Annotated in this window: 59 protein-coding genes and 1 pseudogene (1 of these 60 running past the window's edge); 35 read left to right on the forward strand and 25 right to left on the reverse strand. The window is 65.6% G+C overall.

The genetic code is table 11. The features are described 5' to 3' along the window. Positions 1-540: 540 nt before the first annotated feature. Complete coding sequence (locus tag GPL20_RS26975) at positions 541-1,128, forward strand: TetR/AcrR family transcriptional regulator (protein WP_157333360.1); 588 nt, start codon at positions 541-543, stop codon at positions 1,126-1,128. Positions 1,129-1,582: 454 nt separating this feature from the next. Here the strand turns inward: GPL20_RS26975 and GPL20_RS26980 are convergent, their stop codons facing one another. Beyond that, a complete protein-coding gene (locus GPL20_RS26980; RefSeq protein WP_157333362.1) occupies positions 1,583-2,233 on the reverse strand; it encodes a response regulator in 651 nt (216 codons plus the stop codon). Between the two features lie 7 nt (positions 2,234-2,240). Next, positions 2,241-3,611, reverse strand: a complete 1,371-nt coding sequence (locus GPL20_RS26985; protein WP_157333363.1) for a sensor histidine kinase — start codon at positions 3,609-3,611, stop codon at positions 2,241-2,243. Positions 3,612-3,794: 183 nt separating this feature from the next. Between GPL20_RS26985 and GPL20_RS26990 the strand changes: the two genes are divergently transcribed. From GPL20_RS26990 to GPL20_RS27010, 5 genes are all read left to right on the forward strand, one after another. Beyond that, complete coding sequence (locus tag GPL20_RS26990) at positions 3,795-4,580, forward strand: MotA/TolQ/ExbB proton channel family protein (RefSeq protein ID WP_157333365.1); 786 nt, start codon at positions 3,795-3,797, stop codon at positions 4,578-4,580. After that, entirely contained in the window at positions 4,577-5,263 is a 687-nt protein-coding gene (locus GPL20_RS26995; RefSeq protein WP_157333367.1) for a DUF2135 domain-containing protein, read from the forward strand. Before GPL20_RS26990 ends, GPL20_RS26995 begins: the two co-directional genes overlap by 4 nt. Then, positions 5,256-5,861, forward strand: coding sequence for a hypothetical protein (locus GPL20_RS27000; RefSeq protein ID WP_254125052.1), 606 nt, complete (start codon positions 5,256-5,258; stop codon positions 5,859-5,861). Before GPL20_RS26995 ends, GPL20_RS27000 begins: the two co-directional genes overlap by 8 nt. 115 nt (positions 5,862-5,976) lie before the next feature. Continuing rightward, positions 5,977-6,717 (forward strand): metallophosphoesterase family protein, encoded by a 741-nt coding sequence (locus tag GPL20_RS27005; protein ID WP_254125054.1) that lies wholly within the window; start codon positions 5,977-5,979, stop codon positions 6,715-6,717. A gap of 5 nt (positions 6,718-6,722) precedes the next feature. Next, a complete protein-coding gene (locus tag GPL20_RS27010; RefSeq protein ID WP_157333371.1) occupies positions 6,723-8,144 on the forward strand; it encodes a serine/threonine protein kinase in 1,422 nt (473 codons plus the stop codon). Between the two features lie 6 nt (positions 8,145-8,150). Here GPL20_RS27010 and GPL20_RS27015 read toward each other — a convergent pair whose 3' ends face one another. From GPL20_RS27015 to rpe, 4 genes are all read right to left on the reverse strand, one after another. Beyond that, positions 8,151-8,342 carry a hypothetical protein gene (locus tag GPL20_RS27015; protein ID WP_157333373.1) on the reverse strand — a complete coding sequence of 64 codons (192 nt, stop codon included), beginning with the start codon at positions 8,340-8,342 and terminating at the stop codon, positions 8,151-8,153. A 24-nt stretch (positions 8,343-8,366) separates the two neighbouring features. Then, complete coding sequence (locus GPL20_RS27020; protein ID WP_157333375.1) at positions 8,367-8,546, reverse strand: hypothetical protein; 180 nt, start codon at positions 8,544-8,546, stop codon at positions 8,367-8,369. 263 nt (positions 8,547-8,809) lie between these two features. Further along, positions 8,810-9,367 carry a hypothetical protein gene (locus GPL20_RS27025; protein WP_157333377.1) on the reverse strand — a complete coding sequence of 186 codons (558 nt, stop codon included), beginning with the start codon at positions 9,365-9,367 and terminating at the stop codon, positions 8,810-8,812. Positions 9,368-9,416: 49 nt separating this feature from the next. Further along, positions 9,417-10,118, reverse strand: coding sequence for a ribulose-phosphate 3-epimerase (gene rpe / locus GPL20_RS27030; protein WP_157333379.1), 702 nt, complete (start codon positions 10,116-10,118; stop codon positions 9,417-9,419). 252 nt (positions 10,119-10,370) lie between these two features. Here rpe and GPL20_RS27035 point away from each other — a divergent pair, with 252 nt between their 5' ends. Continuing rightward, positions 10,371-11,159: an EF-hand domain-containing protein gene (locus GPL20_RS27035; RefSeq protein WP_157333381.1), complete on the forward strand. Its 789-nt coding sequence runs from the start codon at positions 10,371-10,373 to the stop codon at positions 11,157-11,159. Positions 11,160-11,301: 142 nt separating this feature from the next. Here the strand turns inward: GPL20_RS27035 and GPL20_RS27040 are convergent, their stop codons facing one another. Beyond that, positions 11,302-12,306 carry a P1 family peptidase gene (locus GPL20_RS27040; protein ID WP_157333383.1) on the reverse strand — a complete coding sequence of 335 codons (1,005 nt, stop codon included), beginning with the start codon at positions 12,304-12,306 and terminating at the stop codon, positions 11,302-11,304. 54 nt (positions 12,307-12,360) lie between these two features. Further along, the gene (locus GPL20_RS27045) at positions 12,361-15,171 is read right to left on the reverse strand and encodes a PAS domain S-box protein (RefSeq protein WP_167533239.1); all 2,811 of its coding nucleotides are present in this window, start codon (positions 15,169-15,171) and stop codon (positions 12,361-12,363) included. 241 nt (positions 15,172-15,412) lie between these two features. Between GPL20_RS27045 and GPL20_RS27050 the strand changes: the two genes are divergently transcribed. After that, positions 15,413-15,799 (forward strand): response regulator, encoded by a 387-nt coding sequence (locus GPL20_RS27050; RefSeq protein ID WP_157333387.1) that lies wholly within the window; start codon positions 15,413-15,415, stop codon positions 15,797-15,799. 74 nt (positions 15,800-15,873) lie between these two features. On the opposite strand, the gene GPL20_RS27055 is transcribed toward GPL20_RS27050, so the two are convergent. The 5 genes from GPL20_RS27055 to GPL20_RS27075 all read right to left on the reverse strand — a co-directional run bounded on the left by GPL20_RS27055 (position 15,874) and on the right by GPL20_RS27075 (position 20,969). Beyond that, positions 15,874-16,992 (reverse strand): branched-chain amino acid ABC transporter substrate-binding protein, encoded by a 1,119-nt coding sequence (locus tag GPL20_RS27055; RefSeq protein ID WP_157333389.1) that lies wholly within the window; start codon positions 16,990-16,992, stop codon positions 15,874-15,876. Positions 16,993-17,152: 160 nt separating this feature from the next. Beyond that, positions 17,153-17,893, reverse strand: coding sequence for an ABC transporter ATP-binding protein (locus tag GPL20_RS27060; RefSeq protein ID WP_254125056.1), 741 nt, complete (start codon positions 17,891-17,893; stop codon positions 17,153-17,155). After that, positions 17,890-18,723 carry an ABC transporter ATP-binding protein gene (locus GPL20_RS27065; protein WP_157333391.1) on the reverse strand — a complete coding sequence of 278 codons (834 nt, stop codon included), beginning with the start codon at positions 18,721-18,723 and terminating at the stop codon, positions 17,890-17,892. The genes GPL20_RS27060 and GPL20_RS27065 overlap by 4 nt, the downstream gene beginning before the upstream one ends. Continuing rightward, the gene (gene livM / locus GPL20_RS27070; RefSeq protein WP_157333567.1) at positions 18,720-20,021 is read right to left on the reverse strand and encodes a high-affinity branched-chain amino acid ABC transporter permease LivM; all 1,302 of its coding nucleotides are present in this window, start codon (positions 20,019-20,021) and stop codon (positions 18,720-18,722) included. The genes GPL20_RS27065 and livM overlap by 4 nt, the downstream gene beginning before the upstream one ends. A gap of 30 nt (positions 20,022-20,051) precedes the next feature. Further along, positions 20,052-20,969: an ABC transporter permease subunit gene (locus GPL20_RS27075; RefSeq protein ID WP_157333393.1), complete on the reverse strand. Its 918-nt coding sequence runs from the start codon at positions 20,967-20,969 to the stop codon at positions 20,052-20,054. A gap of 266 nt (positions 20,970-21,235) precedes the next feature. Here GPL20_RS27075 and GPL20_RS39000 point away from each other — a divergent pair, with 266 nt between their 5' ends. Together GPL20_RS39000 and GPL20_RS27085 are read left to right on the forward strand one after the other, a co-directional pair. Next, the gene (locus GPL20_RS39000) at positions 21,236-21,421 is read left to right on the forward strand and encodes a hypothetical protein (protein WP_167533232.1); all 186 of its coding nucleotides are present in this window, start codon (positions 21,236-21,238) and stop codon (positions 21,419-21,421) included. 309 nt (positions 21,422-21,730) lie between these two features. Beyond that, positions 21,731-22,255, forward strand: a complete 525-nt coding sequence (locus tag GPL20_RS27085; RefSeq protein ID WP_157333395.1) for a hypothetical protein — start codon at positions 21,731-21,733, stop codon at positions 22,253-22,255. On the opposite strand, the gene GPL20_RS27090 is transcribed toward GPL20_RS27085, so the two are convergent. The 3 genes from GPL20_RS27090 to GPL20_RS27100 form a co-directional block, all read right to left on the reverse strand. Next, positions 22,217-22,609 (reverse strand): carboxymuconolactone decarboxylase family protein, encoded by a 393-nt coding sequence (locus GPL20_RS27090; RefSeq protein WP_157333397.1) that lies wholly within the window; start codon positions 22,607-22,609, stop codon positions 22,217-22,219. The genes GPL20_RS27085 and GPL20_RS27090 overlap by 39 nt on opposite strands. Before the next feature lie 106 nt (positions 22,610-22,715). Next, positions 22,716-23,498, reverse strand: coding sequence for a 3-oxoadipate enol-lactonase (gene pcaD, locus GPL20_RS27095; RefSeq protein ID WP_157333399.1), 783 nt, complete (start codon positions 23,496-23,498; stop codon positions 22,716-22,718). Between the two features lie 98 nt (positions 23,499-23,596). Further along, positions 23,597-24,952 carry a 3-carboxy-cis,cis-muconate cycloisomerase gene (locus GPL20_RS27100; RefSeq protein ID WP_157333401.1) on the reverse strand — a complete coding sequence of 452 codons (1,356 nt, stop codon included), beginning with the start codon at positions 24,950-24,952 and terminating at the stop codon, positions 23,597-23,599. Positions 24,953-25,123: 171 nt separating this feature from the next. On the opposite strand from GPL20_RS27100, the gene GPL20_RS27105 reads away from it, so the two are divergent. From GPL20_RS27105 to adhP, 11 genes are all read left to right on the forward strand, one after another. Further along, positions 25,124-25,570, forward strand: a complete 447-nt coding sequence (locus GPL20_RS27105; RefSeq protein ID WP_157333403.1) for an SRPBCC family protein — start codon at positions 25,124-25,126, stop codon at positions 25,568-25,570. Positions 25,571-25,704: 134 nt separating this feature from the next. Next, positions 25,705-26,190: a (2Fe-2S)-binding protein gene (locus GPL20_RS27110; RefSeq protein ID WP_063703155.1), complete on the forward strand. Its 486-nt coding sequence runs from the start codon at positions 25,705-25,707 to the stop codon at positions 26,188-26,190. A gap of 33 nt (positions 26,191-26,223) precedes the next feature. Continuing rightward, positions 26,224-27,030, forward strand: a complete 807-nt coding sequence (locus GPL20_RS27115) for an FAD binding domain-containing protein (protein ID WP_157333405.1) — start codon at positions 26,224-26,226, stop codon at positions 27,028-27,030. Between the two features lie 60 nt (positions 27,031-27,090). Then, positions 27,091-28,014 (forward strand): AAA family ATPase, encoded by a 924-nt coding sequence (locus GPL20_RS27120; RefSeq protein ID WP_157333407.1) that lies wholly within the window; start codon positions 27,091-27,093, stop codon positions 28,012-28,014. 128 nt (positions 28,015-28,142) lie between these two features. After that, complete coding sequence (locus GPL20_RS27125) at positions 28,143-29,345, forward strand: vWA domain-containing protein (protein ID WP_157333409.1); 1,203 nt, start codon at positions 28,143-28,145, stop codon at positions 29,343-29,345. Between the two features lie 10 nt (positions 29,346-29,355). Further along, a complete protein-coding gene (locus GPL20_RS27130) occupies positions 29,356-29,679 on the forward strand; it encodes an XdhC family protein (protein WP_148751517.1) in 324 nt (107 codons plus the stop codon). Positions 29,680-29,681: 2 nt separating this feature from the next. Continuing rightward, positions 29,682-30,383, forward strand: coding sequence for an XdhC family protein (locus tag GPL20_RS27135; RefSeq protein ID WP_254125060.1), 702 nt, complete (start codon positions 29,682-29,684; stop codon positions 30,381-30,383). Then, positions 30,380-31,984 carry an NTP transferase domain-containing protein gene (locus GPL20_RS27140; protein ID WP_157333411.1) on the forward strand — a complete coding sequence of 535 codons (1,605 nt, stop codon included), beginning with the start codon at positions 30,380-30,382 and terminating at the stop codon, positions 31,982-31,984. The genes GPL20_RS27135 and GPL20_RS27140 overlap by 4 nt, the downstream gene beginning before the upstream one ends. 197 nt (positions 31,985-32,181) lie before the next feature. Continuing rightward, positions 32,182-32,571: a DUF4189 domain-containing protein gene (locus tag GPL20_RS27145; RefSeq protein WP_157333413.1), complete on the forward strand. Its 390-nt coding sequence runs from the start codon at positions 32,182-32,184 to the stop codon at positions 32,569-32,571. 146 nt (positions 32,572-32,717) lie between these two features. Further along, positions 32,718-33,128, forward strand: coding sequence for a DUF2000 family protein (locus GPL20_RS27150; protein ID WP_157333569.1), 411 nt, complete (start codon positions 32,718-32,720; stop codon positions 33,126-33,128). Positions 33,129-33,267: 139 nt separating this feature from the next. After that, positions 33,268-34,293, forward strand: a complete 1,026-nt coding sequence (gene adhP, locus GPL20_RS27155) for an alcohol dehydrogenase AdhP (protein WP_157333415.1) — start codon at positions 33,268-33,270, stop codon at positions 34,291-34,293. Between the two features lie 4 nt (positions 34,294-34,297). On the opposite strand, the gene GPL20_RS27160 is transcribed toward adhP, so the two are convergent. Genes GPL20_RS27160 through GPL20_RS27170 form a run of 3 tightly spaced genes read right to left on the reverse strand, consistent with a single transcriptional unit; the run spans position 34,298 to position 35,517 of the window. Beyond that, positions 34,298-34,711, reverse strand: a complete 414-nt coding sequence (locus GPL20_RS27160) for a GFA family protein (protein WP_157333417.1) — start codon at positions 34,709-34,711, stop codon at positions 34,298-34,300. A gap of 12 nt (positions 34,712-34,723) precedes the next feature. Beyond that, entirely contained in the window at positions 34,724-35,185 is a 462-nt protein-coding gene (locus tag GPL20_RS27165; protein ID WP_254125062.1) for an SRPBCC family protein, read from the reverse strand. After that, positions 35,182-35,517 (reverse strand): ArsR/SmtB family transcription factor, encoded by a 336-nt coding sequence (locus tag GPL20_RS27170; RefSeq protein WP_157333419.1) that lies wholly within the window; start codon positions 35,515-35,517, stop codon positions 35,182-35,184. The genes GPL20_RS27165 and GPL20_RS27170 overlap by 4 nt, the downstream gene beginning before the upstream one ends. Before the next feature lie 108 nt (positions 35,518-35,625). On the opposite strand from GPL20_RS27170, the gene GPL20_RS27175 reads away from it, so the two are divergent. The 7 genes and pseudogenes from GPL20_RS27175 to GPL20_RS27205 all read left to right on the forward strand — a co-directional run bounded on the left by GPL20_RS27175 (position 35,626) and on the right by GPL20_RS27205 (position 41,961). Beyond that, positions 35,626-36,321, forward strand: a complete 696-nt coding sequence (locus GPL20_RS27175; protein ID WP_157333421.1) for a TetR/AcrR family transcriptional regulator — start codon at positions 35,626-35,628, stop codon at positions 36,319-36,321. Further along, positions 36,318-37,241, forward strand: coding sequence for an HlyD family secretion protein (locus GPL20_RS27180; protein WP_246251025.1), 924 nt, complete (start codon positions 36,318-36,320; stop codon positions 37,239-37,241). Before GPL20_RS27175 ends, GPL20_RS27180 begins: the two co-directional genes overlap by 4 nt. Next, complete coding sequence (locus tag GPL20_RS27185; RefSeq protein ID WP_157333425.1) at positions 37,238-38,170, forward strand: ABC transporter ATP-binding protein; 933 nt, start codon at positions 37,238-37,240, stop codon at positions 38,168-38,170. Before GPL20_RS27180 ends, GPL20_RS27185 begins: the two co-directional genes overlap by 4 nt. Further along, entirely contained in the window at positions 38,167-39,330 is a 1,164-nt protein-coding gene (locus GPL20_RS27190; RefSeq protein ID WP_157333427.1) for an ABC transporter permease, read from the forward strand. The genes GPL20_RS27185 and GPL20_RS27190 overlap by 4 nt, the downstream gene beginning before the upstream one ends. A 30-nt stretch (positions 39,331-39,360) precedes the next feature. Beyond that, the gene (locus GPL20_RS27195) at positions 39,361-40,668 is read left to right on the forward strand and encodes an adenylate/guanylate cyclase domain-containing protein (protein WP_157333429.1); all 1,308 of its coding nucleotides are present in this window, start codon (positions 39,361-39,363) and stop codon (positions 40,666-40,668) included. Positions 40,669-40,767: 99 nt separating this feature from the next. Continuing rightward, positions 40,768-40,923: pseudogene (locus GPL20_RS27200) on the forward strand (amidohydrolase family protein); the annotation flags it as partial. Positions 40,924-41,046: 123 nt separating this feature from the next. Then, on the forward strand, positions 41,047-41,961 hold the full coding sequence (locus GPL20_RS27205; RefSeq protein ID WP_157333431.1) for a PhzF family phenazine biosynthesis protein: 915 nt from the start codon (positions 41,047-41,049) through the stop codon (positions 41,959-41,961). A 146-nt stretch (positions 41,962-42,107) separates the two neighbouring features. Here the strand turns inward: GPL20_RS27205 and GPL20_RS27210 are convergent, their stop codons facing one another. Both GPL20_RS27210 and GPL20_RS27215 read right to left on the reverse strand, forming a co-directional pair. Further along, positions 42,108-42,569 carry a DUF488 domain-containing protein gene (locus tag GPL20_RS27210; RefSeq protein ID WP_157333433.1) on the reverse strand — a complete coding sequence of 154 codons (462 nt, stop codon included), beginning with the start codon at positions 42,567-42,569 and terminating at the stop codon, positions 42,108-42,110. Between the two features lie 166 nt (positions 42,570-42,735). Further along, complete coding sequence (locus GPL20_RS27215) at positions 42,736-43,572, reverse strand: DUF72 domain-containing protein (RefSeq protein WP_157333435.1); 837 nt, start codon at positions 43,570-43,572, stop codon at positions 42,736-42,738. Positions 43,573-43,673: 101 nt separating this feature from the next. Between GPL20_RS27215 and GPL20_RS27220 the strand changes: the two genes are divergently transcribed. From GPL20_RS27220 to GPL20_RS27235, 4 genes are all read left to right on the forward strand, one after another. Next, positions 43,674-44,054 (forward strand): hypothetical protein, encoded by a 381-nt coding sequence (locus GPL20_RS27220; RefSeq protein ID WP_157333437.1) that lies wholly within the window; start codon positions 43,674-43,676, stop codon positions 44,052-44,054. Between the two features lie 144 nt (positions 44,055-44,198). Further along, the gene (locus GPL20_RS27225) at positions 44,199-44,399 is read left to right on the forward strand and encodes a hypothetical protein (RefSeq protein ID WP_157333439.1); all 201 of its coding nucleotides are present in this window, start codon (positions 44,199-44,201) and stop codon (positions 44,397-44,399) included. 246 nt (positions 44,400-44,645) lie between these two features. Continuing rightward, complete coding sequence (locus GPL20_RS27230; RefSeq protein WP_157333441.1) at positions 44,646-45,791, forward strand: glycosyltransferase family 2 protein; 1,146 nt, start codon at positions 44,646-44,648, stop codon at positions 45,789-45,791. 6 nt (positions 45,792-45,797) lie between these two features. Next, on the forward strand, positions 45,798-47,300 hold the full coding sequence (locus GPL20_RS27235) for a glycosyltransferase family 39 protein (protein WP_157333443.1): 1,503 nt from the start codon (positions 45,798-45,800) through the stop codon (positions 47,298-47,300). A 179-nt stretch (positions 47,301-47,479) separates the two neighbouring features. On the opposite strand, the gene GPL20_RS27240 is transcribed toward GPL20_RS27235, so the two are convergent. Next, on the reverse strand, positions 47,480-49,366 hold the full coding sequence (locus tag GPL20_RS27240) for a CHASE2 domain-containing protein (RefSeq protein WP_157333445.1): 1,887 nt from the start codon (positions 49,364-49,366) through the stop codon (positions 47,480-47,482). Positions 49,367-49,443: 77 nt separating this feature from the next. After that, positions 49,444-49,965, reverse strand: coding sequence for a FecR domain-containing protein (locus tag GPL20_RS27245; protein ID WP_157333447.1), 522 nt, complete (start codon positions 49,963-49,965; stop codon positions 49,444-49,446). A gap of 685 nt (positions 49,966-50,650) precedes the next feature. Between GPL20_RS27245 and GPL20_RS27250 the strand changes: the two genes are divergently transcribed. Then, positions 50,651-51,730 (forward strand): DUF2778 domain-containing protein, encoded by a 1,080-nt coding sequence (locus GPL20_RS27250; RefSeq protein WP_167533233.1) that lies wholly within the window; start codon positions 50,651-50,653, stop codon positions 51,728-51,730. 7 nt (positions 51,731-51,737) lie between these two features. Here GPL20_RS27250 and GPL20_RS27255 read toward each other — a convergent pair whose 3' ends face one another. Next, positions 51,738-52,367 carry a glutathione S-transferase N-terminal domain-containing protein gene (locus tag GPL20_RS27255; protein WP_157333451.1) on the reverse strand — a complete coding sequence of 210 codons (630 nt, stop codon included), beginning with the start codon at positions 52,365-52,367 and terminating at the stop codon, positions 51,738-51,740. 13 nt (positions 52,368-52,380) lie between these two features. After that, positions 52,381-52,974 (reverse strand): cysteine hydrolase family protein, encoded by a 594-nt coding sequence (locus GPL20_RS27260; protein WP_157333453.1) that lies wholly within the window; start codon positions 52,972-52,974, stop codon positions 52,381-52,383. Between the two features lie 131 nt (positions 52,975-53,105). Between GPL20_RS27260 and GPL20_RS27265 the strand changes: the two genes are divergently transcribed. After that, positions 53,106-53,945: a LysR family transcriptional regulator gene (locus GPL20_RS27265; RefSeq protein ID WP_157333571.1), complete on the forward strand. Its 840-nt coding sequence runs from the start codon at positions 53,106-53,108 to the stop codon at positions 53,943-53,945. 136 nt (positions 53,946-54,081) lie between these two features. Then, on the forward strand, positions 54,082-54,341 hold the 5' end (the start) of the coding sequence (gene lepB, locus GPL20_RS27270; protein WP_157333455.1) for a signal peptidase I. The gene runs 484 nt beyond the window's last position; only the first 260 of its 744 coding nucleotides appear in the window; it begins with the start codon at positions 54,082-54,084; the stop codon falls past the right edge of the window.

Raw genomic sequence — 54,341 nt, forward strand, 5'->3', positions numbered from 1 at the left:
GGGTACCCCCAGGGGACGCAGGGGGCGTGGACTCCGGCCAAAATGCTTTTTACGCCGCGATTTAGCAGAGCGGAGAGGACGAAACAAATGATCCGGCCCACGGAGCGAGGTACGGGGGCGGCTATCCACCGGCCGGGCTGAGACGGCCTGCGCCCGGGTCAGAAATTAGCTGTCAATCACGGATCATTGACTGACAGATATTGAAATCTGTCAGCAAGACGTGTATATCCGTTCTCGGACGCTCCGATTGGGCGTCCCGCGACAAGCCCCGGGGAGCCCGACATCCGATGCAAGCTCGGATCGGAGGACGAATTGAAGAACGGGGACCGCGGACGAATGGAGACTTGAGACAATGACGACCGAAATCATCAACTTCACCGGCACGATTGGGCATTGGCTCAATTTGCTGGTGGCGCGCCAGATCGCGGCGCAGGCTGCAAAACTGCCGCATTAAGGCATAGGCTTTCCGAAACGACCGGTGCGGGCGCTTCGGGAGCAGCCCCATCGCTGGTGAACCCTGAACGGGAACAAGGTGCTGGCATGAATGAAGCCGTTATCCTGACGCCGGAGCGGATCCTCGAAGTCACCGAGGACGTCTTGCGGCGTTACGGACTTGCCAAGGCTACCGTGGTCGACGTTGCCCGTGCGCTCGATGTGAGCCACGGCAGCGTCTATCGCCACTTCCCGAGCAAGGCCTCGTTGCGCGAGGCCGTTGCCAAGCGCTGGCTCGACCGCATCGACGCGCCGTTGCGCGCGATCACGGAAGAGCAGGGGCCCGCGCCGGCGCGGCTCGACCGCTGGCTGCGTACGCTATTCGCCGCCAAGCGTTCGCGCGTGCTCGACGATCCCGAGATGTTCCAGACTTATTTGACGCTGGCGCGCGAGGCCTGCGCAGCCGTCAAGTGTCACAAGGACACCATGATCGACCAGATCGCGGCGATCCTGACCGACGGCGTGAAGCAGGGCGTGTTCGCTGTGGTCGACGTCAGGACCACCGCGCGCGCCATCTTCGATGCCACCGTCCGCTTTCACCATCCGGCCCATGCCGACGAGTGGAAGGACGCCGATCTCCCCGCGCGCGTCGATGCGACGCTGGCGCTGGTGCTGCGCGGGTTGAAGGCGGCCTGAGGTCGCAGGGCCCGTTCAATACGCCGTGCGGCCGCGATCAACCTCTCGCCTTGTGAAGTAGAGCGCCGTCGCCAAGCGAGGGCGAGGAAGCCGAATGTCTTCGTGTGCCGAAGGCAGCGTCGGACGATGGCACGACTGGCGGACTCTCCGGATATGCATTGACCGCGATCTCGACGACCTCCTTTGACCGTCTTCGAAGACGGTAGAATGTCAGCTCCTGATCGAGCATGGGGCAGCGGAAGTGGACGATGGCGGTGTCCGGCAGGCGGCAAAGTTCGTCGATGAGCTCGCCCACTGTGATGATAGGGGGATGGTCGACTGCCTTGTGATGACCCTTACTCATGACCTTTTACTCCTTCACTGCCGTACTAACCGGAACCGGATGGGCTCCGTTCCATTTCGTTCGGCAGATTGAGACGCTTCAAGGGACCAGGGCAGTGCGGCAGCTTTGCTGCTAGATCCTCGTCAGCCCGCACGTCGCGGCGAGCCGCACGAGCTGCGCATCCGTGCGCGCGCCGGTCTTCGACTTGATCAGATAATGGTAGTTCTGGACCGTCTTGACGCTGAGATTGAGCTGCGTCGCGATCTGTTCGGTGGTGGCGCCACCGGCGAACTGGCGCAGGATCTCGATCTCGCGTTCCCCCAGTTGATCCAGCGCAGAGCCCGATGACAGGCTGTCCTCGGCCAGAATATGCGCGATGTCGTCGCTCATGGCGCGTTCGCCGCGCGCAACGCTGCGGATCGCATTCACGACCGCCGACGGTTCGCTGCTCTTGGTGACGAAACCGCTGGCGCCGGCATTGAAGGCGGCCTTCACCAGCACCGCCTCGTTGTGCATGGTGAAGACGAGAATCCGCGCCCGTGGGCTGCGCGCGCGGATGTTGCGGATCGCTTCCAGGCCGCTCGCGCCGGGCATCGAGATGTCCATCACGATGACGTCGGGATCGTGCGTCTTGAAGGCGCTGTAGGCATCCGCCGCGTTGTCGGCTTCCGCCACGACATGGAGATCGCCCTGGCTCTCCAGCACGCGTCGGTAGCCTTGCCGGACGATCGGATGATCGTCGACCAGCAGCACCGAGATGCCTGTTGCCGCAACCTCGCTCATGTCGGCCTCACGCGGCGAGCGGGATGGTGGCGGCGACCCTGAGGCCACGGGTCGCGGGCAGGATCGACAACGATCCGCCGGCCGCCGCGACGCGTTCGCGGATGCCGGTGAGGCCGAAGCCGGCCGACTGCGCCACGCGGGCCGCATCGCCGCCGCCGTCGTCCTCGACACGGATCAGGAGCGCGTCATCCTCGCCGGCGCGCCGCTCGATATGCAGGGAGATCTCGCGCGCCGAGCTGTGGCGGAGCGCGTTGGTCAGGCATTCCTGCGCCACGCGATAGGCGGTGGTGGCGGCCGGGCCGCTGATGTCGGTGAGGTCGCCCCTGAGGTCGAGCTGGATCGTCGGCCGCGCCGCGCTCTGTGAGCGCCAGCTATCGACCAGATTGACGAGGCTCGCCTCCAGCCCGAGCTCCTCGGGCAGGGGATTGCGCAGGCGTTTCAGCGCATCGCGCAGCGAGGCCATCAGATGATGAGTGGCCTGCGAGATCATGCGTGCATCCTGCGCGATGCCGTCATCCTTGCTCTCCTTCGCGCTCGCCATCTCGATGGTGTTGGCGAACGCGAGGATGGCCGAGAGATTCTGCCCGAACTCGTCGTGTAGCTCGCGGGCGAGTGCGCGGCGCTCGTCGTCGCGGATCTCGATCAGCCGCCGCGTCAGCGCCGCGCGCTGCTCGGTCGCTTCCTCCAGCCGGCCGCCGAGCGCATCGACGGCATTGCCGATCATCGCCAGCTCCATGGAGCGAAAGCGCGGCAGTTGGGTGCGGTACTGGCCGCGCGCCATGCGTTGCAGGGCGGCGACGATCGCCTGCGCCGGCGCCAGCGCATGCGCGATTGCGAGCGAGGCCAGCAGCGCGATCGCGGCCGCCATCAGCAGCGCGACGTCGATCACGTTGAGGATGTATTCCCAGGCGAGCGAGACGGCGGCTGCGGCGTCGGGCGTCGCGACGACCGTGCCGGCGGCCGCCGCGCGGGGGCTGACGGGCCGTATCACCTCGGCATGGCTGCCAAGAAAGGTCGGCACGATGGCGGTGAACCAGCGCGGCGGCGCCTTGCCTAGCCCCTCGCTCTGGCCACAGAGCGGCTTTTCGAATGCCGCGGCCGGCTGGAACTCGACACAGACACCGGGCGAGATCAGCTTCATCGTGTCCAGCGTACGCCAGTCCGGCACCGGCAGCAGGTGCTCGCGCGTTCTGCTGCTGCGCAACAAGAGCTCGCGCCAGTACAGCGCCTGAAGCGCCTGCGCGACCCGCTGGGCCGAGGCCGCCGTCGCCCGGTCGACGCTGCGATAGGCGTCGAATGTGGCCCACAAGGTCGCGGCCGCCAGGCACAGGGCCACGATGAGAAGCAGACGGGCGACGAGCTGAAGCACGAGGCGCATGCGATCACCCCCAACGTTTGGTAAGGTCAGCCTAACAACGCCGCCGCGCCTTGCCAATTGCGGGGTTCGGCGGGTTTGCAGCTCGGGCAAATTTCCCAACCCGGATTGGGCATGGCTCTTTGGACCGGGCGCGGCGGCTTTGATCTAATCGGCGGGGAATCGTAGTAGGTGGAGCGGCGCAGCATGAGTTCGATGACGATTGGACCGATCGCGGGGCCTGCGACCGACCCGTCCGAGCGCAGTGCGCTCCTGTTCTGGATGATCTTCACCGGGCTTTCGATCTTCGCCGTCGTGCTGCTGTGGCGCTTCGGCCTGATCCATCTGATGCTGACCTCGGACCGCACCTACATTTCGAGCGTGATCGCGGTGCTTTATGTCCTCACCTGCGGCCATTGTTTCCTGCGGACGCGGGCGATTGCACGTGAGGGCGCAGCGGCGCGACGTTGCCGCGCGGTGCTCTCGGCTGTCGGCGGCACCAAGGCGCTCGATGCGGGCGCGACGGCGTTGCCGCGCGGGCTGGTGCGGGATCACATCGAGAGCCTGGTGACCAAGGCCGCCGCGCAGGACTACCGGCCGGTCGACCAGACGCTGCTGCTGCGGACGCTGGCCGACCGCCTGCGCGGCTCCAACGGTTTCGGCGCCTTCGTCTCCGATACGCTGATGAAGCTCGGCCTGCTCGGCACTATCATCGGCTTCATCATCATGCTGGCGCCGATCGCGGGTCTCGATGCCGCCGACAAGGTCGCGATGCGGTCCTCGATGGGCCTGATGAGCGACGGCATGGCGGTTGCGATGTACACGACGCTGGCGGGCCTCGTCGGCTCGATCCTGGTGCGCATCCAGTACTACATGCTCGATGCCGCGACCCAGCGGGTGTTCTCCGATGCCGTGGTGCTGACCGAGACCTATGTGACGCCGGTCCTGGAACGCAAGGGTTCTGGAATCAAGGGTTCTGGGACGCCGTCATGATGGATGATTTCGGTCTCTATCCGCGCGAGGAGCCGTTCGATCCGCTGGGCGTGATGCTGTTCAAGGCGCTCCAGGTGATCGCTTTCCTGTTCTTCCTCGCATTGCTCGCGGTCTCCCCGGATGCCAAGGACGGCAAGATCGACTCCAAGGCGGAGTTCATGATCACGCTGGACTGGCCGGACAATCACCCCGACGATCTCGACCTGTTCGTGCAGGATCCCGCCGGCAACATCGCCTGGTATCGCCATCGCGAGGCCGGCTTCCTCACGCTCGACCGCGACGACCGCGGCGGGGCCAACGATTTCATCATCGTCGCCGGCAAGAAGATCGCCTCGCCCATCCGCGAGGAGATCGTCACGGTGCGCGGCATCCTCGCCGGCGAGTATACCGTGAATGTCTCGCATTTCGTGGCGACGACAGGCGAACCCGTCACGGCCAATGTGAAGGTGCAGAAGCTCAATCCGACCGCGCAGGTGGTCTTCGACAACAAGTTCACACTCGACCACACCGGCGACGAGAAGACCGCGGTGCGGTTCCGGATCGATGCCGAGGGCAAGGTGGTCAACGTGGATCAGCGGCCGAAGTCGCTGCTGGAGACGTTCCGCAGCAGTTGGCGCAACGGCGCCGATCTCGACCCGAGGACCGGTGTGAGCAAGAACACTACGAGGGTGCGCCGTGACTAGTCTGCAAACGGTCATCCTCACGCTGTCGGTCGCCTATGCCGTGATCGGCGCGCTGCTGCTGGTCGTGCTGGTCTATGCGCGCCTGCACTGGTCGCTGAAGGCCGTCGCGGTGGTCGTGACCAGCGCCTTCTATGTCGTCAGCTTCACTGAGATGCGCGGCCTGCTCGGCTGGGCCAGCGCGGACCGGCTGCCGGCCTCCTTCAAGCTGCTGAAGGCCCGCATCGTCGAGCCCCATTCGCTAGAAGGCGATCCGGGTTCGATCTACTTCTGGGTCGAGGCGCTCGATGAGGACAATCGCCCGAGCGGCATTCCGCGGGCCTTTCGTGTGCCCTACAATGACAGACTGGCCGACAAGACCCATGCCGCCGAGAACGAGATTGCGTTGGGACACCCGCAAGGCGGCCGCGCGGCCGATTTCGGCGGCGGCGACGGCAGTCTGATCGACATGGTCCGGGAATATGTGACGCCGAAGACCATTCTGGAGACCAGCGGCGGCGATTCCTCGACCGGCGAGTTCAACGCCCCGCCGGCCGGCGCCCAAGGCGCCGTGTTCACGCCGATCCCGCCACCCCGGATGCCGCCGAAGGACGAGCAATAGGCTCTTCACCATCGATCAGCCCGCGCTGGTAAACGGCGCGGCTCTGGCGCATCTTCTTGACGTCCCTCAATTTGGCCTTATCGGGCTTCAATAAGAATTGGCGGGTGGAGGGTGCGTGCTTCTCGCTGTCTTCTCGGATATCCACGGCAACCGGCAGGCGTTCGAGGCCTGCCTGAAGGTGGCCCGCGCGAAGGGCGCGGAGCGGTTCGTCCTGCTCGGCGACTTCGTCGGCTATGGTGCCGATCCGGAATGGGTCGTGGATACCGCGATGGCGCTCGTCGCCGGAGGCGCTGTGGTGGTTCGCGGCAATCATGATCAGGCGGTCAATTCTTCCGCCGAGACGATGAACGCCGAGGCGCAGATCGCGATCGAATGGACGCGCGGCCGGCTCGACGCCGCGCAGCGGCGTTTCCTGGCCGAATTGCCGATGCTGGTGGAGGACGGCGACCGTCTCTTCGTGCATTCGGAAGCCTCCAGCCCCCAGCGCTGGCACTATGTCCGATCGACGGCGGATGCCGCCAAGAGCCTGATCGCGACGCCCGCCCACGTCACGTTCTGTGGGCACATCCACAGGCCGGCGCTCTATTCGATGTCAGTGACGGCGAAGATGACGAGCTTTGTGCCGAAGACCGACGTCCCCGTGCAGCTCCTGCGCGGGCGGCAATGGCTGGCCGTGCTCGGTTCGGTCGGCCAGCCCCGCGACGGCGATCCGTCCGCATCCTTCGTGCTGTTCGATACGGTCTCGTGCCAGATCACCTATTGCCGCGCACCCTACGATATCGAGATGGCGGCGAGCCGCATCCGCCAGAACGGCCTGCCGCACTGGCTCGCCGACCGGCTGTCGCAGGGACGCTGACGGCGATGCCGAAACCCCTGGTCAAGTCCGGCGCAGTCATCGACAGCTACACCATCGGCGAATGCGTCCATGCCGGCGGCATGGCGACGCTGTGGACCGTCACCCATCCCGGCATCGAGGTGCCGCTGCTGATGAAGATTCCGCGGGTCTCGGAGGGCGAGGATCCCGCCGCGATCGTCTCCTTCGAGATGGAGATGATGATCCTGCCACGGCTTGCGGGGCCGCATGTGCCGGCTTGCTTCGGCACCGGGGATTTCGCGCACCAGGCCTATGTCGTGATCGAGCGCATCTCCGGGACCACGCTCTACAAGCGGCTGCCGGACCTGCCGCTACCGTATGACGAGGCGCGGCAGCTGGTCGCCAGGATCGCGACCGCGCTCGCCGACCTGCACCGGCAGAACGTGATCCACCACGACATCAAGCCGAGCAGCATCATGTTCCGCGACGGCGGCGAGGCGGTGCTGATCGATTATGGCCTGTCGCATCATGACCATCTGCCCGATCTCTTGCAGGAGGAGTTTCGCCTGCCTTACGGCACTGCGCCCTACATGGCGCCGGAACGGCTGCTCGGAGTGCGCGACGATCCGCGCAGCGACCTGTTTTCGCTCGGCGTGCTGCTGTATTTCTTCACCACCGGCGAGCGGCCGTTCGGCGAGGGCGAGACGCTGCGTGCGATGCGGCGCCGGCTGTGGCGCGATCCGCATCCGCCGCGCGCACTTCGCGCGGACTATCCGCCCTGGCTCCAGGAGGTGGTGCTGCGGTGTCTGGAGATCGAGCCGGTGTGGCGCTATCCGACCGCCTCGCAGCTCGCCTTCGATCTCATCCATCCGGATCAGGTCAAGCTCACCGCCCGTTCGGAGCGGCTGAAGCGGGATCCCCTCAGCGTGGCCTGGCGGCGCCGCTTCAATCAGGGTGTCATGGCGCCCCGGGCGAAATCGGATGTCGCTGCGCAAATCGCCTCCAGCCCGATCCTCGCGGTCGCGCTCGACACGGTGGAGGGCGCACCGGAGCTGAACGAGGCGCTGCGCGTGACCACCGAGCGCATTCTTGCCACGCTGCCTTCCGCCCGGCTCGCCTGCGTCAACGTGCTCAAGCTCAATCGGATCACGATCGACCGGACGCTCGACGAGCAGGGCTCCAACAAGCATGTCGACCGCCTGGTCGCGCTCCGCCATTGGGCGACGCCGCTCAAGTTGGAAGAGAGCCGGCTGTCGGTTCACGTGCTGGAGGCGGTCGATCCCGCCGCTGCGCTGCTGGAATTCGCCGAGGTCAATCAGGTCGACCACGTCATCATCGGGGCGCGGCAGAGCTCGTTCCGTCGCACGCTGCTCGGCAGCGTCTCGGCCAAGGTGGCCGCGGAGGCGGCCTGCACCGTCACCGTGGTGCGGCCGCCGCGAATGGCCGCGGATGCGGATGAGGTCGGATAGGTGGGATCAGGCCGCGTGCGCCGTTTGGCTGGCGCGCTTGCGGCGGATCGGCCAGGAGAATTGCGGGCTGGGCTCACCGTGATCGGCGCTGCCGCCAAAATACTGGATGAGCTCGCGGCAGGGCTCGCAGTTGAACAGGTTGCGTGACGCGGATGCCTTGGTCATTTCCTTCAGGCAGTTCGGGCAATGCGGTTTCATGGCTTCAAGTCCGGAAAAGGAATTTCAATGCCGGCGCGGTGACCGGAACGAATGATCAAGGTCCACCGTCTCGGGCCCGGTGTCGTCGCGCATCTCGCCTTCGGTGCGTTCGAACCGACCAAAGAAATAGTCGAGGTTCGGATGGGGACGCCGCGGAATACGGCACCTGCGCTTCGGCTGACGTTTCACGATCGCGGGCTGCATCGGCTTCAGCCCCGATTGCGATGGGCGATGCGGATGGACCGTGCCGGGACCTTGACTGGTCCGGCCGACGGGCCAAACACGACGAATGCACTGAAACAAAGCCACAACGCCACGCCAGTCCAAACCAGAGTCGTCGTCATGATGTGCTCCCGCCAAAACAGGCAGGAATCACTTGCAGTGATTTGCACGAATCAGGGAAGCCCGGATGAGTACGGATCAAGCTTGCAATTTTAGACATTGCGCGTCGCAAGAGCCGCAGCTTCTTACGTGTGCGACCGCCGCATCTTGCCTGCGCGCGCGGCTTCGAGGATATCCCGGACGCGCGGAGCGTTTCGAACACAGCGAAACCCATAACGGCCGGTGTGGTCGGTATCGGGCGAACGGGTCGATCGCCCTGATGCGAAGTTGAGGTGACCGGCGCCACCGCCGACGTCGAGGATTTCGAAGACCGCGTCCATCGCCTGGAACGGCGTCTGGCTGACCGTCCGTCTGCCCCAGGCCGTTCGCAGGATCAGAGTGCGGCGATCGGTGATCAGATAGAGCGTTTGCAGATCTTGCAGCAGCATCACCAGCGGGGCCGCAACCATCGCAACCCCGAGCATCAGGAGAGGTTGGGCCGCCCGGCCGATCCAATCGTTGCTGATGGCGATGACGGTCAGCAACAGCCAGGGGAATCCGATCCACCAGAGAAATCGCCACATGAACATGCGCGCGACGCCGTCGGGCTGGCCCTGCCAGACCACCTGCTCTCCGTCGTGCAGGGTCTCGGCGCGCAGGCGCCGCAGGCCTGCGGAAAACGGAGTGGCACGGATGTCATCCATTGCCATTGGTCGCGGCGGCCGCAAGGCCGGTTCGGACCGCGAATAGCCGTCAGATGGCTTCGCCGCGCGCCGTTGCCGCGGCGTTGCGGATCGCCGCGATGTTGGCCTTGTAGGCCTCCTGCGTGCCGCCCCTGAACACGGAGGTGCCGGCGACGAAGGCGTTGGCGCCCGCCGCGGCCAGGGGCCCGGCGACATCCGGGCCGACGCCGCCATCGACCTCGATGTCGATCGGCCTCCCGGCGGTCATGGCGCGGATGTCGCGGATCTTGTTGATCGCGGAAGGTATGAAGGCCTGGCCGCCGAAGCCGGGATTGACCGACATCACCAGCACGAGATCGACGAGATCGAGGACATATTCGAGCGCGCTGATCGGCGTTGCCGGATTGAGCGAGACGCCGGCCTTCTTGCCGAGGGCGCGAATGGCCTGGAGCGAGCGGTGCAGATGCGGACCGGCCTCCGCATGCACGGTGATGTGGTCGCAGCCGGCTTTGGCAAAGGCCTCGAGGTAGGGATCGCAGGGCGAGATCATCAAATGTGCGTCGAACACCTTCTTGGTATGCGGGCGCATCGCCTTGATGATGTCGGGGCCGTAGGAGATGTTGGGAACGAAGTGCCCGTCCATCACGTCGAGATGGATCCAGTCGGCGCCGGCGGCATCCACCGCGCGTACCTCTTCGCCGAGCTTTGAGAAATCCGAGGCCAGAATCGAGGGCGCGATTGCCAGGGGGCGGGGGGCGAAGGCTTGGGTCATGGCGCGGTTTCCCGTGGCGGCCGTGAAGGATGAACCTCGCCTAACATGGGCCTCTACGCCGGGCAATGCAGGGGCGGTCGGCTTCCTGTGGGCGGAAATTTCTGCCGCGAGCGGCATGTATTGCCGGTGTTCCCGCGCCGCGCAAAGTGCGGTGAAGGCGGATTTCATTGGGTTTTTCGCGCTGGCACGCCACTTGCTGACCTCACCTTCAGAACATTGGCCGCGGCGTGCCGCATCGGTTGGAGTAGTGCAATGTTGTTAGCCCTTGGCGCCGTATCGAGCGCGCTCGACGCGATTCAATCGCTGACGAACTCGAAATCGTCGTCGTCGACGCAGAAGACGGGATCATCGCAAAAAGGCGCGGCCAATCCGTTCGCGATCGACAGCGGCAGCAGCACGGCCAGCTCCACGACCTCGACGGCCAATTCGGGTCATCACGCGCAGATCGCGCCGGAAACGATGAGCGCGCTGCTCGCGGCACAGAGCCAGTCGACGGACGCCACGGCGGGCACGGCCAGCTCGACGTCCACGTCCTCGACGTCAAAGGGACGGGAAGCTGCGCTGAAGGACCTGTTCTCGCAGATCGATGCGGATGGCGACGGCAAGATCACCAAGTCCGAATTCGAGGACGCGCTGGGCGCCGGCGGCACCAACCTGGCGCAGGCCGACGACGTGTTCTCGAAGCTGGATGCGAATTCCGACGGCAGCGTCAATCTCGGCGAGATGTCGAAGGCGCTGAAGAGCGGCCATCACGGCCATCATCAGGCGCAAGGCGCGGGCGATGCGTCCGGCAGCGGCTCGGATTCCTCGTCGCAATCGGGTGGCGGGTCGACCTCGACCACGACGACCAACGCCGACGGATCGACCACCACCACCGTCACCTATGCCGACGGCTTCAAGATGTCGACGACCGTGCCGGGCGCGGCCAGCTCTTCCGCGAATTCGGCCTATGATCTGTTCGCGCAGTTGATGCAGCGGCAAGGCGGGCAGGTGCAAGGCGCCTCAGCGTCTGCCGGCTCGTCCATGTCGATGAGCGTGTAGGGCTTGTTCGCCGTCATGCCCCGCGAAGGCGGGGCATCCAGTACGCCGCGGCTCCCCGGTTAAATCACTCCTGTTTCTGCAATACTGGATCGCCCGGTCTTCGCCGGGCGATGACACGTAATGTGTGGCGAGAGGCGCGCGCTCACGTCGCGTCGAACCGATCCTTCCACGCCGGCAGCGCGCCGGCGAATGGCAGCGCGGTCGCATTGTAAACGCCGCGGGCGATCGCGCGCGCGACCACGTTGGCCGCGACCGTGCCAAGCTCGGTGAGGCCAACGAGCGGCTCGATCGGCTTCTCGCATGTGGCGGCGGCAAACAGCACGTCGCCGTCAGTCGGCGCATGCACCGGATAGATCGCGCGGGCAAAGCCGGTATGCGCGATCATCGCCAGCCGCTTGGCCTGGGGTTTGGTCAGCACCGCGTCGGTGACGACGGCGCCGATTGTGGTGTTCTCACGCGCGCTCGCCGCAGGACCGCCCTTGATGCGCATGCGGAGCATGTCGTCGGTGAACTTGTCCGGCAGGCCGCGTCCGCCGAATTCGCCGTCCAGCTCGAACGGCGCCGCCCAGAACCATGGCCCGTTGCCGACGGTGACGCTGCCCACCGCGTTGACGGCGACGATCGCCGCGACCTTGACACCGTCGGGCGTGACTGCAGAGGCCGAGCCGAGCCCGCCCTTGAACGTCGCGGTGGTGGCGCCGAGGCCGGCACCGACGCTGCCGAGCGTGAAGCCCGTGCTGGCGGCAGCGGCCGCCGCGGCGTAGCCGAGGTCGCGATAGGGCGAGAAGCGTCCCCAGGCCTTGTCGCCGCCATTGAGGAGGTCGAACAGGATCGCGCCCGGAACGATCGGGATCAGCGCCTCGCGAACCCGGTGGCCGCGGCCCTGTTCGGCGAGCCAGGCCTGCACGCCGCCGCCGGTATCGAGGCCAAAGGCGGAGCCGCCCGACAGCGCGATCGCGTCGACGCGCTCGACGGTGTTGGCGAGATCGAGCAGTGCATCCTCACGCGTGCCGGGGCCGCCGCCGCGCACGTCGATCGCCGCGACGGCCGGCTGGTCGAAAATGATCGCGGTCGTGCCTGAGGCGAGCTTCGCATCCTCGGCGTGGCCGACGCGGACGCCGGCGATATCGGTGAGAAGGTTTTTCAAGGGCGGCACTCCGTGCGCTGCTGGCAGCAGCGATAGCGCACCGGGCCCGCCGGCTCAACTCGCAAGCGCCGTCCTGAGCATCTTGGCGAGCTCGGACTTGCGGTAGGGCTTGGCCAGCAGCAGCACGCCGGAGTCCAGCCGGCCGTGATGGACGATGGCGTTCTCGGTGTAGCCCGAGGTGAACAGCGTCTTGAGGTCCGGGCGGCGGCGGGCAGCTTCGTCAGCAAGCTGGCGGCCGTTCATGTTGCCCGGCATGATGATGTCGGTGAAGAGCAGGTCGATGTCCTTGTCGGCATCGATGATGGTGAGGGCTTCGGCCGCATTTGCGGCTTCGAGCGCGGCATAGCCGAGGCTCTTGACCTGGGTCACCACATATTGCCGGACCAGCGCGTCGTCCTCGACGATCAGGATCCTCTCGCTGCCGCCGGTGATGGGCACGTTCTGAAGCGCCTCGTACTCGGTCTCCTGGACGCCTGTGGAGCGCGGCAGGTAGATCTTCACGCTCGTGCCGTGGCCTTCCTCGCTGTAGATCTTGATGTGGCCGCCGGACTGCTTGACGAAGCCGAACACCATGCTGAGGCCGAGGCCGGTGCCCTTGCCGACCTCCTTGGTGGTGAAGAACGGGTCGAACACCCGGTCGATCAGCTCGGCCGGGATTCCGCTGCCGGTGTCGCTGACCGCGATCATCACGTAATTGCCGGCGACGACGTCGGGGTTCATGCTGGCATAGCCGTCGTCGAGGAAGACGTTGCGGGTTTCCAGCACCAAGGTGCCGCCCTCGGGCATGGCGTCGCGCGCATTCAGCGCGAGATTGAGGATCGCGGTGGAAAGCTGGCCCGGGTCGACCAGCGTCGGCCAGGCATCCTCGGTGAGCTGCGGCATGATGGTGATCTGTTCGCCCAGCGTCGGATGCAGCAGCTTGGCGGCCTCGAGCGCCAGCGCATTGACGTCGATTTCGCGCGGCTGGAGCGGCTGCTTGCGGGCGAAGGCGAGCAGATGCTTGGTCAGCTGCGCGCCGCGCTCGGCGGCATCGTCGATCAGCTTGGTGATGGCGGCAAGCTCGGGCCGGTCGGCGACGGCGTCGCTGAGAATGCCGATGGTGCCGGTGATGACGGTCAGGACGTTGTTGAAGTCGTGGGCGACGCCGCCGGTCAATTGGCCGATGGAGTCCATCTTCTGGACCTGCCGGAGCTGGGCCTCGGCGGCCTGCTTGTCGGTGAGATCGCGGCCGATGAAGAAATGGCGCTTCACCGGCTCGGACCAGGTGCCCATCCAGTTCAGCGTGACCTCGTGGCCATCGTAATGGTAGTAGCGCGCCTCGAAGCTGCGCTTGACCGCGCCACGCCGCGCCGCGCGCATCTCGCTCCGCGTGTTCTCGAGGTCGTCGGGATGGATGAATTCGGTCGCGCTGTGCCCGATCAGGTCTTCCGGGCCGAAGCCGAGGATGGTCTTCACGCTCGGGCTGACCTGGATGAAATTGCCATAACCGTCCGTGACCAGAATCAAGTCCTGCGAGGTCTCGAAGATGCGCTGGCGTTCCTCGATCTCGCGGCGAAGCTTCTCCCGTGCCTCCTTCTCCTCGGTGATGTCGTGCGCGATCTTGGACGCCCCGATGATTTCGCCGTTGTCCGATTTCAGCGGAGAAACATTCAGGACGACGTCGAGCGCGGTGCCGTCTTTTCGAATCCGCACGGTCTCGTGCTGGGCGACCGACTCGCCGCCGGCGATCCGGTTGAGGATACTCCTGACCTCGGCCTTGTGATCCGGTGGCACGATGATGTCGATCGGCTGGCCGACGGCCTCCGCGGAGGAGTAGCCGAACAGCTGTTCGGCGGCCTTGTTCCAGCCGGTGATGACACCATCGAGCGTTTTCGTGATGATGGCATCGTTGGAGGACTCGACCACGGCGCCATAGAGCGCGAGGCGCTTGCCATAGAAGTCGCGATCCGACGCCGATTGCTCGCGCAGCCTGCCGACGAGACCCACCGTCCGGGCCTGAAGGCGAACGTTCTCGATCAGCAGCACCGCGAGCACGAAGCTCGACGCGCTGAGGCCGTAGAGACGGCCGACGTAGAAACCGAGATCGAAGCGCGCGACGTTGACGATCGCCGACAGCGCGATGTCGAACAGCCAGGCGCACATCACGACCATGAGCCAGACGTCGATCACCGAATGCGGCCTGCGGAACCAGAGCGAGACGAGTGCGGCGAAGCTCAGCGACCACACGAACGACACGACGCCGAGCATGGTCGGCGTGTAATGGCCGTCGCGCAGCAGCACCGGCAACAGATCATGCTGGGCGGTGACGATCCAGGCAAAGACGGCGATGGAGGCGATCACGCCGAGTATGCTGGCGTAGATCGCCCTGCTCGTCGCGCCCCGGATCCTGGCGCCACCGTCGGCCTCCTTCAGCCAGGCATAGCCCAGCACGAACAGCGGGAAGCCGCCATGCCAGATCATGTACAGCCAGACGGTGGTCTGCCGGCCGGCGCCCAACAGTCCGGTCGGCGCGAACAGCCCGGGGAAGGTCAGGGCATGGACCAGCGCCGCCGCGGCGGTGAACAGATAGCCGGTGGCGAGCCACAGCAGCGCACGCGTCCGCAGGATTGCAAACTGCGACAGTAGCAGCACCGCGGTGATAATGTCGCTGACGGCTAAGGCCGATTGGTAGCTTGCGACGAAAGCCGGAACGGGCGGGAGCGGGATACCTGCGAAGGGAACCGCGATTGCGAACAGGATCGAGGAGACGCCAACGATCGCCAGCGCCGTGGTGCGATCGGTCGAGGTGGCCGGCAGGGTCGAAAGGAACGCACTTCGGTCGATCATCGTGGACACGTCCACCTTTCGCAGACCGGTTTTGACCATCTTCGACGATGTCATTGATATCCCCGCGGCTTTCGCTCCATGGTAGCGGGTTCCGAGGCTCGCCTCCTGAACCTTGCGGACACGACTCAACCGAAGGTTAGAGCTTACTTAATTTCGGCCGGAACACCGAACAGGGACGGGTAAGGTGCGCTTTACTGGACGGTGTCATAATGCCCCTCCGCTCGGCGGGTTCCAGGTTTGAATCAGGCGATTTGATCTCAATCTTCGGGAGTTGGTCCCTATGTCCCGCGTTCTCGTCATCGACGACCAGAAGGATGTCCGCGCAATGGTCGCGATCGTGCTTCGGGTCAATCGTTTCGAGGTCGTGGAGGCCGACAGCGGTGCGGCAGGGTTGAAAGCCTTCGCGGAGGCTGCCTTCGACGCGGCGATCGTGGATATCTTCCTCGGCGACACCAGCGGCGTCGATGTCATCGCCAGCTTGCGCGAGCGCGCACCAGGCTTGCCGGTCGTCGCCGTTTCCGGGATGACGGCGCTCGATTTCATGGAGCAGTCGTCGCATCTCGCCGACGTTGTCTGCCTGCAAAAGCCGTTCCGGCCGAACGACCTGCTGCAAGCGCTCCGGCGGGCTCAGGCCGCCGCGGGTGGCGAGCTGCCGGCCACCGTCTGAGCGTTCCGCAAGAAGCGCCCCGGGCGAGCCGGGGCGCGGTAACGATGGCATGGTGGCGCGAGGCCTGATGGGCTTCAGGTACCGCCGCCGACGATCTCGGCGTAGCCGCCCTTGGCGTCCCACTTGTAGACGACGTAGTCGATCTGCTTGATGTCGCCCTTGGCGTCATACTCGATCGGGCCGATCACCGTGTCCCACTTGCCGGCCTTCATCGTCTCCATCACCTTCTTGGCGTCGGTGGTGCCGGCCTTCTTGGCGGCCTGCGACCAGACCTGCATCGCCGCATAGGTGTAGAGCGTGTAGCCCTCGGGATCGATGCCCTTGGCCTTGAAGGCCTCGACGATCTTCTTCGCAGTCGGCTTGTTGCGCGGATCGGGGCCGAAGGTGAACAGCGTACCTTCGCCGGCCGGGCCGGTGATGGAGGCGTATTCCTTGTCGGCGAGCGCGTCGCCGGCCATCAGCACGGTCTTGAGGCCCTGGTCGCGCATCTGACGCAGGATCAGGCCGCTCTCCTGATGATAGCCGCCGACATAGACGAGGTCGATGTTGTCGCGCTTCAGACGCGAGACGATCGCGTTGAAGTCCTTGTCGCCCTTGTTATAGGACTCGTACATCTTCTCGGTGATGCCGGCCTTGTTGAGCGCCTTCTTGGTCTCGTCCGCCAGACCTTTGCCGTAGGTGGTCTTGTCGTTGAGGATCGCGATGTTCTTGCCCTTGAAGTTCTTCGCGATGTATTGCGCCGCGATCAGGCCCTGCTGGTCGTCGCGGCCGCAGACGCGCGCCACGTTCCAGAGCTTGCGCTCGGTGAAGGTCGGGTTGGTCGAGGCTGGCGTGATCTGGAGCACGTTGCCGTCGGCATAGGCTTCGGACGCCGGGATCGACGACGATGAGCAATAGTGCCCGGCGACGAATGGGATCTTGGCGCCCGCGATCTTCTCTGCGATCGAGCGGGCCTGCTTCGGATCGCAGGCGTCGTCGTTGACACTGAGCGCGAGCTTCTTGCCGCCGACGCCGCCGGCGGCATTGATGTCAGCGACCGCCATTTCGGCGCCGTTCTTCATCTGGCGGCCGAAGGCGGATTCGCCGCCCGTCATCGGGCCTGCGACTGCGACGGTGACATCCTGCGCGAATGCCGCGCTCGACAGTGCAATCGACGCGCCGAATGCCAGACCGATGAGCTTCAGTGATTTCATGAGATACCTCGCGGGTGGTCGCCTGTGGAAGTTGCCGGGCATGCCCGGTCCAAACCGGTGCCATTCTCGAATGAAATTGGCGAGAAGTCACCGGCAAAATACGAGCAAGGCGGAGATATCTCGCCACTTTCGGCCGCACGTGGTCCGGCCTCGGGCGGGGTCAGCCGTGCCGGCCGCCTTCCAGATAGGCGGCGCGAATCTCGGGGCGCTGCAACAACTCGGCGCCGGTCCCGGCCAGGGTGATCAGGCCGTTGACCATGACATAGCCGCGATGGGCGAGCTTGAGCGCATGGTTGGCGTTCTGCTCGACGATCAGCACGGTCAGGCCGTCCTGCCGGTTCAGGGTGCGGATCGCGTCGAAAATCTGGCGGGCGATCAGTGGCGCGAGCCCCAGTGAAGGCTCGTCGAGCAGGAGCAGGCGGGGGCGGCTCATCAAGGCGCGGCCGATCGCCAGCATCTGCTGCTCGCCGCCGGACAGGGTTCCGCCGCGCTGGGCGTAGCGTTCCTTCAGCCGCGGAAACAACGTGAACACGCGTTGCAGCGTCGCCTCGCGTTCCGCATCCGTGCATCCAGTGGCATCCGCCCCCATCTGGAGGTTTTCCGCCACGCTCATGCGTGGGAAGATGCGGCGGCCTTCCGGTGATTGCGCAATGCGCAAATGCGCGATCGCGTGGGTGGGAACGTCGGTGATGTCGCGGCCTTCGTACAGGATCTGGCCGGCGCGGGCGCGCGGCTTGCCGAAGATCGTCATCATCAGCGTCGACTTGCCGGCGCCGTTCGCGCCGATCAGCGCGACGATCTCGCCGGCATTGATCTCGACGTCGACGCCCTTGAGCGCCTCGATCTTGCCGTAGGCGGCGTGCAGGGCCCGGATCGCGAGCAGGGGGGTGGCTGACGTCACGAGCCGCTCTCCATCACGGCCACGGCCTCTTCCTCGTCGGTGCCGAGATAGGCGGCGATCACCTTGGGATCGTCGCGGACCTCGCGCGGCGTGCCCTGTGCGATCTTGACGCCATGATCCATCACCACGATGTGGTCGGAGATTTCCATGACCACCGACATGTCATGCTCGATCAGCAGGATCGAGGTGCCGAGTTCGTTGCGGATCGACAGCAGGAGCTCGCTCAAGGCCGCGCTCTCGCGCGCATTGAGCCCGGCGGCCGGCTCGTCCAGGCACAAAAGTGCAGGCTCGGTGCACATCGCGCGCGCGATCTCGAGGCGGCGCTGGTCGCCATAGGCGAGATTGCCGGCGGCATCGTCGGCGCGGTCGAGCAGATTGACCCGCCTGAGCCAGTCGGTGGCGAGATCGATCGCGTGCCTTTCGGCGTCCCGGTAGACGGGCGCGCCAACGAGGCCGAGCAAGGTGAAGCCGGAGGCGCGCATCAGGGCGTTGTGCTGCGCCACCATCAGGTTTTCCAGCGCGGTCATGCCGGGAAACAGACGGATGTTCTGAAAGGTACGGGCGACCTTGGCCTGCTTGGCGATGCGGAAATCGTTCAGCCGCTCCAGCGCGATCACCCTGCCGTCGTCATGGGTGAGGCGGATGGTGCCGCCGCTCGGCTTGTAGAAGCCGGTGATGCAGTTGAAGACGGTGGTCTTGCCGGCCCCGTTGGGGCCGATCAGCGCGGTGATCTTCTTCCGGTCGGCGGCGAAGGACAGATCCTGCACGGCGACGATGCCGCCGAAGCGCATGGTCAGCCGGTCCACGCTGAGAATCTTGTCGTCGCTCATCCGTGCCCTTCCTTGACGAGGTCGGAGGAGATCGCCTGTGCCTTGGTCAGATACACCGTCGGGGCGCGGTGGCCGATCAGGCCGCGCGGCCGCCAGATCATGATCAGCACCATGGCCATGCCGAACACCAGCATGCGGTAGGTCTCGAGGCCGCGGAACAGCTCGAAGCCGCCGATCATGGTGAGTGCGGCAAGCGCGACGCCGAGCTGCGAGCCCATGCCGCCGAGCACGACGATGGCAAGCACCAGTGCCGATTCCTGGAAGGTGAAGGATTCCGGGCTGATGAAGCCCTGACGGGTGGCGAAGAACGCGCCGGCAAAGCCGCCGAACATGGCGCCGGTCGCGAACGCCGTGAGCTTGGTGGTCGTGGTGTTGATGCCGAGCGCGCGGCAGGCGACCTCGTCCTCGCGCAAGGCCTCCCAGGCGCGCCCGATCGGCAGGCGGCGCAGGCGGATCGTCACCCAGTTGGTGAGGAGCGCAAGCGCCAGGATCACGTAGAACAGGAAGACGATGCGGTGGGTCGCCGAATACTCGATGCCGAGCCTGGCGGCGAGCCCGTCATCGCTGTTGTCGAGCGGGATGCCGAAGAAGGAGGGACGCGGGATTCCGGTGACGCCGTTGGGACCGCCGGTCAGCTCCTGCCAGTTGATGATGACGAGGCGGATGATCTCGCCGAAGGCGAGCGTCACGATGGCGAGATAGTCGCCGCGCAGGCGCAGCACGGGAAAGCCGAGCAGCACGCCCCAAAACGCGGCGAGGATGCCGGCGAGCGGCAGGCAGACCCAGAACGACCAGCCGAAATTGGTGGCGAGCAGGGCGTAGGAATAGGCGCCCACCGCGTAGAAGGCGACGTAGCCGAGATCGAGCAGGCCGGCCAGGCCGACCACGACGTTCAATCCCCAGCCCAGCATCACATAGGTGAGCACGAGGATCCCGAGATCGAGGATGTAGCGCTGGTCATAGAAAATGACGGGCACCAGCAGCGTGAAGATCAGAAGCGCCGGCGCGAGGTAACGGCCGACGAACGACATTCCGCTTTGTATCGCCGGCGGCACCAGCTTCTCGGTGCCGGTCGGGCCGATCCATTGCCGGAGCAGCTCGATCACGATCGAGCCGCCGAACACGATGGCGACGAGCGAGGCAAGCTCGCCGAAGCGCGTCACATAGGTGAGCTGGCCGTCGGAGCCCGCCTCGGTGCGGATGCCGACCATCAGCGAGAAAAGCACCAGCGCGATCAGCGCGTTGACGAAGGCGGTCTTCAGGAGGGAGGGGATGCCCGTTGCGGGTTTGGCCGTCATGTTTGAAGGAGCTGTCACGCGGCCGGTCCGTCAGACTTTTTCGACTTCGGGACGGCCGAGCAGGCCGGTCGGCATGAAGATCAGCACGACGATCAGGATCGAGAACGCCGCGACGTCCTTGTACTCGACCGAGAAATAGGCCGACCAGAACGTCTCGATCAGGCCGATCGCGAGCCCGCCGAGCATGGCGCCCGGCAGCGAGCCGATACCGCCGAGCACGGCCGCGGTGAACGCCTTGATGCCGGCGACGAAGCCCATGAAGAAATCGACCAGGCCGTAATAGAGCAGGTACATCAGGCCCGCGACCGCGGCGAGCGCCGCGCCGATCACGAAGGTCATGGAGATGGTGCGGTCGACGTCGACGCCGAGCAGCGCCGCCATGGTCTGGTCCTGCTCGCAGGCGCGCATGTCGCGCCCGAGCCGCGTGCGCGACACCAGCCAGGTGAAGATCGCGAGCAGCACGATGGTGGTGACGACCACCATGATCTGGATGTTGGAGAGCTGGATGACGAAGCCGTCCGGGCTCTCATGCAGCGTATAGCCGCCGGTGATGAAGGGCGGGATCGGCTTGACGCGCGCGCCCTGTGCCACCTGCGAGTAGTTGGTCAGCACGAAGGACATGCCGATCGCCGACAGCATCGGGGCGAGACGGAAGGAATGGCGCAGCGGCCGGTAGGCGATGCGCTCGATGGTCCAGCCATAGAGCGCGGTGATCGCCATCGACACCAGGAGCACGACAAGCAGGATCAGGGGGATCGCGGTCAGGCCGAACGAGACCAGGATCAGGAAGGTGATCAGCGCAATGAAGCCGCCGATCATGAAGACATCGCCATGGGCGAAGTTGATCATGCCGACGATGCCGTAGACCATCGTGTAGCCGATTGCGATCAGGCCGTAGATGGAGCCGAGTACGAGGCCGTTGATGAGCTGCTGGGCGAAATAATCCATGGACTGCCGTTACCACACCTGACGCGGCTCAAAGGGAGCTCTTCGAGAGAGAGTTCTTGGGCCCCGGCAGCCCTTGAGCATTCTTGTAGTTTTGTAACAGGAGGGAACTGGCCGCCGCAACAGGCGAAGCCTCCACATAAAGGCTTGTGCAGAGCTCATTTCGCGTTTCGGGTTCCGCAAGTGCGAGGAACCGGGTTCCGCGACGCAACCAAAAGGGCCGCAAGCCGTTGTCTGGCCTCTGACGTCCAACAAGGGAGTTTCCCCCGATGACGAAGCAGCAGAATCAGAATCCGGGTCAGCAGAGTCAGAACCCCGGTCAGCAGCGCCCAGGCCAGCAGCCAGGGCAGCAGCAGGGCGGCGGCCAGAAACCCGGACAGCAGCAGCAGAATGACCCGATGCGCCAGGGCGACCGGCCCGGTCAGCAGGCGGGCCAGCGCACTCAGGACGATTAGTTTGGGAGCCCAAGACCGAGGGTAGTGAAGACTGAGGTAGTGAAGAGGAGCCCCGCCGAAAGGCGGGGCTTTTTTCTTTGTTTGGAGTCATTCCGGGGCGGCTCGAAGAGCCGAACTCCGGTGCGCAATTGCGCACCTGAGAATCTCGAGATTCCGGGTCTGGTGCTGACGCACCATCCCGGAATGACGACGTCTGCGGGGGCAGTTAAGGTAAACAAAGGGTTTAAATTGCCGCCCCAGTCCGATGCGAGTTAGCTCCCGGCAAAGCCTTCTCATTGAAGGCCTTCGGCAAACCAAGCGGGAAGCGGCATGTTCGGGAATTGGCGGATCGGCTCGGTCAACGGCGCGCTGCTGGCGGCCTATTTCATCCCGGCCTGGACGCTGGTCGCCTTCAACATCATCGTGGCTCCAGTGCATGGTCTCTACGAGCGGCCGAGCGTCGCAGTCGCGCTGTTCCTCAGCGATCATCTCGAGATGGCGGGGATGAGCACGGTCCGCGCAGCCTGGCTGCTGGCGCTGGGACGGCTGACCGTTGTGGCGTTCTTTGCGATCTATCTCGCGCTGGTCTGCATCCCCCGTACCCGCAAGAATGGCGGCAGCGACGAGGCACTCGGCATTGCGCTTGCGATCGGCAACGCGATCTCGTTTGCGAGCATGGTGATGGCCTCCAAGGTCGGCGAGATGGCCGCCCTCCGGCTGCATGCTACCGAGCTGCTGCTTTTGCTCGGCGCCGCGATCGTGATGGTGATCGAGAAGCCGGCGGCGGTGCCGAAGACCGTCGAGGCCCCCGCGCCGTTAGGGCTTGAGCAGGCCGAGCTCCTGCACAATCGCTGAGGCTTCCTTCACGGCGTGGTTCGCGGCCGGCACGCCGCAATAAATCGCCTGCTGCAGCAGGATCTCCTTGATGTCGTCGGGCGTGAAACCGCCTTCGGCAAGCGCCGCGCGCACATGCAGGCGGAACTCGTCCCATTGCCCGAGCGCGACCATGGTGCCGATCACCAGTACCCGCCGGGTGCGTTCGTCGAAATGCGGCCGCGTCCAGATCTCGCCCCAGGCGTAGCGGGTGATCAGGTCCTGGAAATCGGTGTTGAAGGCGTTGCGGTTCGCGATCGACTTGTCGACCCAGGCATTGCCGAGCACTTTTCGGCGCACGTTCATGCCGGCATCGCGGCGCTTCTGGTCGTCCATAGTATCCTCCTCTCCGTCATTGCGAGCGTAGCGAAGCAATCCAGAGTCTTTCCGCGGAGCCAGTCACTGGATTGCTTCGCTGCGCTCGCAATGACGCGTTGTGAGATCAGCGCTGCGTCAAAAACCCAATCACCGCGTCCGTGAACGCGTGCGGCTGCTCGACGTTGGAAATGTGGGCGGCATCGATGATGGTCATGCTCGCGCCGGGGATGTTGGAGCGGATCAATTCGCCCGCCGAGATCGGCGTCGCCATGTCGTGGCGGCCGGCGATCACCAATGTCGGGCTCTTGATCTTCGCCAGCAGCTCGCGCTGGTCGAGCGTCGACAGCGCCTCGCAGCAGGCGAGATAGCCCTCGACGGGGGAGGCGAGCAGCATCGACTTCATCTTCGCGGTGATGTCAGGCTCGCGCTCGCGGAAATCCTGGGTCAGCCAGCCCGCGATCACGGCATCGGCGACCGCCGCGATGCCGCCTTTCTTCACGGCATCGATGCGCTCCAGCCATTTGGTCGGCTCGGCATAGTAGCAGGAGGTGTTGGCGAGGATGATCTTACCGAAGCGCTCCGGCGCGTTCGCGCCCAGCCATTGTCCGACCATGCCGCCCATCGACAGGCCGCACCAGTGCACCTTCTCGATGTTGAGATCGTCGAGGATCGCGAGCACGTCGCGGCCGAAGCGCTGCATCGTGTAGGGGCCGGGCGGGACGTTGGACTTGCCATGGCCGCGGCGGTCGTAGCGGATGACGCGGAACAGCTGCGCCAGCGCCTTCATCTGCGGCTCCCACATCTGAAGCGTGCAGCCGAGCGAGTTGGAGAGCATCAGGGTCGGCCCGCCGTCGCGGCCCTCGACAGAGACGTTGAGCAGGCAACCGTCGGCATCGATCATGGGCATGACATTTTCCTCGTCATGCGCGGGCTTGACCCGCGCATCCATCTACAAAGTGAATCTATCCAGGATGATGGATTGCCGGGTCAAGCCCGGCAATGACATCAGGAGAGATCCAATGAATCGAGCAGCCGGTCGATCAGGGCTTGGGAAGCCCCTTGATAGGCCATCGGCTCGAACAATGCCGCAATTTTCTGGGGCGTAAGATGCGCGGTGACTAGCGAATCGGCCGACAGCACCTCGCGCAAATGCTTCTTCTCGGCGACCGCGCGCTTGCTCGCGGCCTCGACCAGATGATGCGCGTCGCTCTTGCCGATCTTTTCGGCCAGCGCAAAGGTGACGGCTTCCGCCATGATCAGGCCCTGTGTCGCATCGAGATTGCTGCGCATGCGCGCGGTATCGACATCGAGGCCCTCGGCGATGTCGACGACCGCCGCGAGCGCGCCGGAGGTGACCAGCATCAATTGCGGCAGCGTCGGCCATTCCGCGTGCCAGGGCCCGGCACTGCGCTCGTGGTCCTGCACCTGCGCGGCGAATATCGTCGCAGCGAGCTGTGGCGCCATGGTCGCGGCGCCCAGCGCGCTTGCGGCCGCGACCGGATTGCGCTTGTGCGGCATGGTCGAAGAGCCGCCGCGGCCTTCGCCGGCCGGCTCGAAGGCTTCGGCGACATCGGTCTGCATCATCAGCGAGACGTCGCGTGCGATCTTGCCGCAGCTGCCGGCGAGAATCGCAAAGCACGAAGCGGCCTCCGCAATCCGGTCGCGATGGGTGTGCCAGGGCGCTTCCGGCAGCGGCAGGTTCAGCTCCTGCGCCAGTCGCTCTGCGACCGCGAGCCCCTTGTCGCCGAGGGCTGCGAGGGTACCGGCGGCCCCGCCGAATTGCAGCGCGAGACCCTCGCGGGAGAGCCGCCGCAGGCGGCAGCGGGCGCGGGCGAGGCTTGCGGCATATTCGGCCGCCTTCAGCCCGAACGGCATCGGCAGCGCGTGCTGAAGCCAGGTCCGGGCCACCATCGCGGTGTTGCGATGGCTGCGCGCCAGCGCGGCGAAGCCCTTGATGGCGCGGCTGAGATCGGCGTCCAGCGCATCGATGCCGGCGCGAAGCGTGAGCATGGTCGCGGTGTCGATGACGTCCTGGCTGGTCGCGCCCCAATGCACGTAGCGCGCGGCATCGTGATCGGCTTTGGCAACGTTGGCGGTCAGGGTCTTCACCAGCGGGATCGCCAGGTTGCCCGAGCGCGTCGCGGCCTCCGCCAGCGCGCCGAGATCGAAGGCCTCCGCCTTGCAGGCGGCTTCGATCGGGCCCAACGCGGCGGCGGGAATCACGCCCGTGGCGGCTTCGGCACGCGCGAGAGCTGCCTCGAAATCGAGCATTTTCTGAAGGGTAGACCGATCATCGCACACCGCGCGCATGGCGGCGCTCGACAGCATCGGCGCGAGCAGGGGGGAGAGGGATGTGCTCATGACGCGGGGGACCTAACCACCATGCTCCGCCTCTGCCAATCCCAAACCGTCGGCGCAAGCGTTTTGCAGTTGCGAATATGCATTGCACGTGACCGGGCACCACCCTTTCCTTTGCGGCCTCCGTGCGTTACTTGAACAGCATTATAGTTACGCCATCCCGGGAGGCGCCTCATGGCCATGACAATGAACGGCGAAGTCCAGCTTGCGGCGTCGCGCGAGGCCGTGTGGGACAAGCTCAACGATCCCGAGGTGCTGAAGGCCTGCATCCCCGGCTGCGAGGAGCTTGAAAAGACCGAGGACGGTGGCTTTCGTGCGACCGCGAAAATGAAGGTCGGCCCGGTCTCGGCGCGATTCAAGGGCAAGGTGATGCTCAGCGATCTCGACCCGCCGAACGGCTACAAGATCTCCGGCGAGGGCGAGGGCGGCGTCGCCGGATTCGCCAAGGGTGGCGCGGCCGTCAGGCTCGCCGAGAAGGACGGCGGCACGCTTCTGTCCTATGACGTCGAGGCCCAGATCGGCGGCAAGTTGGCGCAGCTCGGCCAGCGCCTGATCAACGGCGCCGCCAAGAAACTGGCCGACGAATTTTTCGCGAACTTCGCCAAGGCGGTGCAGGGCTGAGCTCATCGCCTTTCGTCATGGCCCCTTGCGTCCGGGGCGATGTTGCCCCCGGGCATAATGGCCCATATGATGGGTTGGAATAATTATAAGAACCGCTTCGATGGGACCCGTCGGGGCGCTGATAGAGAGTGCTTATGGCAAAAATCTCCCTCATCGTGAACGGCAATCCAGTCACGGCCAACGTCGATCCCCGCACCCTCCTGGTGCAGTTCCTGCGCGAGAATCTGCGCCTGACCGGCACCCATGTCGGCTGCGACACCTCGCAGTGCGGCGCCTGTGTCGTGCATCTCGACGGCAAGGCCGTGAAGTCCTGCACCACGCTTGCCGTGATGGCCGACGGCCACGAGGTCAAGACGATCGAGGGGCTGGCGGCCGACGGTGCGCCGCTGCATCCGATGCAGGAGGCCTTCCGCGAGCACCATGGCCTGCAGTGCGGCTTCTGCACGCCGGGCATGATCATGACCGCGATCGACATCGTGCATCGCAAGGGGCATGAGCTCGACGACCACACCATCCGCGAGGAGCTGGAAGGCAATCTCTGCCGTTGCACCGGTTACCAGAACATCGTCGCCTCGATCGCCGCCGGCGCGAAGGCGATGGCGAAATCCGATCTCGCGTAAACCGCGCGCGCATTCCGCGATCAGGACACCCCCATGTACGAATTCAAATATCATCGTCCCGGCACCGTGCGGCAGGCGGCCAACCTGCTGGTGAAGAACGAGGACGCCAAGGTGATTGCCGGCGGCCACACGCTGATTCCCGTCATGAAGCAGCGCCTCGCAAGCCCGCCGCATCTGGTCGACCTCTCCCACATCGAGGGCCTCGACACGATCGAGATGAAGGGCCGTTCGCTGGTGATCGGCGCCACCGCCAGGCACGCCGACGTCGCGTCCTCGGCGATCGTCGGTGAGGCGATCCCGGCGCTCGCAAACCTCGCGGGCGGGATCGGCGATCCCGCCGTGCGCCACAAGGGCACGATCGGCGGCTCGCTCGCCAACAACGATCCGACCGCGGATTATCCGGCCGCGGTGCTCGCGCTGGGGGCGACCATCGTCACCAACAAGCGCCGCCTGAAGGCCGAGGAGTATTTCCAGGGCCTGTTCACGACGGCGCTCGAGGCCGACGAGATCATCACCAAGGTGATGTTTCCGCTGCCGAAGAAGGCGGCCTACGTCAAGTTCCGCAACCAGGCCTCGCGCTATGCGCTGGTCGGCGTGTTCGTGGCGCGGCGCCCCTCCGACGTGCGCGTCGCCGTCACCGGCGCCGGCTCCGAAGGCGTGTTCCGCGTCACCGCGTTCGAGGAGGCGCTGAAGAAGCGCTTTGCAGCGAAGGCAATCGAAGGCATCGAGGTGCCGGCGGAAGGCCTCAACAGCGACATCCACGGCAGCGCCGAGTACCGCGCGCACCTCATCGGGGTGCTGACGCGGCGAGCCGTCGACGCCGCCAATGCCAAGGAGTGAGGTGACCTCACCCCCTGGCCCAAACTTGTCCCTGTGAGGGCGTAACGAGACTGGCTTTTCATGACTTCAGCGGCCAATTCTTCCGGTGCTTTGCCGGCATCGGTGGATGCGATGCTCGAACTCCTCACGTCGCGGGGCTACCTCGCGGAGCGGTCGCTGGCGACGGTGACCTATCTGTCGCTGCGCATGGGCCGGCCGCTGTTTCTCGAAGGCGAGGCCGGCGTCGGCAAGACCGAAATCGCAAAGGTGCTCTCGGCGGCGCTGGGGCGGAAGCTGATCCGCCTCCAGTGCTACGAAGGCCTCGACGTCTCCTCCGCGGTCTATGAGTGGAACAGCGCCGCGCAGATGATTGCGATCCGGATGGCGGAAGCCGCCGGCGACACCGATCGCGACCAGCTTTCGAGCGACATCTTCGCCGACCGCTACATGATCAAGCGGCCGCTGCTCCAGGCGCTGGAGCCTGATGTGGCCGGCCCGCCGGTGCTCCTGATCGACGAGCTCGACCGCGCCGACGAAGCGTTCGAGGCATATCTGCTCGAAATCCTCAGCGACTTCCAGGTGACCATTCCCGAATTCGGCACGGTGAAGGCGCCGCACCCGCCGATCGTCATCATCACCTCAAACCGCACCCGCGAGATCCATGACGCGCTGAAGCGGCGCTGCCTCTATCACTGGGTCGACTATCCCGCCGCCGAGCGCGAGCTCGCGATCGTCAAGACGCGCGTGCCCGGCATCTCGGCCAAGCTGTCGCAGCAGGTCGTGCGCTTCGTTCAGGCGCTGCGCAACCAGGACTTCTACAAGTCGCCGGGCGTCGCCGAGACCATTGACTGGGCCACCGCCTTGTCGGAGCTCGACGCCCGCTCGCTGACCCCGCAACTGGTCGGCGACACGCTGGGCGCGCTGCTCAAATACCAGGACGACATCACGCGGATGCAGGGCGACACCTTGCAGAAGGTGCTGAAGGACGCGACGAGCGAGAATTGATTTTCCCGTCATTCCGGGGCGCGCATAGCGCGAACCCGGAATCCATCGGGCCGCAGAGTTGGTGGATGAATGGATTCCGGGCTCGATGCTGCGCATCGCCCCGGAATGACGACCGAGAGTGTGAAGCCATGGCCATCAACCACCTCGCGCCCGAGCAGACCGAGCAGTTCGCCGACAACATCGTCGGCTTCGCCCGTGCACTCCGCGCCGCCGGCATGCCGGTCGGGCCTGGTGCGGTGATCGATGCCATGAGCGCGCTCCAGGTGATCGACATCGGCAACCGTACTGACGTCTTCACCGCGCTGGAGGCGATCTTCGTCAAGCGCCACGAGCATGCGCTGATCTTCCGCCAGGCCTTCAACCTGTTCTTCCGCGCCTCGGAAGAATGGAAGCACATGCTGGATTCGGTGCCGCTGCCTGAGCAGGCCAAGAAGAAGCCGCAGGCAGGCTCCCGCCGCGTGCAGGAAGCGATGTCGCAGCCGCGCATGACTGAGACGCCGCAGCACCAGGAGCAGGATCTGCGCCTGTCGGTGTCCGACAAGGAGATCCTCCAGAAGAAGGATTTTGCGCAGATGAGCGCGGCGGAGATCACCGAGGCGCTCCGCGCCATCGAGAAGATGCACCTGCCGCAGGCCGAGCTTCTGACGCGCCGGCGTCGGCCCGATCCCCGCGGAATTCGTCTCGACCTGCGGCGGACGCTGCGCGCCTCCTTGCGCACCGGCGGCGACATCATCGACATCCATCGCCTCGGGCGGATCGAGAAGCCGGCGCCGATCGTGGCGCTGCTCGATATCTCCGGCTCGATGAGCGAATATACTCGCCTGTTCCTGCACTTCCTCCACGCCATCACCGACGCGCGCAAGCGCGTCTCGGTGTTCCTGTTCGGCACGCGCCTGACCAACGTCACCCGCGCGCTGCGCCAGCGCGATCCCGACGAGGCGCTGGCGAGCTGCTCGGCGGCGGTGGAGGACTGGGCCGGCGGCACCCGGATTTCGGCCTCGCTGCACAACTTCAACAAATTGTGGGCGCGGCGCGTGCTGAGCCAGGGCGCCATCGTGCTCCTGATCTCCGACGGGCTGGAGCGGGAGGCCGATTCCAAGCTGGCCTTCGAGATGGACCGGCTGCACCGCTCCTGCCGGCGGCTGATCTGGCTGAACCCGCTACTGCGGTTCAGCGGTTTCGAGGCCAAGGCGCAGGGCATCAAAATGATGCTCCCGCACGTTGACGAATTCCGGCCCGTGCATAATTTGAGTTCGATCCAGGAGCTGATCACGACGCTCTCCCAGCCGCTGCCGCCGCATCACCGCAGCCTGATCCGCTCCGCAGCTTGAGAGGCCCACCATGCTCGATCGCGACGAGGATATTCTGAAGGCGGCGGAGGACTGGCAGAAGGCCGGCCGTGGCGTCGCGCTGGCGACGGTCGTGGAAACCTGGGGCTCGGCGCCGCGCCCGGCGGGCTCGAGCCTCGTCATCAACGACGAGGGCACGTTCTTAGGCTCCGTCTCCGGCGGCTGCGTCGAGGGCGCCGTGGTCACCGAGGCCATGGACGTGATCGAGAGCGGCAAGCCCAGGATGCTGGAGTTCGGCGTCGCCGACGAGACCGCCTGGAATGTCGGGCTGTCCTGCGGCGGCACCATCCGCGTCTTCGTCGAGAAGGTCGGTTAGCCGTGAAGCTGGCGATCCTGCACGAACTCAATGCCGAGCGCGCCGCGCGCCGGCCGGTGATTCTCGTGACCGACACCGAGAGCGGCGAGCAGCGCCTGGTGAAGGCGAAAGACTTCGCGAATGACCCGCTGCGCACCGAGCTGGAAAAGCAGCTTCGCATGGGCAAGAGCGCCAATGTCGAGGCCGGCGGCAAGAAATTGTTCCTCAACGTCTACGCCCCGACCGCCAAGCTCGTCATCGTCGGCGCGGTTCACATCAGCCAAGCGCTGGCGCCGCTGGCGCGCTCGCTCGGCTATGACGTCACCGTGGTCGATCCCCGCACCGCCTTTGCGAGCCCCGAGCGCTTCCCCGACGTTCCGCTGGTCGCGGAATGGCCCGACACGGCGTTGCCGCCGCTCAATGTCGATGCCTACACCGCCTTTGTCGCGGTGACGCACGATCCGAAGATCGACGACCCCGCGCTGCTGCACGCCTTCGAGCGCAACTGCTTCTACATCGGCGCGCTCGGCTCGCGGAAGACGCATGCCAAGCGCGGCGACCGGTTGCGGGCGCAGGGTGCGAAGGAGAGCGACATCGCGCGTATCCACGCGCCGATTGGCCTTGCGATCGGCGCGGTCTCGCCGTCCGAGATCGCGGTGGCGATCATGGCCGAGATCACGGCCGTGCTGCGGCTGCCTCCAAAAGAAAAAGAAGAAGCGGCATGAAGTTCGGCCCGGCGAGCCCCAGGGATGCGATCGGCGGGGTGACCGTCCACACCCTGCGCCAGGGACCGCTGGTGCTGAAGAAAGGCACGACGATCGGCCAGGCCGAGGTCGAGGCGCTGGAGCGCGCGGGCATCAAGGACATCGTCGTGGTGCGTATGGAGGCGGGCGACGTCTCCGAGGACGTCGCGGCCGCCAGCATCGCGCTCGCCGTCGGCGGCGAGGGCATCCATGTCGAGCGCGCCTTCACCGGCCGCGCCAATCTGTTTGCCGCGCGCGGGGGTGTGCTGGTGATCGACCGCGCCGCGGTCGACCGCATCAACAACATCGACGAGGCCATCACCTTTGCCACGCTGTCGGCCTACAAGCCGGTGGTCGAGGGCGAGATGGTCGGCACCGTCAAGATCATCCCGTTCGGCGTCGAAGGAAGTTTGCGCGATGCCGCGGTGAACGCCGCCGGCAAGGACGTGCTCAAGATCGCGCCCTACGTGATCCAGCGCGTCGGCGTGGTCTCGACGCTGTTGCCGGGCCTGTCATCCAAGGTGATCGACAAGACGCTGCGCGTCACCGCCGAGCGGCTCGCGCCGGCCGGCGCCGGCATCATTGCAGAGCGGCGGGTCCAGCACGACGAACAGGCACTGTCGGCCGCGATCAAGGAGCTGCTCGCGCTCGGCGCGGAGCTCGTCATCGTGTTCGGGGCGTCCGCGATCGCCGACCGCCGCGATGTCATTCCGGCGGCCGTCACCGGCATTGGCGGCGAGATCGAGCATTTCGGCATGCCGGTCGACCCCGGCAATCTGCTGCTGATTGCCCGCGCCGGCACTGTGCCGGTGCTGGGTGCGCCGGGCTGCGCACGCTCGCCGGTCGAGAACGGTTTTGACTGGGTGCTGATGCGGCTCCTCGCCGGCATCAAGGTGACGCGTTCGGAACTGATGGGCATGGGTGTCGGCGGGCTCCTGATGGAGATCGTCACGCGCCCGCAGCCGCGCGCAAAACCCGAGCCCGAGGGTAACAGCCAGGTCGCCGCCATCGTGCTGGCGGCGGGCCGTTCCACCCGCATGGGCGGGCCGAACAAGCTGCTCGCCGAGTTCGACGGCAAGAAGCTGGTGCGGATCGCGACCGAGCAGGCGCTGGCCTCCAAAGCGTCCGAGGTGATCGTCGTCACCGGGCATCAAGCCGAGCTGGTCGAGCAGGCGCTGCAAGGCCTGAAGGTCAAATTCGTCCGCAACCCGGATTTCGCCGGCGGCATCGCAAGCTCGGTCAAGGCCGGCATCGCCGCCACCCCCGAGACCTGCGACGGCGCCGTGGTTTGCCTTGGCGACATGCCGCTGATCGATGCCGGCCTGATCGACCGCCTCATCGACGGCTTCGCACCGGACCGCGGCAATCTCATCGTCGTGCCCGTGAGCGAAGGCCGCCGCGGCAATCCCGTGCTGTGGTCGCGCCGCTTCTTCAAGGAGCTGATGACGCTCGACGGCGATGTCGGCGCGCGCCATTTGATCGCCAAGCACGCGGAGGCGGTCGCCGAAGTGCCCGTCGACGGCGAGAGCGCCTTCCTCGACATCGACACCCCGCAGGCGCTGGAAGCGGCAAGACGCGGGTGACAGTGCCGCAGGGTGGGCAAAGGCGCGCAGCGCCGTGCCCACCATCTCTCCACACGGTGATCCGCAATTGGTGGGCACGCTTCGCTTTGCCCACCCTACGGCACCTCCCGACCCTCCGATTTCAACCACTCGTTCACCAAGTGGAAACGACCGCCGCTTAGAGTCCCCTTCGCCTGCCTTGGGGGGAGGGGTTTTCCATGGCTTCGAACGTCGTCGCGCGCCGTTGCGCGATATTTTTCTTTGCGCTGTCGGTATGCGTTTCCGGTGCCCGTTACATCACTGAAGTCCACGCCGCCGGCGCCATTGCGGTCGGCAAGTGCGGCGCCTACGGCCAGGCCTATGATTACGGCGCCGAGCACGAGGCGCGCGCCGCGGCACAGAAGCAGTGCAGGGGCGATTGCACCACCGTTACGATGAAGCGCGCCTGCGCCGCCGTGTCCGTCGATCTCGCCAATCCCTGCGGCGCCTATGGTTATGCCATCAAGCCGAAGATCTCGGCTTCCCTCAACGCCGCAACGCGCGAATGCTACAAATACGGCGGCAAGGAATGCGTGATCCGCGCCTGGGCCTGCGACGCGAAGGGCTGATTGCCGAAGCGCTGATTCCTCTTGCTGTCATTCCGGGGCGATGCGTAGCATCGAACCCGGAATCCATTCGTCCACCGACTCTGCGGCCCGATGGATTCCGGGCTCGCGCCAAAGCGGCGCGCCCCGGAATGACAGCTGAGGAGCACATGCAGTTCGACACCAAGATCGCCGTGGTGATCCGCACCGATCTTCAGGCCTGGCAGAAGCTCAACGTCGCCTCCTTCCTCACCAGCGGCATCGCGGCGGCGTTTCCGGACTGCATCGGCGAGGCCTATGAGGATGCTTCTGGCACGAGATACCACGCGCTGATCGGCCAGCCGATCCTGATCTATGGCGCCGACGGTGCCGCGCTGTCGCGCGCGCTCGACCGCGCGCTTGCGCGTAACGTCGTGCCGGCGGTCTACACCGAGGACATGTTCAAGACGACGCACGATGCCGCCAACCGCGAGGCGGTGAGGGCGGTGGCACGCACCGAGCTCAATCTCGTTGGGATCGCGATGCGCGCCGACCGCAAAGTCATCGACAAGATCGTCGACGGGTTGAAGTTCCACAGCTGACAGGGCTCTGCCCGTCGTTGTCGTCGCGATGTCACGATTGCGCGAGCGATTTGCGCAAACTTTGTGCTGTTTGACGCCTGTCAAAGGCCCGCTGCGCCGCATCGCTAATCTGCCCCGGCATATGCAAGGGAGCAGACCGATGCCGACCATGAAAGCCGCAATCGTCAAGCAATTCGGCAAGCCGCTGGTGATCGAGGAGGTGCCGGTTCCGCAGCCCGGTCCGGGCGAGGTCCTGGTCAAGGTGAAGGCCTGCGGGGTCTGTCACACCGATCTGCACGCCGCATCCGGCGACTGGCCGGTGAAGCCGGTTCCGCCCTTCATCCCCGGCCATGAGGCGGCCGGCATCGTCGCCGCGCTCGGGCCCGGCGTGAAGAATCTCAAGGTCGGCGATGCCGTCGGCGTCGCCTGGCTGCACGATGCCTGCATGTCCTGCGAATATTGCGAGACGGGCTGGGAGACGCTGTGCGAGCACCAGCATAACACCGGCTACAGCGTGAACGGCGGCTTCGCCGAATATGTCATTGCCTCGGCGGCCTTCGCCGCAAAGCTGCCTGCGACGGTCGATTTCGCCGCCGTCGCGCCGATCCTGTGCGCCGGCGTCACCACCTACAAGGGCTTGAAGGAGACGGAGGCAAAGCCCGGTGAGTGGGTCGTGATCTCGGGCGTCGGCGGGCTCGGCCATGTCGCGGTCCAGTACGCCAAGGCGATGGGGCTGAAGGTCGCGGCCGTCGACATCGCCGAGGACAAGCTGGAGCTGGCGCGGGAGACCGGTGCCGACCTCGCGGTCAACGCGCTCGCGGCCGATGCCGCGGACAAGGTGCTGGCGGCAACCGGGGGCGGGGCGCACGGCGTGCTGGTGACCGCGGTGTCGACCGCAGCGTTCGCGCAGGCGCTGAGGATGGTGCGCCGGAAGGGCACCGTCAGCCTCGTCGGCCTGCCGCCGGGCGAATTCCCGACCCCGATCTTCGACGTCGTGCTCAAGCGCATCACCGTGCGCGGCTCCATCGTCGGCACGCGGCGCGATCTCGCTGAAGCCATCGCGTTTGCCGTCGACGGCAAGGTGAAGGCCGAGGTGACGAAGGTGCCGCTCGCGCAAGTCAACGACGTCTTCGACCGCATGAAGGCCGGCAAGATCGACGGCCGCATGGTGCTGGATTTTGCCTAGCGCTTCACCCCGGCGGCATGCCTTCGAACTTCGTCAGACCAGGGTCGAGGCGATCCCAGCCATTGCCGCGCGCGGCGTAGGTGACGACTTGCGGCCTGTAGCGGGTGGGCTCATCGAGGCTTCCTGCGCGGATCGTGAAGACGTCGGGCTGCGCTGCGAAGGTCATATAGACCGGCACGCCGCACTGCGTGCAGAAACCGCGCGTCTTCACGTTGCCGCTGTCAGCGACCATGTCCCAATGCTTCGCCTCGCCGGTCACCGTGACGCCGGCGCGCGCGAAGGTCATGTACGAGCCGTGGCCGCTGCCGCTTTCCCGCTGGCAGTCCCGGCACTGGCAGTGATTGCTGAACAGCGGCTCACCAGCAATCGAATAGCGGATCGCGCCGCAGGCGCAGCCGCCGGTAAAGGGCTTGTCCATCGCGATATCTCCTCACTTCTCGCCGCTGATCTCGTCGAGCTGGCGCACGACCTTCTTCCAGCCGCCGCTCATGACCGTGTAGGCGGACTCGTTCCTCGGCAGCACGAAGCCGGCGTGAACCAGGCGGATCCGCGTGCCGGATTCGACCGGGGTGAGGGACCACGTCACGACGGTGTCGAGCGGCGCGCCGTAGCCGGTGTTGCGCTCGTCGCCGCCCTTCCAGGCATAGACGAGGCGCCGGTTCGGCACGACCTCCAGAACCCGGCAATGAATGACGCCGTCCCAGTTGCCGCCCGGGGTGGTCTGGAACGTGAAGGCCTTGCCTGCGACGGCTTCAAAACCGGTCGGCTGCATCAGCCAGCGCGCGATCAACTGGGCGCTGGTCAGCGTCTTCCAGATCGTCTCGGGTGCGTGGGGGAAGATCTCGTCGATGACGATGTCCTTTGTCTCGGCTTTCAACGCGGCTGCACTCACGGATCGATCTCCTTCAAGAGGTCACGCAGGTTCTGGAAGCGCTCGCGCCAGAACACGCCGTAATGGTCCATCCAGGTGACCAGGGGCTCGAGCCCTTGCGGCGCGGCGCGGTAGTAGACGTTGCGGCCCTCGGCACGCTCGGCGACGAGGCCGGCCTGCTTGAGGGATTTCAGGTGCTGCGAGATCGCGCCCTGGGTCACGCCGCTGCCGCGCGTGAGCTCGGCGACACTGATCTCCTTGCTGTCGAAGACGCGCTCGAACACGGCGCGGCGGGTCGGGTCGGCGAGGGCGCGCATCACCGTGGTGATGGGATTTGGGGTGGCTTCGATCATGGGACTTCAATTAGCGAACACTAATTCATTAGTCAATGCTAATTCGTTTCCGATTCTTGTTTCGCTCCTTCCCTTGACTATGACTGACCAGTCAGTCATAAATATGCAATGACAAAGAAGCCGACCAAAGCCGCCATGTCGTCCGCAGATCGCGCCAATGCGAAGCACGATGCGCCTCCCGGCAACGACGCGGCGCCTGCCTCGAGCCGTGCCGCGCGTGCCGCGGAGCGCCGCGCAGCGATCGTGGAGGCGGCAATGGAGGAGTTCATTGCGCGCGGCTTTGCCGCAACGCGGCTCGACGACATCGCCAAGCGGGCCGGTGTCGCCAAGGGCACGATCTACCTGCACTTCAAGGACAAGGAATCGATGTTCGAGGAGCTGGTGCGCATCGTCATCGTGCCTGTCGTCGCGAAGCTGAACGCGCTGCCGCCGCCGACCGGAACGGTGCGCGAGCTCATCGAGACCTTTGCCGGCAACTTCCTGAAAGAGGTCATCGGCACAAGGCGCGGCGATCTCGTGCGCCTGATCGTAGCGGAGGGGCCGCGCTTTCCGTCCGTGGCCGATTTCTACTATCGCGAGGTCGTCTCGCGCGGGATCGCCGGCATGCGCGGGCTGATCGAGCTCGGCATCGCGCGTGGCGAGATCCGCGAGAAGAACCTCGCGCGCTATCCGCAGATCCTGGTCGCGCCCGCGATGATCGCCGTGATCTGGCAGAGCCTGTTTGCGCGGCACGCGCCGCTCGACGCGCAGGAGATGCTGCGCGTTCATCTCGATTTGATTTTTGGCGAACGGAGGACGACATGAAGTCGTCGCTACCCCTCTCTCACCTCATCCTGAGGAGCGCCGAAAGCGCGTCTCGAAGGATGAAGGCCCGGCTGTGGCGCCTCGCCCTTCGAGACGCCGCTGCGCGGCTCCTCAGGGTGAGGGATCGACAGCATTGGTCGCCTCATGCAATTTTGAGACTTGCATTGGTCGCCGTGCTCGCAACCGGGCTGGCCGGTTGCAACGAGAAGCGCGATCCCGGCTTCCAGGGCTGGGTCGAGGCCGACATGATCTTCGTCAGCCCCGACGAAGCGGGCCGGGTGACGAAGCTCCATGTCCGCGAGGGCGACGAGGTCAAGGTCGGCGATCACCTCTATTCCGTCGACGACGATCTCCAGCTTGCCGATCTCAACCAGAACAAGGCGACGCTCGCCAACGCGCAGCAGACCTACGATCGTGCGGCCTCGCTGAACAAGACCGGCTCGGGCACGCAGGCCAATCTGGATTCCGCCGTGTCGTCCTTGCGTGTTGCGGAAGCGCGGGTGGCGACGTCGGAGACGCGGATGGCGCGGCGCAAGGGCTTTGCGCCTGTCGCCGGCACCATCCAGCAGATCTATTTCCGCGAGGGCGAGATGGTGGCGGCGCAGCGGCCGGTGCTCTCGATCATGCCGCCCGGCAACATGAAGCTGCGCTTCTTCGTGCCGGAGACCGAACTGCCGAAGCTTGCGATCGGCGACACCGTGCGCGTCGCCTGCGACAATTGCGCAGCCGATCTCACCGCGAAGATCTATTTCATCGCGACCTCGGCGGAATACACCCCGCCAGTGATCTACAGCCTCGAGGAGCGCAACAAGCTCGTCTACCTCATCCAGGCGCGGCCGTCGCGCCCCGACGCCTTGCGCGTCGGGCAGCCGATCGACGTCCATCTCAATCCCAAGACCCCGGTGGCGGACAAGCGATGAACGGCGGCAACGGCATCGCGATCGACGTCAAGGGCCTGACCAAATCGTTCGGCGGCCGCGAGGTCGTGCACGATCTGTCGATGCAGGTGAAGCGCGGCTCGATCTACGGCTTCCTCGGGCCCAACGGCTCGGGCAAGACCACGACCATCCGCATCCTTTGCGGGCTGCTCACGCCCGACAGCGGCGAGGGCACCTGTCTCGGCTACGACATCCGCCGCGATGCGGAGAAGATCAAGCGCCAGGTCGGCTACATGACCCAGCGCTTCAGCCTGTACCAGGATCTCTCGGTGCGCGAGAACCTCGAATTTGTCGCGCGGCTCTACGGCCTTGCTGATGCGCGCGGCGCCGCGCGTGACATGATCAAGCGGCTCGGGCTGTCGGGCCGCGAGGAGCAGCTTGCAGGCGAGCTCTCCGGCGGCTGGAAGCAGCGCCTGGCGTTAGGGGCCTGCACGCTGCCTAATCCGCAACTGCTGCTGCTCGACGAGCCGACCGCCGGCGTCGATCCCAAGGCGCGGCGCGACTTCTGGAACGAGATCCACGCGCTCGCGGCCGATGGCCTCACGGTGCTGGTCTCGACCCACTACATGGACGAGGCCGAGCGCTGTCACGAGATCGCCTATATCGCCTATGGTCATCTCCTGACGCACGGCACCGTGGAGCAGGTGATCGCCAAGTCCGCGCTCACGACCTACACTGTGACGGGCGAGGACCTGAACGAGCTCGCGGCTGCGCTCACCGGCAAGCCCGGCATCGATATGGTGGCGCCGTTCGGCACCTCGTTGCACGTTTCGGGGCGCGACGTCGCCGCGCTCGAAGCCGGTATCGGGCCGTGGCGCGAGAGAAGCGGCCTGCACTGGCAGAAGTCGTCGCCATCGCTCGAAGACGTGTTCATCGAGCTGATGAGCCGCTCCAGGGATAATTTCCAATGAGCGCCCTTGATCATTCCGCACCGGCCCACGAAATCCGCGAGCGCTTCGGATTCTGGAAGCGCTCCTATGCAATGCTGGTCAAGGAGTTCATCCAGCTGCGGCGCGACCGCGTCTCGTTCGCCATGATCGTGATGCTGCCGGTCATGCAGCTCATGCTGTTCGGCTATGCCATCAACACCACGCCGCGCCATCTGCCGAGTGCCGTGCTGCTCCAGGAGGACTCGGACCTCGCCCGCTCGATCCTGAAGGCGCTTGAGAACACCGCCTATTTCCGCTTCCTCTACGAGGTGCACGACGTCGATGATTTCGACAACCTCCTGAAATCCGGCAAGGTGCTGTTCGGGGTCGAGATCCCGCGCGGCTTCGAGCGGGCGGTGCGCCGCGGCGACAGGCCTGCGCTGCTGGTCGCGGCCGACGCCACCGATCCGGTAGCCGCGAGCTCGGCGATCGGCTCGCTCGGCATGGTGGTGCAGACCGCGCTCAAGCACGATCTCTACATCGGCGATCCCCCCGACATGCCGTTCGAGATCCGCGCCCATGCCCGCTACAATCCGGCCGCGGCCTCCAGCCTCAACATCGTGCCGGGCCTCGTCGGCACCATCCTCACCATGACCATGTTGATCTTCACCGCGCTGTCGGTCACGCGCGAGGTCGAGCGCGGCACCATGGAGAGCCTGTTGTCGATGCCGATCAGGCCGGTCGAGGTGATGTTCGGCAAGATCGTCCCTTACGTGCTGGTCGGCTTCGTTCAGGCCTTCCTCATCATCGGCATCGGCGTCGGCCTGTTCGGCGTGCCCGTGCTCGGCAATCTGTTCCTGTTGGCGCTGCTCTCGACGCTGTTCATCACCACCAATCTGTCGATCGGCTACACGATCTCGACCCTGGTGCAGAACCAGCTCCAGGCCATGCAGATGTCGATGATGTTCTTCCTGCCGAGCATCCTGCTCTCCGGCTTCATGTTCCCGTTCGCGGGCATGCCGGCCTGGGCGCAATATCTCGGCGAGGCCCTGCCGCTGACCCATTACCTGCGCATCGTCCGCGCCATCATGCTGAAGGGCGCGACCATGCAGAACTTGCGCTTCGACACGCTGGCGCTGGCGGCCCTGATGCTGCTCGCCATGACCATCGCCGTGACGCGCTTCCGCCGCACGCTGGATTGAGGCAAGATGCCCCCGGAATCGAGGGGTGGAATGGCGAAATTTGCGAGCAGGAAGACGCGGCAGCACGCCGTGCTATCGGAGGATTTCGAGCGTGAGCTGACCCGCGAGGTGCTGCGCACCGAGCTGCTGCGGGTGCGTGCGCTGATCATGACGGGCTGCGTCATGATCGTCTTGCTCACAGCAACCTTCGTGATCGATCCCGCCATCGTGAACCGGATCTGGCGCGGGACGGAGGGCGTGGTCCACGAATACGCCCTCTTGGCGGGCTTCCTGCTCTTCGAGGTCTGGGTCCACAGCCAGATCAGGCGAAACCTCAAGCTCGATCGCGACCTGCCGGTCATCAGGCGCTATGTCGGCGCATTTATCGAGACGTCGCTGCCGACGCTGATTCTGATCCTACAAATCCGCAGCATGGGCGCGAGCCAGGCGCTCGGCTTCGTGTTGCCACTGGTCTATTTCATCTTCATCATTCTTTCGACGCTGCGGCTCGATTTCTGGCTGTCCACTTTCACGGGATTTGTCGCCGCAGCCGAACTCTTGGCCGTCGCGCTGTATTACAATTCAGCCAGCGACACGGGCGAACCCCTGATCTACTTCCACGCAGTGCGCAGCACGGTCATCCTGGTCTGCGGCGTGCTTGCGGGCGCTGTCGGCGCGCAGCTCCGCCGCCAGTTCGCCGCGAGCATCGCGGCCGCCACCGCGCGGGACCGGGTGACCAATCTGTTCGGCCAGCACGTCTCCCCGCAGGTGGTGGAGCGGCTGATGACGGCCGGAACGAGCGCAAGCGGCGATCTCCGCCGCGTTGCCGTGATGTTCGTCGATTTCCGTGGCTTCACCGCCGGCGCGCAGACGCGCACCCCGCAGGAGGTGGTCGACCGGCTCGACGGTGCCTTCGCCGTGCTGGTCGACATCCTCGACCGTCATGGTGGGATCGTGAACAAGTTTCTCGGCGACGGCTTTCTCGCGCTGTTCGGCGCGCCGCTGGAAGCCTCAGACGCCGCGCACCGCGCCGTCGCCGCTGGCCGCGAGATGCTGGCCGCGATGGACCGCATCAACGCGCAGACGAGCTGGCCGCTGCGGATCGGTATCGGCATCCATTTCGGCGAGGTCGTCGCCGGCAATATCGGCTCGCCCCGGCGCAAGGAATACACGGTGATCGGCGACACCGTGAATTTCGCCTCGCGGCTCGAGGCGCTGAACAAGGACTTCGGCTCGCAGCTCCTGATCTCCGCGTCCGTCCGCGAAGCGCTGGGTGATGATGGCGACGATGCCGTCGCGCTCGGCGAGGTCGAGGTGCGCGGCTATGAGCGGCCGGTGGCGGTATTTCAGCTGGGGTAGGGCGTCGCGTTTTCCGTCATTCCGGGGCGCCCAAAGGGCGAGCCCGGAATCTCGAGCATCCCGTGTGCCCGCTGCATGAAGGTGCAGCGGCCCTGCTGCCTCGATCGCCTGCTGTGGGGCAGCGACTGGCCGCACACGCAGTTCGAGGCGTCGCAGTCCTACGCGAAGAACCGGCAGTTTCTCGATGCGCTGATCACAGATGACGGCGAGCGCGCACAGGTGCTCGCATCGCCGAAACAGCTCTTCCGCTTCTGACTCTTTCTTCTCGCGATTGCTCCGAGTGCTCCGAATTTTGGGGCATGACGAGCGATGTCGACGGCTTGTAGACTGGTGCGCGATGCGGCCGGTTGCGGCCGCGACTTGCATGAGGAAGTGAAGATGCAGCGCCGCTACGTCACCGTCGACGTGTTCACCGACCGCGCTTTCGGCGGCAATCAGCTCGCCGTGGTGCTCGATGCCGAGGGACTGTCCACTGCGCAGATGCGGTCGATCGCGACCGAGTTCAACTATTCCGAAACGACCTTCGTGCTGCGGCCGCAAAATCCCGGTCACGATGCGGAGGTTCGCATCTTCACGCCGGTGCGCGAGCTGCCCTTCGCGGGTCATCCGAATGTCGGTACCGGCTTCGTGCTGGCCCGGCGCAGCAACGAGCCCTGGCCGCGGTTGTTGTTCGAGGAGAAAGCCGGGATCGTGCCGGTCGAGATCTGGCGGGAGCAGGGCAAGGTCATCGGCGCCGAGCTGACCGCGCCGCAGCCACTGGCGCGCCTCGCAAAGCTGTCCGCCGCCGAGGTCGCCGCGTGCATCTCATTGACCGCGGACGACATCAGGACCGATCGCCATGAGCCTGAGGTCGTCGGCGTCGGAACGCCGTTCGTGGTCGCGGAGCTGCATTCGCGCGATGCCCTGAGGCGGGCGAGATCGGATGCTGCGGCGTTCGGCCGGATACTGCCGCGCGGCGGCGCGTTCGCGGTGTATTTCTACACGCGCGACATTTCCTCTGCGGAGGCAGGTTGCGACCTCCAGGCGCGGATGTTCATGCCCGGCGCCAGTGGTTTCGCCGAGGATCCCGCCACCGGCAGCGCAACGGTCGCCGCGGCCGCTCTGCTCGCCGAGCTCGATCCCTTGCGCGACGGGGAGCTGAAGCTCACCGTCGGTCAGGGCTTCGACATGGGCCGGCCGAGCATCCTGCGGACCACAGTGGAGAAGGAAGGCGGTGCTCTTCTCGATGCCTATGTCGGTGGCCATTGCGTGCAGATGATGGAAGGGACGTTCGAGCTGGCAGGGGAGGGCTGAGCTCTCTCCGCTCGTCATTCCGGGGCAGCGCAAAGCGCTGAGCCCGGAATCCATTCATCCACCGACTCTGCCGCTCGATGGATTCTCAGGTGCGCAATTGCGCACCGTAGTTCGCGACTTCGTCGCGCCCCGGAATGACGAGAGAACTACACCTGCCGCCCCGCCAGGTTCTTCACCGCCACGCCATCGCGCTCCTGGATGATCTCCGCGATCATCTGGCGGTGGCAGTGGGTGTGGTCGCGCTCGTAGCAGAGCAGGCAGACTGGGCCGGCCTTCTTCACCAGTGCCGAGAGCTCGTCCATCTCTTCTCTCGCCTGCGGCGTCTTCAGGTGCTTTGAATAGATCTTCTCCAGCACGTCGTATTGCCCGCTGCGTGCAGCGAGGCGGCCCTCCTTGGGCGTGCCGAGCGCGGCGAGGTGGACATAGGCGATGCCGCGCTCGTCGAGTCCTGCGGAGAGCTGCTTCTTGGAAAAGCCCGGCCGGCGCGAGGACGTCACCGCGCGCACGTCGACCACGAGCTTGACCCCGGCCTGCTCCAGCTCGTCCAAAACCGCCTTGGGCGGCGTCTGCTCATAGCCGATGGTGAAGAGCCTTTTGGCCTTTGCCATGGGACACCTCAGGTTATGACACGGGAGGTCGTCATGCCCGGGCTTGTCCCGGGCATCCACGTTCTTCGTGCCAAGCGGCAAGTCGTGGATGGCCGGGACAAGCCCGGCCATGACGTGTAGAGGCTTTGATGCTCCTAATTGCGAGCAACATAGGTCATGGCCTAGCTCAGCTCACCCGCGCGATCAGTTCCATGGCGCCATGCGGGGCGCGCACCTTGCCCTCGTGAATGACATAGGCGAACACGTCTCGCGGCTCCTTCTTCGGCTTGGCCTTGTCAACCTTCGGCAGGTCGTCCGGTTCACTTCCCTCGGCCCAGTCCTGAAAGCGCTTGGCCCAGGCATCGAGCTGCTTCGGCGGATAGCAGGTCTTGATCTCGTCATTGCCCTTCTGGAGCCGGGCATAGACGAAGTCGCCGGCGACGTCGGCGATTGCCGGATATTTGCCGTGCTCGGCGAACACCACGGGCGTCTCGAACTCGCGGATCAGCGCGACGAAGTCCGGCGAGCAAAAGCTGTCATGGCGGACCTCGACGACATGGCGCAGCGCGCGCCCCTCGAGCTTGCGGGGTAGCAGCTCGAGGAACTTGCCGAAATCGGCGCCGTCGAATTTCTTGGTCGGCGCAAACTGCCAGAGCACCGGCCCGAGATGGTCGCCGAGTTCCAGTACGCCGGAATCGTAGAACCGTTTGATGGAATCGCCGGCTTCGCCGAGCACGCGGCGGTTGGTGGCGAAGCGCGGCCCCTTCACGGAGAACACGAAACCGTCGGGCACTTCGCTTGCCCATTTGCGGAAGCTCTCCGGCTTCTGCGAGCCGTAATAGGTGCCGTTGATCTCGATCGAGGTCAGCTTCGAGGCGGCGTAGGACAGCTCCTTCGCCTGCGTGAGCTTCTCCGGATAGAACACGCCGCGCCACGGCTCGAAGGTCCAGCCGCCGATGCCGATGAAGATGTTGCCGGACTTTTGGGACGCGGTTTTTGCTTTGGCCACGGGAGGATCTCGCATCGACGGGGAGGGACCTCATCCTAATCAAACCAGATGTGATTGGCCAGTTGGCCGGTCCCGTCTAAGCTCGCTGGCGAGACCCGCGAAGAAGGAGAACAAGAATGCGGATGCTGTTGGTGGGAGCCGCGCTTGTCATGATGACATCTGCTGCCATGATATCTTCGGCCATGGCGGATGACGACGACGCGAAAGGCGCGCAGAAGCTCGCCCAACAGGGCCGCGACGATTACTGGCATTGTTTGGCGCGGGAGTATTCCCGCGACAGCAATCAGGGCCTGTCGGAACAGGATTTCAGCCGCTCGGTCGCGGGCGCCTGTCCGTCGGAGCGGCAATACTATCGCGTCGCGCTGCTCGATTACCTCACCACGCAATATCCGAACATCGATTCCGGCGCCCATCTCGCCACCGCGAACAGGGCGGTGGAGTCGGCCCAGAAGGACATCGTGACCGCCTTCGTAAAGCACAGGCCGCCAGCAAAGTAGCGAATGGGGAGTGGCGAATGGCGAGTAGGGCAGAAGCCGGGTTGCCTCATTCGCTACTCACCATTCGCTATTCGCCCCCCGGCCCTTCCGGCCGCGCGCGCATCCATGGTATCAGTGGCGCATCTGGAACAGGGATGGGCTTCCATGTCGTCTGAGTCGGTGGGTGGCATTTTGGGCGCGATCGTCGCGGCGGTCGTGCTGGCGGTCGCCGTCGTCTTCGGGCCGATCGGCCAGTACGGCAAGCCCCCCAAGCCGGCGAAAGCCGAGCCGTCCTCTGCGGCCGCGCCCGCCGCGCCGGCCGCGCCCGCACCGCGGGGCCCGGTCATCAAGGAAGTCCCGAACTAGGCAGCGGCCGGAAAAAGGGTGCTTGCGGCCCCTTGCAATACGGTTTTGCCGTTCCTATCTAGCTCCTAACGGCGACGTTGAGCGACAACTCCGGCGCTGGGACGACCTTGGAATAGCTTGGGCTCGCGCCGGATGTACGCGCGGTCCGCCGTTCCGGGGTCGTTGGCATTTTAGGCCCTTTTGCGGCCGTTCCCGAGAAAATCCCCGGCTTGGCAGCGCAGGACGCGGCGGATATACGCTGCCGTCATGAATGAAGCGATCAGACCGGGCCCCGAGAACGCGCCGCAGGCCCCGCAGGCGGGTTTGCCGACGCCGGAATTGTCGGTGATCGTCCCGACCTTCAACGAGCGTGACAACGTCACCGTGCTGTACCGGCGGCTGGAGGCGGTGCTTGCCGGCATCGCCTGGGAGGTCGTGTTCGTCGACGACAACTCCCCTGATGGCACCTGGGACGTCGTGCGCGCGCTGGCCCGGCGCGACAGCCGCGTGCGCTGTGTCCGCCGTATCGGCCGCCGCGGCCTGTCGGGCGCCTGCATCGAGGGCATCCTGGCGTCCAGCGCGCCTTATGCGGCCGTCATCGACGCCGACCTCCAGCATGACGAGACGCAACTTCCGAAGATGCTGTCGCTGCTCGCGAGCGGGCAGGCCGAGCTCGTGGTCGGCAGCCGCTACATCGAAGGCTACAAGAGCGAAGGCTTCAACAAGCAGCGCGCCGGCGCCAGCGCGCTGGCGACCGAGGTCGCAAGGAAGATGCTGCGGGTCGAGATCGCCGATCCCATGAGCGGCTTCTTCATGATCCGCCGCGACCGTTTCGAGCAGCTTGCGCCGAAATTATCGGTGCACGGCTTCAAGATCCTGCTCGACGTCGTCGCGACCGCGCACGGCAGCTTACCGGCGGTCGAGATTCCCTACACCTTCGGCGCCCGCCAGCACGGCGAGAGCAAGCTCGATTCCATGGTGGCGCTCGACTTCCTTGGCCTCGTGCTGGCCAAGCTGACCAACGACATCGTCTCGCTGCGCTTCCTCCTGTTCGCGATGGTCGGCGGCATCGGTCTCGTGGTGCACCTGACCACGCTGTTCATCGCGCTTCAGCTGTTCAAGGCGCCGTTCGCGGAAGCGCAGGCCGCCGGCGCCATCGTCGCCATGACCAGCAATTTCATCCTCAACAACTTCCTCACCTATCGCGATCAGCGGCTGAAGGGCTTTGCGCTGCTGCGCGGCCTGATCGCCTTCTACATCGTGTGCAGCGTCGGCCTGTTCGCCAATGTCGGCGTCGCCTTCTCGGTCTACGACCAGGAGCCGATCTGGTGGCTGGCGGGCCTTGCCGGCGCACTGATGGGCGTGGTGTGGAACTACGCGATGTCCGGACTGTTCGTCTGGCGCAAGAAATAGTGCACGATGGGCGGAGCTGACGCGCGGATCGTCCGCAATACCGCGCTGGCGATTCTCGCGCTGGTCGGCTTGCGCCTGGTTGCGGCCGCATTCACGCCGATCACCTTCGACGAAGCCTATTACTGGATGTGGTCGAAGAATCTCGCGGGTGGTTACTACGACCACCCGCCGATGGTGGCCTACGTCATCCGCGCCGGCACCATGATCGCCGGCGACACCGAGCTCGGCGTCCGCCTGGTCTCGATCCTGCTGGCGCTGCCGATGAGCTATGCGGTCTACCGCTCGGCTGCGATCCTGTTCGGCGGCACGCGTGTGGCGGCCACCAGCGCCATCCTGCTCAACGTGACGATGATGGCCTCGGTCGGGACGCTGATCGTCACGCCCGATGCGCCGCTGCTGGTCGCCTCCAGCTTCGTGCTGTTCTTCCTCGCAAAAGTGCTGGAGACCGGCCGCGGTATCTGGTGGCTCGCCGTCGGCGCGGCCGTCGGTGCGGCGCTGCTGTCGAAATACACCGCGATGTTCTTTGGCGCCGCGATCCTGATCTGGCTCGTGGCCGTGCCAAAACTCCGGCACTGGTTTCTCTCGCCCTGGCCCTATCTCGGCGGCCTCGTTGCGCTGGCGCTGTTTTCACCGGTGATCCTCTGGAATTCGGATCATCAATGGGTGTCGTTCGCAAAACAGCTCGGACGCGCCAGGATCGAAGACTTCCGTCCCGTCTTCATCGCCGAGCTGATCCCGACCCAGATCGTGTTCGCAACCCCGCTCGTCTTCATCCTCGGCGCGATGGGCCTGCATGCGCTGACCTGGCACCGGGCCGGCGCGCTGGCCTCGCGTGTGCTGATCGAGACGATGTTCTGGACCATCGTCGTCTATTTCGTCTGGCATTCGCTGCATGCGCGTGTCGAGGCCAACTGGTTCGCGCCGGTCTATCCGCCCTTCGTCGTCGCGGCGGCGGCCGCGGCAAACCTCGTGCCGTGGAAGCCGCGCCAGCGGCGCCTGGCGGATTTCTGCCTGCGCTGGGCCGCTCCGGTCGGGATCGTGATGTTTGCCGCGCTGATCGTGCAGGCCAATACCGGCTGGCTGTCCGGATATCGCCGCGATGCCACCGTGCGCAGCGTCGGCGTCGGCTGGCGCGAGCTCGCCGCGGAGATCGAAGCGGTGCGTGCCCGGACTGGCGCGAGCTGCGTCCTCGCGCCGGATTACGGCACCACCGGCTGGCTCGCCTTCTATCTGCCGCGCGGCACCTGCGTGGCGCAGCAGAACCAGCGCATCCGCTGGGTCAATATGGGCGAGCCCGATCCGAAGCTGCTTTCCGGCAAGCTGCTCTATCTCGACGAACTGCGCCCGGGCGGCCATCCCTTCCTCGACGATCTCTTTGCGCAGGTGACGCAAGTTGCGCAATTGCAGCGCAAGCGCGGCCCGCTCGTGGTCGAGACCTACAGCATCAATCTCCTGGAAGGCGCCAGGGGCGACGTGCTGGACCGCTCGCCGCCGCCGGAAGCAAGGTAGTTGTTTGTCGTCCCCGCGGCCGCCACACCGTAGTCCCTGCGAACGCAGGGACCCATACCGCGTGATCTCTCCATGAGCGCAGGTGTCCATACCGCGGCAATACCTGCTCACTAACAGTCTCCGCCAAACTTCTCCCTGCGGTTATGGATCCCCGCGTTCGCGGGGATGACAGCGGAGGTTCAGTCGATCATCTCGGCCCTGGCCGCAGCCTGGTCCGGCCGGTTCTGATCGCGCCAGAACCAGACGGTGACGACGCCGGAGCGGCCGCGGACCTGTGTCAGCAGGGGGCCTGTCAGGATGCCGTCGGGAGCGCCGTGGAAATCGGCCGCATCCAGCAGGGTATCGGTCAGCGCGAGCCGCGCCTCGTTCTGGGCGGCGACCTCCATCAGCCGGCTCGCGACGTTGACGGTGTCGCCCGTCGCCGTGATGTGCTGGTGGCTTTCGCCGAGACGGGAGGCGATGATCGGGCCGAAATGCGCGCCGATCTTGAAGCCGATCTGGCTTCCGAGCGCGGACGGCAGCGACGCGATCCAGCCTTCGACGTTGCGATGCAGGTCGATCGCGCATTTGAGCGCGCGCGCCGCGTCGTCTGGCATTGCGCCGGGCAGTCCGAACAGGATCATGGCGCCGTCGCCGAGAAAGCCGGTGATCATGCCGCCGCAATCGACGGCTGCCTTGTCGATCCGGGCGTGAAACGCCTTCAGCATGTCCTGGAGCACGTCGGGATCGATCCGCTCGCTGAGCGCGGTAAAGCCGGAGAGATCGATGAAGACGACGGCCGCGTCCTGCCGGACGGGCTTCGACAGGAAATTGGGATCGCGCGCGAGCCACTCCTGCATCGCCGGCGCCTGGAATTGCGCGAGCGAGCGGCTCTTCGCGGCGAGATATTGCGTGCGGCGGCCTCCTGCCCACAACTGCACGCCGGCAAAGACCGCCACCGGCGGCACCGTGGCCGCGAGCGTGGTCGCGGCGTTCAGCCAGACGCCATGCGTAAACGCGAAGACGTTCAGCCCGGCCCAGGCCATCATCACCGCGGCTGCCGCGACGAGGCCAAGCGCGCTGCGCCGCCAGGCGAGCAGGCCGACCAGCAGCATCGGCAGCAGGATCGCGGTGAGCGCTTCGACGATGTGAACCTTGCGGTTGCGCATGATGCCGTCGCCGGCGACGAGATGGGTGATCGCGGTGGAGATCACCTCGACGCCGGGCATGAGCGAATCGAACGGCGTCGGAAAGAAATCGCCGCCGCCGGCGACCGAGGCGCCGATCACGACGATCCTGTTTTCGATCGCCGCGCGATTGAGCGTGCCGTCGAAGATGCTCTGCGCGCTGACGGTGCGGATGGTGCGGCGCGGGCCGTAATAGGTGATCGGCAGCGCGAAGTCGGTGTCGGTCGGCACCGCGCGGTCGCCGAGCATCAACTGGTCCGGTGCGATCGTCAGCGGCTTGTCGAGCGCGCGGCTCGCGACCCGCAGCGGAAATGACAGCTCGACCTTGTCGCGGGTCCGGAACAGCATCGGCATCGAGAGCGGCGAGCCCGATTGTCCCGTGGCGACGTTGACGACGCCGACCTCGGCGTGATCGGCGAAGGCGGGCAGCGGCAGCAGGAAGCGCTCGGCCTGCGGCAGCACGGCGAGGGGACCGTGGCTGCCGGGTCCCACGGTCTCGCTGGCGGACGGGAAGATCGCCGCGGCAGCGAGGATCATCGGTCCGGTGGCGAGCGTGTTGGCCAGCGTGGCATCCCCGATCGCAGCACTGCGGTCGACCAGCAAGAGGTCGATCGCGACCACCTTCGGCTTGAACTGCACGATGGTGTCGACGACACGGGCGAGATCGGCGCGCGGCAGCGGGTAGCTGCCGCCGCGTTTGACGACGGTATCGTCGATCGCGACGATGGTGACGAGATCGGGTGGGGCCTGCACGCCGCGAACCTGGGTCCGCCAATCCGTCAGCGTCGCCTCGAGCCGGTCGAGAAAGCGCAGGTGGCCGTTGGCGTGAGCGGCATAGATGCCCGCGCCCCACAGCGCGGTGAGGACGAGTGCCACCAGGATCTGAACGCGTCTATTCATTACGCCGTACTGCAATCTTCCCTGTTGTTCGGGCTTTGCCAACCAGAGCTCGTTGTCCGCACCTTGCTGACGGGGCCCTACTGACCGAGCCTCGCCATCAGCGCGTCGACGCGCGGCTGGCCCCATGTCTTGACGGTCAGTGGCCCGGTCGCCTCGACATCGACGCCTTCGCCGGGGCCCAGCACGACGCCGCGACCGCGCGCCCTGCGGGTCACGCCGACCCGGCCGTCAGCGACGAAAACCGAGGTCTTGGCCTCAGCAACGTCGACGGCCCATCTGGTGCCGCGCACCGCGGCAATCGCCTGCGGCGTCAGCACCTTGAACGGATTGCCGCCGCGCTTCCTGGGCACGTCGACCAGCAGGGCTTTGTTGCTCAATTCCACGGAGTCTATATGTCCGTCGCGGTTGGCGTCCTTAAGTTCAAATCGGGCGCCGTTTTCCGCAACGATGGTGATGCCGTTGTCGCAGCGCCAGGTCTGGGTGCCGGCGGCGGATGGCGAGGCGGTACAACCCGCATTGGCAGGCTGCGCGGCCGCGTATCCCATCAACAACAACGACCACGCCAGAGCGAAACATCCGGCGCGCGCGATCCCTCTCATGCCAGCCTCCGTTTGCGTGCTCGGCACAGTTCAAGGCGATGTTGATACGGTACCGTATCACACGCAGAGGCTGCTGAAAAGTGCCGCTCTCGCAGCTATTTCGTCGCTGCGGCCTTTTCCAGACCGGCGCAATCAACTTTCGGTCAGCACACCTGGCCCGCGCGAGCGCTTGGCGCGGTGTCTGATGTGCAGTTGTCGTTGCTCGGATCAGCCAGCGCTGGTGCATCGCGCGGGGCCAAAGCGGCACGGTCCACCAGCCTCGCACAACGCTTCGCGGCTATGGTCAGGTGGCTTTGATGACCACGAAAAGGACTAGGTTGGGTGCGTTTAGAGAGGCGGCCGGAGACGTCCGTTGAACGCACCGATCTGGCCGAGAATTATAGTTAACAACGTCGTCTAAGTCCGTAGTTCTGCGGGCTTTTTTCTCAAAATGGGACGGCCTTAACGTGTTGCCCCATATCCGCCCGAACTTAATCCGCATTTAACTAAAAGTCGCCTTAATGACGCTCCGACCTCCTGCGAGATGCTGGTTTCGGACCGTGACCAGCAGCGGCACTTCGAAGGGGGACTGAGTGACACCGTCCTGGACGCAAGGCGAATGAGTAAGAGTATCGCTGCGCAGAGTAACGCGGCACGGAAGTCCAAGAAATTCTCGAAGAATTCATCTCGGAAATCTTCCCGGAAAATGACCACCACCAATTGGCTTGGCGCCGCGGCGATCGGCTGCGCCGTGCTCGGCGCCGGCTGGGCCATCTACAGCAACATCCTCGGCGCCAGCGTCTATCCGACCGTCGGCAGCATCGGTTACGACGAACCCGTGATCAAGCGCGCGCCCAAGGTCGTGCTGCGCGAGGCGGGCGAGGCCATCAATGAAGCCTTCGCGCTGTTGCCCGACCGTTTGCAGGTGGCCGCCCCGATCTCGCGCGAGATGTTCAACGAGCGCTTTGCTGCGGCCGCGACCCAGGGCGTGGAATCGAATGCGGCGAGCGCCGCGCCTGCAACCAAGGTTGCCGAGGCCAAGGAAACGAAGGACGCGCCGAAGCCGGGCGTGATCGCGAAGGTCGCGGAAGCGCTGAAGCCGGCCTCGACCAGGAACGCGGACACTGCGAAGGCCAGGCGCGCTGACGCGTCGGTGCAGCTGGCCTCGGCCGATCCGGCCGAGATCGTGCCGGCGCCCGAGGCAAAACCAAAATCCTTCGCCGATCGCGCCAAGGCCGCGGTGATGTCGATCACCGGTCCGCGCCAGTCGATGGTCGAGAAGCTCTGGGGCAAGCGTGAGCCGTCCGGCGGGCTGCTCGCCTACGCCTCGGCCGATGCCAGCGTGACTGCTTCCATCGCGCCGAAGGAGCAGAACCCGATGTTCGGCGGTGCGCCGCCCTATGAGCGTGACACCGCGGTCTACGACATCACCGCCAAAACGGTGTATCTGCCCGACGGCACCAAGCTCGAGGCGCATTCCGGCCTCGGCTCCAATCTCGACGATCCGCGCTCCCAGCGCACCCGCATGCGCGGCGTGACGCCGCCGCACATCTACACGCTGAAGCCGCGCGAAGCGCTGTTCCACGGCGTGCCGGCACTGCGCCTGACCCCGATCGGCGGCGAAAGCGCGATCTACGGCCGCGACGGCCTGCTCGCCCACACCTTCATGCTCGGGCCGAACGGCGATTCCAACGGCTGCGTGTCGTTCAGGGACTATTACGCGTTCCTCGACGCCTACCGCAACAAGGGCATCCGCAAGCTCGCGGTGCTGGCGCGGGTGGAGTGAGGCGCGCTCAAGCCGCCATCGTCTTGCGCAGGGCCATCTCGGTTGCAATCGCCTCCCGCACGGCGGGCCGCGCCTGCATGCGCTCCAGATAGGACGACAACGCCGGCCATTGCGCGATGTCGACGCCTGCGGGACGGAGCAGCAGCAAGGCCCAGGTGAGGTGGGCATCAGCGACGGTGAAACTGTTGCCGACGAGGAATTCGCGGTTGGCCAAGTGCATGGCGGGCACCGACAATGTCTGTGCGATCCTGGCACGCGGCTTGGCGAGCGAGCCGTCGTCCTTGTACCAGAAGGTCGGATACAGGAACGCCTTGTGGATCTCGGCGCCGATGAAGCTCAGCCATTCCTGGAGGCGATAGCGGTCTGGATCGCCGAACCTCGGTGCAAGGCCCGCCTCGGGCTTCACGTCGGCGATGTATTGCAGCACGGCCGCGCTCTCGGTCAGCCGGTCGCCGTTCTCCAGGACCAGGACCGGCACCGCGCCCTTCGGCGAAATGGCGCGGAAATCGCTGCCGTCGTCCACGACCTGCTTGGTCCAGATATGGGCGAGGTGATATTGCGCCTCGATGCCGGCCTCCAGCAGCGCGATACGGCTGGCGAGCGAGCAGGCCATCGGAAAGAAATAGAGTTGCAGCATCTCGGCGCTCCCGTCACGTCAGCGCATCGCCATGCGCGATGATCGCGAAGCGGTCTGACAGCTCGGCGAGCGCGACCTCGTGAACCGTTCTTGCGGCGAGTGCTCCGCCACGCCCGTCGGGCAGATCGCGCGTGGCGCAGGCATCGGCCGCGATGGTGGTCCGCAAGCCGAGATCGAGTGCCGCGCGTGCTGTCGAACTGACGCACATATGGGTCATGAAGCCCGCCAGCACGATGTTCTTGCGCCCGGTCGCCGCCAATCGGGCCTGCAGATCGGTGCCGGCGAAGGCGTTCGGCAGCGCTTTCTCGATCACCGGCTCGGCCGCGAGCGGTGTCAGGTCGGCGACGATCGCGCCGCGCTCGGCCTCGCGGTCGAACAGGCCGCCGGCGCGGCCCTTGTGCGCGACATGGAAGATCGCGGCGCCGCTCGCCCTCGCGCGGGCGAGCAGGCGGGCGGCCGCGGCGATCGCAACCTTCGCATCGGGCAGGGCCAGCGGGCCGGCGCAATATTCGTTCTGGATGTCGATCAGCACGAGGCAGGACTCACCGAGTTTCGGCGGATTGAGATCGGCGCCGGCGAGTTCGAGCAGGGTTTTGGGAGCGGTCATGCTGGTCAGGCCTTCTTGCGAATATCGGATGGCGTGACACTAGCGCGGCGACGGCCTGCCATTGTGCAGGACTATTGCAGCATATGGCTGCAAATTTGCAGGGCGAAGCGCCGCCTGCTAGGCTCGCGGCGATGAACTGGGACGATCTGCGCATCATCGCCGCGGTGAGGGACGAGGGCACCTATGCCGGCGCCAGCGCGCGGCTGCGCATCGACGAGACCACGGTCGGCCGCAGGCTCGCGCGTATCCAGCGCAATCTCGGCGTGCCGCTGTTCGATGCGGTGGACGGCCTGCGCCGGCCGACGCGGCATTGCGAGGCGGTGCTCGAGCATGTCAGCGCGATGGCCGCGCATGTCGCGGCGATCGACCGCATCGGCGAGAGCCAGCCCGGTCCGGTCGGCCGCCTGCGCATCGCCTCGACCAATGCGGTCGCCGAAGAGCTGCTGGCGCCGCACGCAAGCGCGTTCCTGCGCGATCACCCCGGCCTGACCCTGCAATTCCTGACCTCTAGCGGCAACGTCAAGTTCTCGCGCTGGCAGGCCGACCTCGCCATCCGCTTGCGCAAGCCGGAGAAGGGCGACTTCACCATCTCCAAGCTCGCCGATGTCAGGCTGTATTTCTTCGAGCCCGTGGACCGCAGCGGCGGCGAGCCGGTCGCCTGTGTCTATCCCGACGAGCTCGACGCGATCCCGGAAGCGCAGTTTTTGCGTGCGAAGCGTCTGAAGAACGTGCGCTGCGTCACCGACAACGTGCGCATCATCCGCATCATGATCCAGTCGCATCAGGCTATCGGCGTGCTGCCCGAACATAGCTGCGGGGCGCTGCTCGCCGACCGCAGCCTGCGCGCAACGCTGCTGCCGAGGCGGCGCGATGTCTGGCTGCTGGTGCAGAACCATCTGAAGCGCGATCCGGCGACGCGGCTCACCATCGAATGGGTGCGGCACTGCTTCAAGGATCTTTCGCACCGCTGACCGCGGGTCGGTGCCCAGGGCCCTTCGTTGAACGCAGTCTGCGCAAGGCGCGACCAAATTCGGAGATTGCAGGGGATTGTGCGCGCCCACAGGTTGCGTAATCTCGTGCCAGTTGCGGTTCGATCAGGGCAGGCGCATGACCATTCTTCAGGAAACGATCCGGCCCTCGCGTGCGCAATCGCGGGAATGGAAGGCGATCATCGTGCTGATCCTGCTGATCCCGGTGCTGTGGTCGCCGCCGTTCCTGTTTCGCTTCTTCCTGTATCAGCCGTTCAACATCCCGTCTGGTTCGATGTCGCCGACGCTGACGGTCGGCGACTATGTGTTCGCCGCGAAATATGCCTATGGCTACGGCCGCTATTCGTTTCCTTTCGCGCCGTCCTGGATCTCGGGCCG

Source organism: Bradyrhizobium cajani (genome assembly GCF_009759665.1).
Lineage (GTDB): Bacteria > Pseudomonadota > Alphaproteobacteria > Rhizobiales > Xanthobacteraceae > Bradyrhizobium > Bradyrhizobium cajani.

What these genes read in the sequence shown, in the direction of transcription:
- GPL20_RS27045 (WP_167533239.1), bottom strand. Translation starts at nt 15,171, where the DNA reads ATGGTCAAAACCGGTCTGCGAAAGGTGGACGTGTCCACGATGATCGAC.
- GPL20_RS27170 (WP_157333419.1), bottom strand. Translation starts at nt 35,517, where the DNA reads ATGATCGAAGCCACCCCAAATCCCATCACCACGGTGATGCGCGCCCTC.
- GPL20_RS27180 (WP_246251025.1), top strand. Translation starts at nt 36,318, where the DNA reads ATGAAGTCGTCGCTACCCCTCTCTCACCTCATCCTGAGGAGCGCCGAA.
- GPL20_RS27055 (WP_157333389.1), bottom strand. Translation starts at nt 16,992, where the DNA reads ATGAAATCACTGAAGCTCATCGGTCTGGCATTCGGCGCGTCGATTGCA.
- GPL20_RS27085 (WP_157333395.1), top strand. Translation starts at nt 21,731, where the DNA reads ATGTTCGGGAATTGGCGGATCGGCTCGGTCAACGGCGCGCTGCTGGCG.
- GPL20_RS26995 (WP_157333367.1), top strand. Translation starts at nt 4,577, where the DNA reads ATGATGGATGATTTCGGTCTCTATCCGCGCGAGGAGCCGTTCGATCCG.
- GPL20_RS27250 (WP_167533233.1), top strand. Translation starts at nt 50,651, where the DNA reads ATGACCACCACCAATTGGCTTGGCGCCGCGGCGATCGGCTGCGCCGTG.
- GPL20_RS27230 (WP_157333441.1), top strand. Translation starts at nt 44,646, where the DNA reads ATGAATGAAGCGATCAGACCGGGCCCCGAGAACGCGCCGCAGGCCCCG.
- GPL20_RS27015 (WP_157333373.1), bottom strand. Translation starts at nt 8,342, where the DNA reads ATGAAACCGCATTGCCCGAACTGCCTGAAGGAAATGACCAAGGCATCC.
- pcaD (WP_157333399.1), bottom strand. Translation starts at nt 23,498, where the DNA reads ATGCCCATGATCGATGCCGACGGTTGCCTGCTCAACGTCTCTGTCGAG.
- GPL20_RS27120 (WP_157333407.1), top strand. Translation starts at nt 27,091, where the DNA reads ATGACTTCAGCGGCCAATTCTTCCGGTGCTTTGCCGGCATCGGTGGAT.
- GPL20_RS27050 (WP_157333387.1), top strand. Translation starts at nt 15,413, where the DNA reads ATGTCCCGCGTTCTCGTCATCGACGACCAGAAGGATGTCCGCGCAATG.
- GPL20_RS27140 (WP_157333411.1), top strand. Translation starts at nt 30,380, where the DNA reads ATGAAGTTCGGCCCGGCGAGCCCCAGGGATGCGATCGGCGGGGTGACC.
- GPL20_RS27150 (WP_157333569.1), top strand. Translation starts at nt 32,718, where the DNA reads ATGCAGTTCGACACCAAGATCGCCGTGGTGATCCGCACCGATCTTCAG.
- GPL20_RS27160 (WP_157333417.1), bottom strand. Translation starts at nt 34,711, where the DNA reads ATGGACAAGCCCTTTACCGGCGGCTGCGCCTGCGGCGCGATCCGCTAT.
- GPL20_RS27025 (WP_157333377.1), bottom strand. Translation starts at nt 9,367, where the DNA reads ATGGATGACATCCGTGCCACTCCGTTTTCCGCAGGCCTGCGGCGCCTG.
- GPL20_RS27090 (WP_157333397.1), bottom strand. Translation starts at nt 22,609, where the DNA reads ATGGACGACCAGAAGCGCCGCGATGCCGGCATGAACGTGCGCCGAAAA.
- GPL20_RS27210 (WP_157333433.1), bottom strand. Translation starts at nt 42,569, where the DNA reads ATGGCAAAGGCCAAAAGGCTCTTCACCATCGGCTATGAGCAGACGCCG.
- GPL20_RS27220 (WP_157333437.1), top strand. Translation starts at nt 43,674, where the DNA reads ATGCGGATGCTGTTGGTGGGAGCCGCGCTTGTCATGATGACATCTGCT.
- GPL20_RS26975 (WP_157333360.1), top strand. Translation starts at nt 541, where the DNA reads ATGAATGAAGCCGTTATCCTGACGCCGGAGCGGATCCTCGAAGTCACC.
- GPL20_RS39000 (WP_167533232.1), top strand. Translation starts at nt 21,236, where the DNA reads ATGACGAAGCAGCAGAATCAGAATCCGGGTCAGCAGAGTCAGAACCCC.
- GPL20_RS27225 (WP_157333439.1), top strand. Translation starts at nt 44,199, where the DNA reads ATGTCGTCTGAGTCGGTGGGTGGCATTTTGGGCGCGATCGTCGCGGCG.
- rpe (WP_157333379.1), bottom strand. Translation starts at nt 10,118, where the DNA reads ATGACCCAAGCCTTCGCCCCCCGCCCCCTGGCAATCGCGCCCTCGATT.
- GPL20_RS27205 (WP_157333431.1), top strand. Translation starts at nt 41,047, where the DNA reads ATGCAGCGCCGCTACGTCACCGTCGACGTGTTCACCGACCGCGCTTTC.
- GPL20_RS26990 (WP_157333365.1), top strand. Translation starts at nt 3,795, where the DNA reads ATGAGTTCGATGACGATTGGACCGATCGCGGGGCCTGCGACCGACCCG.
- GPL20_RS27260 (WP_157333453.1), bottom strand. Translation starts at nt 52,974, where the DNA reads ATGACCGCTCCCAAAACCCTGCTCGAACTCGCCGGCGCCGATCTCAAT.
- GPL20_RS27185 (WP_157333425.1), top strand. Translation starts at nt 37,238, where the DNA reads ATGAACGGCGGCAACGGCATCGCGATCGACGTCAAGGGCCTGACCAAA.
- GPL20_RS27255 (WP_157333451.1), bottom strand. Translation starts at nt 52,367, where the DNA reads ATGCTGCAACTCTATTTCTTTCCGATGGCCTGCTCGCTCGCCAGCCGT.
- GPL20_RS27020 (WP_157333375.1), bottom strand. Translation starts at nt 8,546, where the DNA reads ATGCAGCCCGCGATCGTGAAACGTCAGCCGAAGCGCAGGTGCCGTATT.
- GPL20_RS27130 (WP_148751517.1), top strand. Translation starts at nt 29,356, where the DNA reads ATGCTCGATCGCGACGAGGATATTCTGAAGGCGGCGGAGGACTGGCAG.
- GPL20_RS27235 (WP_157333443.1), top strand. Translation starts at nt 45,798, where the DNA reads ATGGGCGGAGCTGACGCGCGGATCGTCCGCAATACCGCGCTGGCGATT.
- GPL20_RS27240 (WP_157333445.1), bottom strand. Translation starts at nt 49,366, where the DNA reads ATGAATAGACGCGTTCAGATCCTGGTGGCACTCGTCCTCACCGCGCTG.
- GPL20_RS27175 (WP_157333421.1), top strand. Translation starts at nt 35,626, where the DNA reads ATGACAAAGAAGCCGACCAAAGCCGCCATGTCGTCCGCAGATCGCGCC.
- GPL20_RS27125 (WP_157333409.1), top strand. Translation starts at nt 28,143, where the DNA reads ATGGCCATCAACCACCTCGCGCCCGAGCAGACCGAGCAGTTCGCCGAC.
- GPL20_RS27035 (WP_157333381.1), top strand. Translation starts at nt 10,371, where the DNA reads ATGTTGTTAGCCCTTGGCGCCGTATCGAGCGCGCTCGACGCGATTCAA.
- livM (WP_157333567.1), bottom strand. Translation starts at nt 20,021, where the DNA reads ATGACGGCCAAACCCGCAACGGGCATCCCCTCCCTCCTGAAGACCGCC.
- GPL20_RS27195 (WP_157333429.1), top strand. Translation starts at nt 39,361, where the DNA reads ATGGCGAAATTTGCGAGCAGGAAGACGCGGCAGCACGCCGTGCTATCG.
- GPL20_RS27145 (WP_157333413.1), top strand. Translation starts at nt 32,182, where the DNA reads ATGGCTTCGAACGTCGTCGCGCGCCGTTGCGCGATATTTTTCTTTGCG.
- GPL20_RS26980 (WP_157333362.1), bottom strand. Translation starts at nt 2,233, where the DNA reads ATGAGCGAGGTTGCGGCAACAGGCATCTCGGTGCTGCTGGTCGACGAT.
- GPL20_RS27075 (WP_157333393.1), bottom strand. Translation starts at nt 20,969, where the DNA reads ATGGATTATTTCGCCCAGCAGCTCATCAACGGCCTCGTACTCGGCTCC.
- GPL20_RS27065 (WP_157333391.1), bottom strand. Translation starts at nt 18,723, where the DNA reads ATGAGCGACGACAAGATTCTCAGCGTGGACCGGCTGACCATGCGCTTC.
- GPL20_RS26985 (WP_157333363.1), bottom strand. Translation starts at nt 3,611, where the DNA reads ATGCGCCTCGTGCTTCAGCTCGTCGCCCGTCTGCTTCTCATCGTGGCC.
- GPL20_RS27100 (WP_157333401.1), bottom strand. Translation starts at nt 24,952, where the DNA reads ATGAGCACATCCCTCTCCCCCCTGCTCGCGCCGATGCTGTCGAGCGCC.
- GPL20_RS27265 (WP_157333571.1), top strand. Translation starts at nt 53,106, where the DNA reads ATGAACTGGGACGATCTGCGCATCATCGCCGCGGTGAGGGACGAGGGC.
- GPL20_RS27215 (WP_157333435.1), bottom strand. Translation starts at nt 43,572, where the DNA reads ATGCGAGATCCTCCCGTGGCCAAAGCAAAAACCGCGTCCCAAAAGTCC.
- GPL20_RS27105 (WP_157333403.1), top strand. Translation starts at nt 25,124, where the DNA reads ATGGCCATGACAATGAACGGCGAAGTCCAGCTTGCGGCGTCGCGCGAG.
- GPL20_RS27245 (WP_157333447.1), bottom strand. Translation starts at nt 49,965, where the DNA reads ATGAGAGGGATCGCGCGCGCCGGATGTTTCGCTCTGGCGTGGTCGTTG.
- GPL20_RS27110 (WP_063703155.1), top strand. Translation starts at nt 25,705, where the DNA reads ATGGCAAAAATCTCCCTCATCGTGAACGGCAATCCAGTCACGGCCAAC.
- GPL20_RS27010 (WP_157333371.1), top strand. Translation starts at nt 6,723, where the DNA reads ATGCCGAAACCCCTGGTCAAGTCCGGCGCAGTCATCGACAGCTACACC.
- GPL20_RS27190 (WP_157333427.1), top strand. Translation starts at nt 38,167, where the DNA reads ATGAGCGCCCTTGATCATTCCGCACCGGCCCACGAAATCCGCGAGCGC.
- adhP (WP_157333415.1), top strand. Translation starts at nt 33,268, where the DNA reads ATGCCGACCATGAAAGCCGCAATCGTCAAGCAATTCGGCAAGCCGCTG.
- GPL20_RS27115 (WP_157333405.1), top strand. Translation starts at nt 26,224, where the DNA reads ATGTACGAATTCAAATATCATCGTCCCGGCACCGTGCGGCAGGCGGCC.